This window comes from Variovorax sp. 10L421 (assembly GCF_056395365.1).
The window spans coordinates 55272-110332 of record NZ_JBFTJJ010000007.1 but is presented as its reverse complement, the minus strand read 5'-3'; the positions used below and the strand labels follow the sequence as shown (position 1 = coordinate 110332).

59 protein-coding genes (2 of these 59 cut by a window edge) are annotated in these 55061 nt (G+C 67.0%); 24 read left to right on the top strand and 35 right to left on the bottom strand.

The window, feature by feature from the left end:
- Positions 1–1011, bottom strand: partial view of an iron-sulfur cluster carrier protein ApbC gene (gene apbC / locus AC1DFC_RS12385; protein WP_413335498.1) — the 5' portion only. The gene continues 81 nt to the left of window position 1, outside the view; the window shows 1011 of its 1092 coding nt (coding positions 1–1011); it begins with the start codon at positions 1009–1011; its stop codon lies beyond the left edge, outside the window.
- 181 nt (positions 1012–1192) lie between these two features.
- Here apbC and AC1DFC_RS12380 point away from each other — a divergent pair, with 181 nt between their 5' ends.
- A complete protein-coding gene (locus AC1DFC_RS12380; protein WP_042674176.1) occupies positions 1193–2398 on the top strand; it encodes a patatin-like phospholipase family protein in 1206 nt (401 codons plus the stop codon).
- A 31-nt stretch (positions 2399–2429) separates the two neighbouring features.
- On the opposite strand, the gene AC1DFC_RS12375 is transcribed toward AC1DFC_RS12380, so the two are convergent.
- From AC1DFC_RS12375 to AC1DFC_RS12360, 4 genes are all read right to left on the bottom strand, one after another.
- Positions 2430–3110, bottom strand: a complete 681-nt coding sequence (locus AC1DFC_RS12375) for a YceH family protein (RefSeq protein WP_413315369.1) — start codon at positions 3108–3110, stop codon at positions 2430–2432.
- Positions 3111–3158: 48 nt separating this feature from the next.
- Positions 3159–3857, bottom strand: coding sequence for a phosphodiester glycosidase family protein (locus tag AC1DFC_RS12370; RefSeq protein ID WP_413335497.1), 699 nt, complete (start codon positions 3855–3857; stop codon positions 3159–3161).
- 28 nt (positions 3858–3885) lie between these two features.
- Complete coding sequence (locus tag AC1DFC_RS12365; RefSeq protein WP_007837620.1) at positions 3886–4917, bottom strand: isocitrate/isopropylmalate dehydrogenase family protein; 1032 nt, start codon at positions 4915–4917, stop codon at positions 3886–3888.
- A gap of 114 nt (positions 4918–5031) precedes the next feature.
- Complete coding sequence (locus tag AC1DFC_RS12360) at positions 5032–5547, bottom strand: DUF4180 domain-containing protein (RefSeq protein WP_007837619.1); 516 nt, start codon at positions 5545–5547, stop codon at positions 5032–5034.
- 69 nt (positions 5548–5616) lie between these two features.
- Between AC1DFC_RS12360 and metG the strand changes: the two genes are divergently transcribed.
- Both metG and AC1DFC_RS12350 read left to right on the top strand, forming a co-directional pair.
- Positions 5617–7707, top strand: a complete 2091-nt coding sequence (metG, locus tag AC1DFC_RS12355) for a methionine--tRNA ligase (protein ID WP_478179317.1) — start codon at positions 5617–5619, stop codon at positions 7705–7707.
- A gap of 17 nt (positions 7708–7724) precedes the next feature.
- Complete coding sequence (locus AC1DFC_RS12350; RefSeq protein WP_007837614.1) at positions 7725–7931, top strand: hypothetical protein; 207 nt, start codon at positions 7725–7727, stop codon at positions 7929–7931.
- 15 nt (positions 7932–7946) lie between these two features.
- On the opposite strand, the gene AC1DFC_RS12345 is transcribed toward AC1DFC_RS12350, so the two are convergent.
- Complete coding sequence (locus AC1DFC_RS12345; RefSeq protein ID WP_478179316.1) at positions 7947–9665, bottom strand: enoyl-CoA hydratase-related protein; 1719 nt, start codon at positions 9663–9665, stop codon at positions 7947–7949.
- A 122-nt stretch (positions 9666–9787) separates the two neighbouring features.
- Here AC1DFC_RS12345 and AC1DFC_RS12340 point away from each other — a divergent pair, with 122 nt between their 5' ends.
- Positions 9788–11467: a SulP family inorganic anion transporter gene (locus tag AC1DFC_RS12340; protein WP_413315375.1), complete on the top strand. Its 1680-nt coding sequence runs from the start codon at positions 9788–9790 to the stop codon at positions 11465–11467.
- A 3-nt stretch (positions 11468–11470) separates the two neighbouring features.
- On the opposite strand, the gene AC1DFC_RS12335 is transcribed toward AC1DFC_RS12340, so the two are convergent.
- Positions 11471–11944 carry a hypothetical protein gene (locus AC1DFC_RS12335; protein ID WP_007837599.1) on the bottom strand — a complete coding sequence of 158 codons (474 nt, stop codon included), beginning with the start codon at positions 11942–11944 and terminating at the stop codon, positions 11471–11473.
- 69 nt (positions 11945–12013) lie between these two features.
- Here AC1DFC_RS12335 and AC1DFC_RS12330 point away from each other — a divergent pair, with 69 nt between their 5' ends.
- From AC1DFC_RS12330 to AC1DFC_RS12300, 7 genes are all read left to right on the top strand, one after another.
- Positions 12014–12220 carry a DUF3460 family protein gene (locus AC1DFC_RS12330; protein WP_007837597.1) on the top strand — a complete coding sequence of 69 codons (207 nt, stop codon included), beginning with the start codon at positions 12014–12016 and terminating at the stop codon, positions 12218–12220.
- 76 nt (positions 12221–12296) lie between these two features.
- Positions 12297–13133, top strand: coding sequence for a segregation and condensation protein A (locus AC1DFC_RS12325; protein WP_007837595.1), 837 nt, complete (start codon positions 12297–12299; stop codon positions 13131–13133).
- Positions 13134–13174: 41 nt separating this feature from the next.
- Positions 13175–14746, top strand: a complete 1572-nt coding sequence (nadB, locus tag AC1DFC_RS12320; RefSeq protein ID WP_478179354.1) for an L-aspartate oxidase — start codon at positions 13175–13177, stop codon at positions 14744–14746.
- Positions 14747–14819: 73 nt separating this feature from the next.
- Positions 14820–15716: a 3-methyl-2-oxobutanoate hydroxymethyltransferase gene (gene panB, locus AC1DFC_RS12315; protein WP_007837592.1), complete on the top strand. Its 897-nt coding sequence runs from the start codon at positions 14820–14822 to the stop codon at positions 15714–15716.
- Positions 15717–15725: 9 nt separating this feature from the next.
- Positions 15726–16568 (top strand): pantoate--beta-alanine ligase, encoded by an 843-nt coding sequence (panC, locus tag AC1DFC_RS12310; RefSeq protein ID WP_007837590.1) that lies wholly within the window; start codon positions 15726–15728, stop codon positions 16566–16568.
- Positions 16565–17203, top strand: a complete 639-nt coding sequence (gene queE / locus AC1DFC_RS12305; protein WP_478179315.1) for a 7-carboxy-7-deazaguanine synthase — start codon at positions 16565–16567, stop codon at positions 17201–17203. The genes panC and queE overlap by 4 nt, the downstream gene beginning before the upstream one ends.
- A gap of 44 nt (positions 17204–17247) precedes the next feature.
- Positions 17248–17610, top strand: coding sequence for a 6-carboxytetrahydropterin synthase (locus tag AC1DFC_RS12300; protein WP_007837587.1), 363 nt, complete (start codon positions 17248–17250; stop codon positions 17608–17610).
- 115 nt (positions 17611–17725) lie between these two features.
- Here AC1DFC_RS12300 and nadA read toward each other — a convergent pair whose 3' ends face one another.
- The 6 genes from nadA to AC1DFC_RS12270 form a co-directional block, all read right to left on the bottom strand.
- Positions 17726–18841 (bottom strand): quinolinate synthase NadA, encoded by a 1116-nt coding sequence (gene nadA / locus AC1DFC_RS12295; RefSeq protein WP_478179314.1) that lies wholly within the window; start codon positions 18839–18841, stop codon positions 17726–17728.
- A 7-nt stretch (positions 18842–18848) separates the two neighbouring features.
- Positions 18849–19727, bottom strand: coding sequence for a carboxylating nicotinate-nucleotide diphosphorylase (gene nadC, locus AC1DFC_RS12290; RefSeq protein ID WP_478179313.1), 879 nt, complete (start codon positions 19725–19727; stop codon positions 18849–18851).
- 25 nt (positions 19728–19752) lie between these two features.
- A complete protein-coding gene (locus AC1DFC_RS12285; RefSeq protein WP_007837582.1) occupies positions 19753–20793 on the bottom strand; it encodes an NAD(P)H-dependent glycerol-3-phosphate dehydrogenase in 1041 nt (346 codons plus the stop codon).
- A gap of 25 nt (positions 20794–20818) precedes the next feature.
- Complete coding sequence (gene secB, locus AC1DFC_RS12280) at positions 20819–21283, bottom strand: protein-export chaperone SecB (protein ID WP_007837580.1); 465 nt, start codon at positions 21281–21283, stop codon at positions 20819–20821.
- A gap of 205 nt (positions 21284–21488) precedes the next feature.
- Entirely contained in the window at positions 21489–21749 is a 261-nt protein-coding gene (grxC, locus tag AC1DFC_RS12275) for a glutaredoxin 3 (RefSeq protein ID WP_007837180.1), read from the bottom strand.
- 20 nt (positions 21750–21769) lie between these two features.
- Positions 21770–22186 carry a rhodanese-like domain-containing protein gene (locus tag AC1DFC_RS12270; RefSeq protein ID WP_007837177.1) on the bottom strand — a complete coding sequence of 139 codons (417 nt, stop codon included), beginning with the start codon at positions 22184–22186 and terminating at the stop codon, positions 21770–21772.
- Between the two features lie 72 nt (positions 22187–22258).
- Between AC1DFC_RS12270 and gpmA the strand changes: the two genes are divergently transcribed.
- The 3 genes from gpmA to AC1DFC_RS12255 all read left to right on the top strand — a co-directional run bounded on the left by gpmA (position 22259) and on the right by AC1DFC_RS12255 (position 25337).
- Positions 22259–23002 (top strand): 2,3-diphosphoglycerate-dependent phosphoglycerate mutase, encoded by a 744-nt coding sequence (gpmA, locus tag AC1DFC_RS12265; protein ID WP_007837175.1) that lies wholly within the window; start codon positions 22259–22261, stop codon positions 23000–23002.
- Positions 23003–23105: 103 nt separating this feature from the next.
- Positions 23106–24548 carry a S41 family peptidase gene (locus AC1DFC_RS12260; protein WP_042674053.1) on the top strand — a complete coding sequence of 481 codons (1443 nt, stop codon included), beginning with the start codon at positions 23106–23108 and terminating at the stop codon, positions 24546–24548.
- A 12-nt stretch (positions 24549–24560) separates the two neighbouring features.
- Positions 24561–25337: a HesA/MoeB/ThiF family protein gene (locus AC1DFC_RS12255; protein WP_478179312.1), complete on the top strand. Its 777-nt coding sequence runs from the start codon at positions 24561–24563 to the stop codon at positions 25335–25337.
- Here the strand turns inward: AC1DFC_RS12255 and AC1DFC_RS12250 are convergent.
- Positions 25334–27343, bottom strand: a complete 2010-nt coding sequence (locus AC1DFC_RS12250; protein ID WP_478179311.1) for an AsmA family protein — start codon at positions 27341–27343, stop codon at positions 25334–25336. The genes AC1DFC_RS12255 and AC1DFC_RS12250 overlap by 4 nt on opposite strands.
- Before the next feature lie 209 nt (positions 27344–27552).
- On the opposite strand from AC1DFC_RS12250, the gene AC1DFC_RS12245 reads away from it, so the two are divergent.
- Positions 27553–27993, top strand: coding sequence for a response regulator (locus AC1DFC_RS12245; RefSeq protein WP_478179310.1), 441 nt, complete (start codon positions 27553–27555; stop codon positions 27991–27993).
- Between the two features lie 45 nt (positions 27994–28038).
- Here AC1DFC_RS12245 and AC1DFC_RS12240 read toward each other — a convergent pair whose 3' ends face one another.
- Complete coding sequence (locus AC1DFC_RS12240) at positions 28039–28671, bottom strand: response regulator (RefSeq protein WP_007837167.1); 633 nt, start codon at positions 28669–28671, stop codon at positions 28039–28041.
- A gap of 130 nt (positions 28672–28801) precedes the next feature.
- Between AC1DFC_RS12240 and AC1DFC_RS12235 the strand changes: the two genes are divergently transcribed.
- From AC1DFC_RS12235 to AC1DFC_RS12210, 6 genes are all read left to right on the top strand, one after another.
- A complete protein-coding gene (locus tag AC1DFC_RS12235; RefSeq protein WP_413334059.1) occupies positions 28802–30121 on the top strand; it encodes a CHASE3 domain-containing protein in 1320 nt (439 codons plus the stop codon).
- A gap of 197 nt (positions 30122–30318) precedes the next feature.
- A complete protein-coding gene (locus AC1DFC_RS12230; protein WP_007837165.1) occupies positions 30319–30483 on the top strand; it encodes a DUF1328 domain-containing protein in 165 nt (54 codons plus the stop codon).
- Positions 30484–30537: 54 nt separating this feature from the next.
- Positions 30538–30915 carry a hypothetical protein gene (locus tag AC1DFC_RS12225; protein ID WP_007837164.1) on the top strand — a complete coding sequence of 126 codons (378 nt, stop codon included), beginning with the start codon at positions 30538–30540 and terminating at the stop codon, positions 30913–30915.
- 36 nt (positions 30916–30951) lie between these two features.
- Entirely contained in the window at positions 30952–31335 is a 384-nt protein-coding gene (locus AC1DFC_RS12220) for a hypothetical protein (protein ID WP_478179309.1), read from the top strand.
- Positions 31322–31846 (top strand): hypothetical protein, encoded by a 525-nt coding sequence (locus tag AC1DFC_RS12215; RefSeq protein WP_478179308.1) that lies wholly within the window; start codon positions 31322–31324, stop codon positions 31844–31846. Before AC1DFC_RS12220 ends, AC1DFC_RS12215 begins: the two co-directional genes overlap by 14 nt.
- Positions 31843–32403, top strand: coding sequence for a ferritin-like domain-containing protein (locus AC1DFC_RS12210; RefSeq protein WP_007837161.1), 561 nt, complete (start codon positions 31843–31845; stop codon positions 32401–32403). The genes AC1DFC_RS12215 and AC1DFC_RS12210 overlap by 4 nt, the downstream gene beginning before the upstream one ends.
- A gap of 92 nt (positions 32404–32495) precedes the next feature.
- On the opposite strand, the gene AC1DFC_RS12205 is transcribed toward AC1DFC_RS12210, so the two are convergent.
- From AC1DFC_RS12205 to serA, 20 genes are all read right to left on the bottom strand, one after another.
- The gene (locus AC1DFC_RS12205; RefSeq protein WP_478179307.1) at positions 32496–33014 is read right to left on the bottom strand and encodes a BON domain-containing protein; all 519 of its coding nucleotides are present in this window, start codon (positions 33012–33014) and stop codon (positions 32496–32498) included.
- Between the two features lie 47 nt (positions 33015–33061).
- Positions 33062–33259 (bottom strand): CsbD family protein, encoded by a 198-nt coding sequence (locus tag AC1DFC_RS12200; protein WP_007837149.1) that lies wholly within the window; start codon positions 33257–33259, stop codon positions 33062–33064.
- Positions 33260–33384: 125 nt separating this feature from the next.
- Entirely contained in the window at positions 33385–34209 is an 825-nt protein-coding gene (locus AC1DFC_RS12195) for a DUF429 domain-containing protein (protein WP_007837147.1), read from the bottom strand.
- A gap of 4 nt (positions 34210–34213) precedes the next feature.
- Positions 34214–35095: a DMT family transporter gene (locus AC1DFC_RS12190; protein ID WP_007837145.1), complete on the bottom strand. Its 882-nt coding sequence runs from the start codon at positions 35093–35095 to the stop codon at positions 34214–34216.
- Positions 35096–35131: 36 nt separating this feature from the next.
- Positions 35132–35554, bottom strand: a complete 423-nt coding sequence (locus tag AC1DFC_RS12185; protein ID WP_007837143.1) for a BLUF domain-containing protein — start codon at positions 35552–35554, stop codon at positions 35132–35134.
- Between the two features lie 3 nt (positions 35555–35557).
- Positions 35558–36289: a GTP cyclohydrolase I gene (gene folE / locus AC1DFC_RS12180; protein ID WP_007837141.1), complete on the bottom strand. Its 732-nt coding sequence runs from the start codon at positions 36287–36289 to the stop codon at positions 35558–35560.
- Between the two features lie 73 nt (positions 36290–36362).
- Positions 36363–37130 (bottom strand): endonuclease/exonuclease/phosphatase family protein, encoded by a 768-nt coding sequence (locus tag AC1DFC_RS12175; protein WP_007837139.1) that lies wholly within the window; start codon positions 37128–37130, stop codon positions 36363–36365.
- Positions 37127–37603, bottom strand: a complete 477-nt coding sequence (nudB, locus tag AC1DFC_RS12170) for a dihydroneopterin triphosphate diphosphatase (RefSeq protein ID WP_007837137.1) — start codon at positions 37601–37603, stop codon at positions 37127–37129. Before nudB ends, AC1DFC_RS12175 begins: the two co-directional genes overlap by 4 nt.
- Positions 37604–37610: 7 nt before the next feature.
- Positions 37611–39416: an aspartate--tRNA ligase gene (gene aspS, locus AC1DFC_RS12165; RefSeq protein ID WP_007837135.1), complete on the bottom strand. Its 1806-nt coding sequence runs from the start codon at positions 39414–39416 to the stop codon at positions 37611–37613.
- Positions 39417–39453: 37 nt separating this feature from the next.
- Positions 39454–40086, bottom strand: coding sequence for a DUF502 domain-containing protein (locus AC1DFC_RS12160; RefSeq protein WP_007837133.1), 633 nt, complete (start codon positions 40084–40086; stop codon positions 39454–39456).
- A gap of 17 nt (positions 40087–40103) precedes the next feature.
- Positions 40104–40439, bottom strand: a complete 336-nt coding sequence (locus AC1DFC_RS12155; RefSeq protein WP_007837132.1) for an FmdB family zinc ribbon protein — start codon at positions 40437–40439, stop codon at positions 40104–40106.
- Positions 40440–40509: 70 nt separating this feature from the next.
- The gene (locus AC1DFC_RS12150) at positions 40510–41958 is read right to left on the bottom strand and encodes a high affinity choline transporter 1 (RefSeq protein ID WP_413314794.1); all 1449 of its coding nucleotides are present in this window, start codon (positions 41956–41958) and stop codon (positions 40510–40512) included.
- 13 nt (positions 41959–41971) lie between these two features.
- Positions 41972–43537 carry a ubiquinone biosynthesis regulatory protein kinase UbiB gene (gene ubiB, locus AC1DFC_RS12145; protein WP_413314793.1) on the bottom strand — a complete coding sequence of 522 codons (1566 nt, stop codon included), beginning with the start codon at positions 43535–43537 and terminating at the stop codon, positions 41972–41974.
- On the bottom strand, positions 43534–44091 hold the full coding sequence (locus tag AC1DFC_RS12140; RefSeq protein WP_007837122.1) for a ubiquinone biosynthesis accessory factor UbiJ: 558 nt from the start codon (positions 44089–44091) through the stop codon (positions 43534–43536). The genes ubiB and AC1DFC_RS12140 overlap by 4 nt, the downstream gene beginning before the upstream one ends.
- Positions 44092–44253: 162 nt before the next feature.
- Positions 44254–45285: a Tim44 domain-containing protein gene (locus AC1DFC_RS12135; protein ID WP_007837121.1), complete on the bottom strand. Its 1032-nt coding sequence runs from the start codon at positions 45283–45285 to the stop codon at positions 44254–44256.
- 31 nt (positions 45286–45316) lie between these two features.
- Positions 45317–46048: a bifunctional demethylmenaquinone methyltransferase/2-methoxy-6-polyprenyl-1,4-benzoquinol methylase UbiE gene (gene ubiE, locus AC1DFC_RS12130; protein ID WP_007837120.1), complete on the bottom strand. Its 732-nt coding sequence runs from the start codon at positions 46046–46048 to the stop codon at positions 45317–45319.
- Between the two features lie 134 nt (positions 46049–46182).
- Positions 46183–46596, bottom strand: a complete 414-nt coding sequence (locus tag AC1DFC_RS12125) for a gamma-butyrobetaine hydroxylase family protein (protein ID WP_007837118.1) — start codon at positions 46594–46596, stop codon at positions 46183–46185.
- A complete protein-coding gene (locus AC1DFC_RS12120; protein WP_007837117.1) occupies positions 46596–47033 on the bottom strand; it encodes an HIT family protein in 438 nt (145 codons plus the stop codon). Before AC1DFC_RS12120 ends, AC1DFC_RS12125 begins: the two co-directional genes overlap by 1 nt.
- Complete coding sequence (locus tag AC1DFC_RS12115) at positions 47030–50908, bottom strand: DUF3683 domain-containing protein (protein WP_478179306.1); 3879 nt, start codon at positions 50906–50908, stop codon at positions 47030–47032. Before AC1DFC_RS12115 ends, AC1DFC_RS12120 begins: the two co-directional genes overlap by 4 nt.
- 270 nt (positions 50909–51178) lie before the next feature.
- Positions 51179–52411, bottom strand: a complete 1233-nt coding sequence (gene serA, locus AC1DFC_RS12110; protein ID WP_056593990.1) for a phosphoglycerate dehydrogenase — start codon at positions 52409–52411, stop codon at positions 51179–51181.
- A gap of 228 nt (positions 52412–52639) precedes the next feature.
- Here serA and ugpB point away from each other — a divergent pair, with 228 nt between their 5' ends.
- From ugpB to ugpE, 3 genes are all read left to right on the top strand, one after another.
- Complete coding sequence (gene ugpB, locus AC1DFC_RS12105; protein ID WP_007837114.1) at positions 52640–53953, top strand: sn-glycerol-3-phosphate ABC transporter substrate-binding protein UgpB; 1314 nt, start codon at positions 52640–52642, stop codon at positions 53951–53953.
- Between the two features lie 101 nt (positions 53954–54054).
- Positions 54055–54936, top strand: a complete 882-nt coding sequence (gene ugpA / locus AC1DFC_RS12100) for a sn-glycerol-3-phosphate ABC transporter permease UgpA (RefSeq protein ID WP_007837109.1) — start codon at positions 54055–54057, stop codon at positions 54934–54936.
- 1 nt (position 54937) lies between these two features.
- Positions 54938–55061 carry the 5' end (the start) of a sn-glycerol-3-phosphate ABC transporter permease UgpE gene (ugpE, locus tag AC1DFC_RS12095; RefSeq protein WP_007837107.1) on the top strand. 728 nt of this gene lie beyond the right edge of the window, so only the first 124 of its 852 coding nucleotides appear in the window; its start codon is at positions 54938–54940; its stop codon lies off the right edge, out of view.

Genomic DNA, 55061 nt, shown 5'->3' with positions numbered 1-55061 from the left:
GCGTGCAACGGCCTTGTAGATGCCGGCCACGTCGCCGTCCGGATCGGACACCACGGTGGGCGCGCCGCTGTCGGCCTGCAGGCGGATCTTGATGTCCAGCGGCAATGCACCCAGGTATTCCATCTGGTACTCGGCCGCCATCTTCCTGCCGCCATCCGCGCCGAAGATGTGCTCCGCATGGCCGCAGTTCGAGCAGATGTGCACCGCCATGTTCTCGACGATGCCGAGGATCGGCACGCCGACCTTCTCGAACATCTTGATGCCCTTCTTCGCATCGAGCAGCGCGATGTCCTGCGGCGTGGTGACGATCACCGCGCCCGTCATCGGCACGCGCTGGCTGAGCGTGAGCTGGATGTCGCCGGTGCCCGGGGGCATGTCGACGATGAGGTAGTCGAGGTCTTTCCAGTTGGTCTGGCGCAGCAGCTGCTCCAGCGCCTGCGTGGCCATGGGGCCGCGCCAGACCATGGCCTGGTCGGGGTCGACCAGGAAGCCGATGGACATCACCTGCACGCCGTGGCGCTCCATGGGCTCCATGGTCTTGCCGTCGGCGCTTTCGGGGCGGCCCTCGATGCCCATCATCATGGGCTGGCTCGGGCCGTAGATGTCGGCGTCGAGCAGGCCGACCGTGGCGCCCTCGGACGCCAGCGCCAGCGCCAGGTTGGCCGCCGTGGTGCTTTTGCCCACGCCACCCTTGCCCGAGGCCACCGCGACGATGTTCTTGACGTTGGGCATCAGCTGCACGCCGCGCTGCACCGCATGGCTGATGACCTTGGTGACGACGTTGACCGACACGTTCTCCACGCCCGGTACCGTCTTGGCGGCCGCCACCAGCGCCTTTCGGATGGCCGCGTGCTGGCTCTTCGCCGGATAACCGAGTTCGAGGTCGAACGAGACGTCGCCCTCCGCTATCTGCAGGTTCTTGAGCGACCGGCTCGCCACGAATTCCTTGCCGGTGTTAGGGTCCGCGACGGCCTTGAGCGCGTCCATGAGCCCTTCTGGGGTGAGTGCCATTGATCAAACTCCTGAATGGCCGGTAGTCTAGTGGCTCGCCCCCAGGCTTCGCGCACTTCGTGTCGCTTCTCCCGCCCCCTACCGGGGGCAACACCAGCGGCCCGGCAAAGCCGGTTCCGCGGTGTTCCGCAAGAAAACGGGGAATCCAGGTCTGCTTTCAATGGCTCATGGCAACGACAAAATGACAGAGACCAGTCCCGCCACCGGCCTCCTGCTCACCGGGGGCGGCGCCCGGGCCGCCTACCAGGTCGGCGTGCTCGAAGCCATTGCCGACATCCGCCGCGCGGCCGGACCGGCGGCCACCGGCACCGGCAATCCCTTCGACGTCATCACCGGCACCTCCGCCGGCGCCATCAACGCGGCCGCGCTGGCCTGCGGCGCCGACGACTTCGACCAGGTGGTGGCGAACATCGCCGAGGTCTGGAGCCGGTTCCGCGCCGAACAGGTGTACCGCGCCGATTCGCTCTCGGTGATCGGCAGCGGCACGCGCTGGCGCATGCTGCTCGGGTTCGGGCGCTTCGCGGCCAACTGGATGCGCATCAAGCCGAAGTCGCTGCTCGACAACGCACCGCTTGCCGAGCTTCTGCAGCGCATGGTGCCGCTCGAGCGGCTGCCGCAGCTCATGAAGGACGGCCACCTGCAGGCGCTGGCCGTGACCGCGTCGAGCTACAGCTCGGGCGAGCACGTCACCTTCTTCGAGGCTGCCGTGCCGATGGAGCCGTGGGTGCGGTCGCAGCGCCTGTCGGTACGCGACCGCATCACGCATGCGCACCTGCTGGCTTCGTCGGCCATTCCCTTCGTGTTTCCGGCCACGGCCCTGCCGATGCAAGGCCACATCGAATACTTCGGCGACGGTTCGATGCGCCAGTCGGCGCCCATCGCGGCAGCGATCCACCTCGGCGCGCAGCGCATCGTGGTGATCGGCGCGGGCCGCATGCACGAGCCGCGCGACACCACGGCGCCCAACACCCACAGCGGCTATCCGACGATGGCGCAGATCGCGGGCCATGCGCTGTCGAGCATCTTTCTCGATGCGCTGGCAGTCGACATCGAGCGGCTGCGCCGCATCAACCACACGCTGGGGCTGGTTCCCGAAGAGGCGCGCGCGGCGAGCACGCTGCGCCCGCTCGACCTGCTGGTGATCTCGCCGTCGGAACGGCTCGACGTGATCGCGGCACGCCATGTCGATGCCCTGCCGGGCGCGGTGCGGCACCTGCTGGGCGGCTCGAAGGTGGCGGCCGACGTGAAGGGCGGCGCTCTGGCGAGCTACCTGCTGTTCGACTCGGCGTACACGCGCGACTTGATGGCGCTCGGACGCGCAGATGCGATGCGGCAGCGCGACGAAGTGCTCCGGTTCTTCGGGTGGGAGACGCTCGCCGCGACGTGAGCCCCGCTTCCCGGCCGTCGGGCGGGCGCGCTCAGCCCCCTTCGGAAATGCCCAGTTCGGAACACACCCGCCCCAGCAGCGCCCTCAGCGATGCCACTTCGGCTTCGAGCCGCGCCACATTGGCCTTCAGCGCCGCGACCTCGCCGAGCGACACATCGTGACCGGCGTGCGATGCCTCGGACGCCGGCCCCGCCACCTCTTCCGCCGGCGCACCGCTCAGCAGATGCGCCCAGCGGCTTTCTCGCGCGCCGGGCAGGCGTGCCAGCTTCACCACCAGCGCACCGGCCGGACGCTCCGCCAGTTCGTCGAGGAAGCCTTCGACCGACGAGATGTCGGCGAAGTTGTGCATGCGGTCGCAGGCGATGCGCAGTTCGCCCGCCGTCTGCGGCCCGCGCAGCATCAGCACGGTGAGCAGGATGACCGACTGCGACGGAATGCGCAGCACGCGGTCGACGTTGTGCTCGTAGCGGAAGGCACGCCCGCCGCTGGTTTCGGCGACGAGGCTGTAGCCCTTCAGGCTGTCGATGGCGGCCTGCACCTGCGACTCGGTGAGTTCGAGCACCGGGTTGCGGCTGGTCTTCTGGTTGCAGCCCGACACCAGCGAATTGAGCGTAAGCGGGTAGCTGTCGGGCACGGTGCGCTGCTTTTCGGCGAGCACGCCGAGCACGCGGGTTTCGAGGAGGGACAGGACGGGCAGCGATGGGGTGGACATGGCTCGGGCAAGGATCGATGGTGAAAACGCGAAGGGCGGCAACCGCACTCAAGGCGACGCTATGCCGAGCATAGGCCCCAGCTCCCGCACGAAGTCGCTCCGGTGCAGCGCAGCCGAATGCAGGGCCGAGACCGTGCCGTCGAGGTACAGCGCATCGCGGCAGTGGAGCACGTCGCGAAAGTACAGCGCGAACTCGTGGAAATTCACCGGCTTTTCGCTGATGACGAAGATGGCCGTGTGGCCGATCACGCCGACGCCGTTGCGGATCTTGCGCGAATCGGAATGGGGAATGAAGGCGGGATGCACGACCCCATGGCGCAGCAGCAGCGGACCCGACTGCGTCGCGAGGTGCACGCCCTTGGCCAGCGCCGGATATTCCGACGACTCGACCACCCGCGGCCCCGCGTCCGAGACGAGGAACACACCGTTGGGCTTGAGGAAGAAGTTGCCCACGCCATCCGCCAGGTTGAGCGGCGCTTCTTCGCGGCCGTCACGTACAAGCAGGCCGACCGGGGAAAAGTCCTCGTGGTACATGCCGGCGTTCACCGCGAAGTCCAGTTGCCGGTGGCGCTCCTTCAGCCAGGCATCGAGCCGGTCGAAGCGCTTGAACGGCACGCCTGCGTCGTCGCGCAGGAACAGCTCGAGCCGCTCGATGCGCAGGTCGACCTTCACCACGGTGAAGCGCGGGTCGGCCGCCGCGAGGCCTGCGAACAGCAGGGCCGCCAGGAGCAGCAGAAGCTTTCTCATGCAGCCCTGCGAGCCCTGCCTGCGCCGCTCAACCGCCGTTGATGCGGCTGACCAGCGCCTTGGTGAACGCCGCCGTGCCCGCCGTACCGCCCAGGTCGCCCGTGCGCACCTTGTCGATGTTCAGCGTCTCGTCGATGGCCTTGCGCAGGCGCGTGGCCAGCTCGGGCAGCTTCACGTGGTCGAGCATCAGCGCGGCGGCCAGCAGCAGCGCGGTCGGGTTGGCGATGCCCTTGCCGGCGATGTCGGGCGCGGAGCCGTGCACCGCCTCGAAGATCGCGGCGTCGGTGCCGATGTTGGCGCCGGGCGCCATGCCCAGGCCGCCGACCAGGCCCGCCACGAGGTCGGACAGGATGTCGCCGAACAGGTTGGTGGTGACCAGCATGTCGAACTGCCAGGGGTTGAGCACCAGCTTCATCGCGCAGGCGTCGATGATGACCGTGTCGAGCTCGAACCTGCCCTTGTATTTCTTCTCGTAGAGGTCGAGGCCGGTCTCCAGGAAGATGCCGGTAAGCGCCTTCATGATGTTGGCCTTGTGCACGATCGTGACCTTCTTGCGGCCCGTTGCCACGGCGGTGTCGAAGGCGTACTCCAGCAGGCGGCGGCTGCCCTGGCGAGTGTTGATGCCGGTGGCCATGGCCACGGCATGCGGGTCGCCGTCGATGGGCACGTAGTGCTCGTGGCCGATGTAGAGGCCTTCGAGGTTCTCGCGCACAACCACCAGGTCGATCTTGTCGAAGCGGCCGCCGGGAATGATGGTGCGCGCCGGGCGCAGGTTGGCATACAGCTGGAACTCTTCGCGCAGCCGCACGTTCGACGAGCGGTAGCCGCCGCCCGACGGCGTCTCCAGCGGGCCCTTCAGGGCGAGGCGGGTGCGGCGGATGCTGTCGAGCGTGGCTTGCGGCAGCGGATCGCCCGAGGCCTTGACGCCGCCCAGGCCGGCGATCTGGGTGTCCCAGGCGAAGGGGGCCTTCAGCGCGTCGAGCGCGGCCAACGTGGCGTCGACAATTTCGGGGCCGATGCCATCACCGGGGATGAGGGTTGCGGGAATGGGAGTGGTCATGGAAAGCGCCCTTGTGAGGTCAGGTGAGTGAGGAGTCGCGGCCAGTGCGGCGCGAAGGCGGAAGAATAACGCCGGCCCATTGCGCCGGCGAGGCGCCAGAATCGGCCGAAAGGGTCATTCGCGGGCCAGCCACGCAAGCGCCTCGTCACGCGAGGTGAAGAACCGGCAGAAGTGCCCGCGCCGGGCTTCCCGCAGGTATTCCTCGAAGCGTGCGCCGTGATCGGCGAGCGGCGACATCACCACCGCGGTTCGCAGCCGGTAGGTCTGCAGCTTCTGGAGGAACTCGCCCGCGAAACGCGTCCGAAGCTCGAAGAATGGGGGCGGGAGCACGCCCGCATCGAGCAGCAGGCGGTCGGTGTCGTGCGACATGCAGGCGCCGACCAGGTCCGTGGCCTCGCCAACGTTCTGCAGCGGCGACGTCCATTCGAGGACGACGAAGGGACCGATCTGGTGGCGGATGGCATTCAAGGGCATCGGGGATCTCAGGGGTTTCAGTGGCTTGGGGGCCATGGGGTGGACGGCCGGATTCTCGCGGGCGCCCAGTTCCTGATCGATTTCCCTGGCGTCGCGGTGGTTGCAGGCGAATGGGGCGATGCTGCCACCAAACACCCGGCCGGACGCGGGGCGCACGCGGCCACCTAAAATGCCCGGTTCCCCGTCCGCCTCACCTCCGAGTCACTCCCGAAAGCGCCCTCCCCGATGTCCGCCCCGCGCAAGCTCTTCGTCACCACCGCCCTGCCGTATGCCAACGGCAAGTTCCACATCGGCCACATGATGGAATACATCCAGGCCGACATCTGGGTGCGGAACCAGCGAATGAATGGCGCCGAGGTCAACTTCGTCTGTGCCGACGACGCCCACGGCGCGGCCATCACCATCGCGGCCGACAAGGCCGGCGTGACGCCGCAGGCCTTCGTGGCCGAGATCGCCGCGGGCCGCAAGCCCTACCTCGACGGCTACTACATCTCGTTCGACAACTGGCACTCGACCGACGCGCCCGAGAACCACCAGCTCGCGCAGGACATCTACCGCGACCTGCGCGCCAACGGCCTCATCGAGACCAAGAGCGTGGAGCAGTTCTACGACCCCGAAAAGGGCATGTTCCTGGCCGACCGCTTCATCAAGGGCGAGTGCCCCAACTGCCATTCGAAGGACCAGTACGGCGACAACTGCGAGGTGTGCGGCGCCGTGTACGCGCCCACCGAGCTGATCAATCCCTACTCGGCGCTGTCGGGTGCCAAGCCCGAGCTGCGCAGCTCGGACCACTTCTTCTTCAAGCTGTCGGACCCGCGCTGCGAGGCCTACCTGAAGGAATGGACTGCCGCTGCCGGCCACGTTCAGAGCGAGGTGCAGAACAAGATCCGCGAGTGGCTCTACAAGGACGACGAAGGCAAGGGCGGCCTCGGCGACTGGGACATCAGCCGCGACGCGCCCTACTTCGGCATCGAAATCCCCGATGCGCCGGGCAAGTACTTCTACGTATGGTTGGACGCGCCCGTGGGCTACCTGGCGTCGCTGAAGAACCTGCTCGACAAGCGCTGCATCGAGCTCGGCGGCGACGGCATCTCGTACACCGAGTACATGGCCGACCCCGACCTGGAGCAGGTGCACTTCATCGGCAAGGACATCATTACCTTCCACACGCTGTTCTGGCCCGCGATGCTGCACTTCAGCGGCCGCAAGGCGCCCGATGCCGTGTACGTGCACGGCCACCTGACGGTGAGCGGCGAGAAGATGAGCAAGAGCCGCGGCACGGGCATCGACCCGCTGAAGTACCTGTCGATCGGGCTCGACCCCGAATGGCTGCGCTACTACATCGCGGCCAAGCTCAACGGCCGCAACGAGGACATCGACTTCAACCCCGAGGATTTCGTCGCGCGCGTCAACAGCGACCTCGTGGGCAAGTACATCAACATCGCGAGCCGCGCGGCCGGCTTCATCGGCAAGCGCTTCGGCGGCCAGCTGGGCGAGGTGTCGGCCGACGGCGACGCGCTGCTGTTCGCGCTGCGCGATGCGGCGCCGCAGCTGCATTCGCTGTACGACGGCCGCGACTACGCCCGCGCGCTGCGCGAGGTGATGGCGCTGGCCGACAAGGTGAACGAGTACGTCGACCAGAACAAGCCCTGGGAGCTGGCCAAGAAGGAAGGCGCCGAGGCACGGTTGCACGACGTGTGCACGGTCTGCATCGAAGCCTTCCGCCTGCTCACGCTGTACCTGAAGCCGGTGCTGCCGGCGCTGGCCGTGAACGTCGAAGCCTTCCTGAAGATCTCGCCGCTGGCCTGGGCGGATGCCGCGCAGTCGCTGGCGGCGGGCCACGCCATCGGCGAGTACAAGCACCTGATGCAGCGTGCCGACGCCAAGGTGGTCGACAAGCTGTTCGACGCGCCCGAATCCGCACCGGCCGCTGCCTCCTCGGAAGGCGCACTGCCGGGCGGTGAAGCCATCGCACCCACCATCACCATCGACGACTTCGCCAAGATCGACCTGCGCATCGCGAAGATCGTCGCCTGCGAGAAGGTCGAGGGCTCGACCAAGCTGCTGCGCCTGACGCTCGACGCGGGCGAGGGAAAGACGCGCAACGTGTTCAGCGGCATTGCTTCCGCCTATCAGCCCGAGCAGCTCGTGGGCAAGCTCACCGTGCTGGTCGCCAACCTGGCACCGCGCAAGATGAAGTTCGGCATCAGCGAAGGCATGGTGCTGGCCGCCAGCCACGGCGACGAGAAGGCCCATCCGGGCATCCACGTGCTGGAACCGTGGCCGGGCGCAACGCCGGGCATGCGGGTTCGCTGATCGCAAGGGACATCGCCATGGCCACGCTGCTGCATCGCGCCCTTCTGCTGCTCTCGCTTTCCGCCCTGTTGAGCGGCTGCGCCGTGGTGTCGGTGGCGAGCACCGCGGTGAGCGTGGGCGCCGGCGCGGTGGGCCTCGCCGCCGACGCGGCCATCGGCACCGCGCGCATCACCGGCAAGGCCGTGGGCGCGGCGGCCGATGCGGTGATTCCCGACAGCGAGTAGGCAGCGGCAACTCAGTCAGTCCGCCAGGCCCAGCCGGGCCAGGTGGGGCGGCGTGCGCGGCGCCTTTTCCTTGCGCACGAAGGCTGACCTCAGCCCCGCATGCGGCTCGCGGGCATCGAAGAAATTGCGGCGCATGTGCGTCAGCTCTTCGTCGCGGTACTTCTGCAGCGGCTTCACCGACTCGTCCTGCGCGCGAACCGCCTTCTTCTGCGCGATGCGCTCGGCCAGAACCGGCGAGGCGGCCAGCTGCGCCGCCATGCGGACCACCTCGTCGCCCAGCTCCTCCGGCGCGGCCTGCAGCACGCGCTGCGCCATGCCGAGCTCGACCGCGCGCTTCGCGCTCACCGGCAGCGCCGACTGCGTGAGCCGCTGCGCCTCGCTCTCGCCCACGCGGCGCGGCAGGATGTAGGTCCAGTATTCGGAGCCATGGAGGCCCATCAGCTTGTAGTGCGGGTTGAGCACGGCGCCATCGCGGCACCATACCTCGTCGGCCGCCAGCGCGAGCATCACGCCGCCGGCCGCCGCATTGCCGCCGAGCGCGGACACGGTGAGCCTGTCGGTGGTGGTCAGCACCGCTTCGACCAAATCGTTCATCGCGTGGATGTTGGCCCACGACTCTTCGGCAGGATCGTCGGCCGCCTCGATCACGTTGAGATGGATGCCGTTGGAGAAGAAGTCGCGCAGCCCGCCCAGCACCAGCACCGAGGTCGGCCGGGTCTGCGCGAAGCGGTAGGCCTCCAACAGCCGCCGGCAATGCACGGTGCTCATCGCGCCACCGGCAAACGAGAAATTCAGCATACCGACCGTACCGTGCTCGCTGTAGCGGATTTCGGACCAGGTGCGGCGCGCGGCCGGCAGCTGCAGCTGCAGCGGCGCCGGCACCTCGGGCACTTCCGCAGGCAGCAGGTCTCCGAGCGCCTGCACGGCCGGCAGCTTGAAGCTGGGCAACCGCGAGCCGGGCTCGCGCCAGGGCCGCAGTTGCGCGATCCACACGGCGCCGTCGACGGTGGCGCGGCAGATGGCCCCGGCGCGGGTGGCGATCAGCTCGCCGGGCCTGCCGCGCAGCTCGCCCTCGGGATGGCCGCCGTGCAGATACCACTGCACGCCCAGCAGTTCGTCGAGCACGCCGGGCTGCGAATCGGCCGCGCGCAGCTGGCGCAGCACCACTTCGGTCGGATCGGCCGCCCAGTCGATGCGGCGCTGCGCCTGCTTCATGAAGGGCCGCCAACCGGCGGACAGGGCGGCGGCCTTCTGCTTCCGGGGCTTGTACTTGCCGGAGGCAAAGCGCTCCACCGCGAGCAACACCGCGTCGAGCGCGGCATCGGCGACCTCGCCACGGTAGAAGTCGCTCTTGCCGGCCAGCGGCGGCACCTTCAGCGGCGACCAGGCCCAGACATCGCCCGCGTCCATCTCGGCCACGGCTTCGAGCACGGTGACACCCCAGCTTTGCGCGCCGTCCTGCAGCGTCCAGTCGAGCGACGAGGGGCCCCGGTCGCCCGGCGGCCCGGGATGCACGATCAGGCAGGTGTGGCCGGTCCAGACATCCTCGGGGATCGCGGTGGTCAGCATCGGCGCCACGATGAGCTGCGGCGAATGATCCCGCACGGCTTCGCGCAAGGCATCGTCATTGCCGAGGGCCAGCGCCACTCCCACGGTATGGCCACGATCCTGGAGTTCGGCAAGAACCCGTTGCGTCAGGCTGTTGAACGCGCTTGCGACAAGCAGGATGTGCATCGAGGGCCTCGGTAATGTCGGCGACGAAATGTCAATGAATGTCAAAAATGTATCTGCATCTTTCTCATTGGATAAGTTGATCGAAAGTTCGCATGGGGACAGCAGTCCACAATGGGCATCCCATGCAATCCCCGCTGAACCTCACCCGTTTCCGCCCCCGCCTGATGGACTCGCTCGCGGGGTACAACCGCGAGCGCTTCTTCAAGGACCTGGGCGCGGGCGCCACGGTCGGCATCGTGGCGCTGCCGCTGGCCATGGCCTTCGCCATCGCCTCGGGGCTGAAGCCCGAAGCCGGCATCTGGACGGCGATCATCGCGGGCTTCCTGATCTCGCTGCTGGGCGGCTCGGCGGTGCAGATCGGCGGGCCGGCGGGGGCGTTCATCGTGATCGTCTACGGCATCGTCGAGCGCTACGGCGTGGCGAACCTGCTGATCTCGACCGCCTGCGCAGGCGTGCTGTTGTTCATGGCGGGGCTGTTCGGGCTCGGGCGGCTGGTGCGCTTCGTGCCGCTGTCGATCGTGGTGGGCTTCACCAACGGCATCGCGGTGCTGATCCTGCTGTCGCAGCTGAAGGACCTGCTCGGGCTGACAGTGGCGAAGATGCCGGCCGACGTGTTCTCCCAGCTGCACGCGATGGCGCTGCAGATCGGCACCTTCAATCCCTATGCCTTCGCGCTCGGCATCGCCTGCGTGGCCGGGCTGGCGCTGTGGCCGCTGCTGCTGAGCGGCGACTCGAAGGTGGGCACCGCGGTACTGCGCGTCGCGGGCCGGGTGGCGCGCACGCGCGCCGTGCAGGTGGGTGCACGCATGCCAGGGCCCATCGTGGCGCTGGTCACGCTGACGCTGGTGTCATGGGGCTTCGCGCTGCCGGTGGAAACCATCGGCACGCGCTTCGGCGGGATTCCCGAAGGCGTGCCGGGCTTCGCATTGCCCGACTTCTCGTGGGAAACGGTGAAGCAGCTCGTCACGCCTACGCTCACCATCGCGCTGCTCGGCGCCATCGAGTCGCTGCTGTGCGCACGCGTGTCGGACCAGCTCAGCGGCCAGCCGCGCCACGACCCCAACCAGGAGCTGATGGCGCAGGGCATCGCGAACGTCGTCACGCCCTTCTTCGGCGGCATGCCGGCCACCGGCACCATCGCGCGCACCGTGACGAACATCCGCTCGGGCGGCACCTCGCCGATCGCGGGCATCGTGCATGCGATCACGCTGCTCGTCGTGGTGCTGCTGGCCGCGCCGCTGGCGCGCCACGTGCCGCTCGCGGTGCTGGCAGGCATCCTGGTGTTCGTGGGACTGAACATGGGCGAATGGCGTGAGTTCACGCCCACCCAGCTGCGGCATTTCAGCCGGCACTACCGGCTGCTGATGCTCGGCACCTTCTTCCTCACCGTGGTGTTCGACCTGACGGTGGCGGTGCAGGCAGGCATCGTGCTGGCCTGCGCGCTCTTCATCCGGCGCATGAGCGGGCTGTTCGGCGTCGAGCTGGTGACGCTGCAGCCGCCGGTGATCACCTACCGCCTCTACGGCGCGATGTTCTTCGGTGCAGCCGCGAAGCTCGACGAGGCGGTGAACGCCGCCGAGCGCGCGCCGCGTGGCATGACGCTGGTGCTGGACGCCACGCACCTGATCTACATCGATGCCACGGGCGTCGATGCGCTGCGGCAGCTGCACCGTGCGGTGCTGGCGCGCGACGGACAGTTGCGCATCGAGTCGCTGCAGCCGCAGCCGCTCGAGGTGCTGGAGCGCTCGGGTTTCGCCGAGGAACTGACGACCAGCCGGCCCGGCGCGGGCCACGGCGCCTGAACGCTATGGCGCCTCGGTGCCGCGGTCGGGCGAGGAGCCGCTGCGCACCACGCGCTGGTCGTCGTTCAGCGTGGCAGTGAAGACCATGGCCGAGTTCGGCGGCTGCACCCAGCGCCATTCCCATTCGGTCTCGCGCTTGAGCGCATAGGGCGTGACCTTGGCGGGCTTGCCGAGCAGCTTGCGCAGGTCTTCCATCATCATCCCGGGCTGCACCTTGGCGAAGTTCTGTGGCGTGAGCACCTGGCGCAGCGCGCTCATCTTGCCGTCGGCGCCGATGGTGATCATGTAGTTCTTCTGGCCCTGCGGCTGGCGGTTGTACTCGAGGACGCGGCCGTTCGGCGCGTCCCAGATGTTCTCGGGCTCGCCGAACCGGGCCCGCACGTCGGCCTCGGTGGAGACGCCCTCTTCGAGCTCGCTGATGCTCTTCGGGTCGCATGCCGCGAGCCCGATGACCGCCGCCAGAAACCCTGTTGCCATGCCGATCCGCCACCCTTGCCGTTGCTTCATGCCGTCCCCGGTAAAATTCGCGCCATAAAGGTCCAGTCTATGTCCATCTTCCGCCGCCCCCACTACACCTCCGAGATCACGAACTTCATCGAGGAGATGAAGGAAAAGAAGCCGACGCTGGAGGCCGAACAGCGCGCCGGCCGCGCCCTTCTCTGGGACAAGCACCTCGACCGCGGCCTGCTCGAGGAGTACAGCGAAGCCCGCGTGCCGATGCAGCCCTACGTCTACCAGACGCAATCCAAGTAATCTTCTTGATGCCGAATTGGCAGCAAATGCCCGTCCGCATTGCGTCGGTCGCTATTAAAACAATAGTGACCAGCCGATGAGCGAAGACGAGGACAACGGCACGCTGGTGGTCGCCATGCCCGACGTGGTCGACCAGGTCGCGCTCGCGAGGCTCTATGGCGAGCCGCTGTTCGCGATGCCGAAGGACCTGTACATCCCGCCCGAGGCGTTGCAGGTGTTCCTGGAGGCCTTCGAAGGCCCGCTGGACTTGCTGCTCTACCTGATCCGCAAGCAGAACTTCAACATCCTCGACATCCCGATGGCGGGGCTCACGCGCCAGTACCTGAGCTACGTCGACGAGATCCGCCAGACGAACCTCGAACTCGCGGCCGAGTATCTGCTGATGGCCGCGATGCTGATCGAGATCAAGTCGCGCATGCTGCTGCCGCCCAAGAAGGTGGCCGACGGCGAGGAGGCCGAAGACCCGCGCGCCGAACTCGTGCGCCGCCTGCTCGAGTACGAACAGACCAAGCTGCAGGCCGCCGCCATCAGCGCCATGCCGACCTACGGCCGCGACTTCTGGAAGGCACAGGTCTACATCGAACAATCGCTGAAGCCGCGCTTCCCCGACGTGGACGTGGTCGAGCTGCGCGACGCCTGGGCCGACATCATGAAGCGCGCCAAGCTCGTGCAGCACCACAAGATCTCGCGCGAGGAGCTCAACGTGCGCGAGCACATGAGCATCGTGCTGCGCCACCTGCAGGGGCAGCGCTTCGTGGAGTTCGAGAAGCTGTTCGACGTGTCGCGCGGCACGCCGGTGCTGATCGTCACCTTCATCGCGATGCTCGAGCTCGCGAAGGAGACGCTGATCGACATCACGCAGGCGGAAGCCTTCGCCCCCATCTACGTCAGATTGGCCTATTCGCCAGCCTGACCCAACCGGTCCCTATACCAGTGACCCCAGTGACTTCCGCCGTGCGCGATTTCGACGTCCTCATCGTCGGCAGCGGCCTCGCCGGCCTCTCGGCCGCGCTGCACCTGGCCCCCACGCATCGCGTGGCCGTGCTGACCAAGCGCGCGCTGAACGACGGCTCCAGCGCCTGGGCGCAGGGCGGCATCGCGGCCGTGCTGGCGGCCGGCGACAGCTTCGACGCGCACATCGAAGACACGCTGGTGGCCGGCGCCGGCCTGTGCGATCCCGGGGCCACGCGCTTCGTGGTCGAGCATGCGCCCGAGGCCATCGGCTGGCTGCGCGAACTCGGCGTGCCGTTCTCGGAAGAAGGCGGCGACCTGCACCTGACGCGCGAAGGCGGCCACAGCCAGCGCCGCATCGTGCACGTGACCGACGCCACCGGCGCGGCCGTGCAGCAGGTGCTGATCGAGCGCGTGCGCCGTACGCCCAACATCACGCTGTTCGAGCACCACACGCTGGTCGACCTCGTCACCGGCACCAAGCTCGGCCTGGACGATCCGTCGTGCCAGGGGCTGTACGCGCTGGACGACGAAACCGACGAGGTGCTGGCCTTCCGCGCGCCGCACACCATCCTGGCCACGGGCGGCGCGGGCAAGGTGTACCTGTACACCACCAACCCCGACACCGCCACCGGCGACGGCATTGCCGCCGCGTGGCGCGCGGGCTGCCGGGTGTCGAACATGGAGTTCATCCAGTTCCACCCGACCTGCCTGTACCACCCGCACGCCAAGTCCTTCCTGATAAGCGAGGCGGTGCGCGGCGAAGGCGGGCTGCTCAAGCTGCCCGATGGCACGCGCTTCATGCCGAAGCACAATGAGCGCGCCGAACTCGCGCCGCGCGACGTGGTGGCCCGCGCCATCGACTTCGAGATGAAGAAGCACGGCCTGGACTGCGTTTACCTCGACATCTCGCACCAGCCAGCCGCCTTCCTCAAGGAACACTTCCCCAACATCCTGGCGCGCTGCCTGGAGCTGGGCATCGACATCACGCGCGAGCCCATCCCCGTGGTGCCGGCTGCGCACTACACCTGCGGCGGCGTGCTCAGCGACCTGAGCGGGCGCACCGACATCCCGGGTCTCTACGCCATCGGCGAGACCGCCTGCACCGGCCTGCACGGCGCCAACCGCCTCGCGAGCAACTCGCTGGTCGAGTGCATGGTGTTCGCGCGCGCGGCGGCCGGCGCCATTGCCGCGGCTCCGGCGCGCGAACGAGCCGAGCTGCCCGCCTGGGACGAGAGCCGCGTCACCGATGCCGACGAAGCCGTGGTCATCTCGCACAACTGGGACGAGCTGCGCCGCTTCATGTGGGACTACGTCGGCATCGTGCGCACCAACAAACGCCTGGAGCGCGCGAGCCACCGCATCGCGCTGCTGCAGGCCGAGATCCGGGAGTTCTACGCGAACTTCCACGTCACGCGCGACCTGCTCGAACTGCGCAACCTGGTGCAGGTGGCCGAGCTGATCGTGTGCTCCGCGCAGGCCCGCCACGAGAGCCGGGGCCTGCATTTCAGCCGCGACTATCCTTCGCTCGCCGAGCCCACCGCGCCCACGGTGCTGGTGCCGCCGGCCGACTGACCGACCCACCGCTTCGTTGTCTTCTTCACTCAAGGATGCCCGGCCACCGACGCCCGCAGGGAGAAACCCAACCATGTCGAACACCACCCCCCCCGCACCCGAGACACCACCGTCCTCGCCCTACGGCACGCTGCCACCAGCCTCCCCGCTCGCCTCGCGCAAGCCCGTGAGCCTGCCGCGCCTGGCCGACATGCATGCGCGCGGCGAGAAGATCGCGATGCTCACTGCCTATGACGCCACCTTCGCAGCGATGGCCGATGCAGCGGGCATCGACTGCCTGCTGGTCGGCGATTCGCTCGGCATGGTCTGCCAGGGCCTGAGCAGCACCGTGGGCGTGAGCCTGGACACCATGCGCTATCACACCGACAGCGTCTCGCGCGGCCTGCGCCGCGTGCAGGGCACGGCCTGGCTGATCGCCGACCTGCCCTTCGGCAGCTACCAGGAGTCGCGCGAACAGGCGCTGCGCAGCGCCACGGTGCTGATGCAGGCCGGCGCGCACATGGTCAAGCTGGAAGGCGGCGGCTGGACGACCGAGACTGTGCGCTTCCTGGTCGAGCGCGGCATCCCGGTGTGCGCGCACCTCGGCCTGACGCCGCAGACGGTGCATGCGCTGGGTGGCTACCGCGTGCAGGGCAAGGGCGACGCCGCCGGCGCGCTGCTGAAGCAGCAGGCCCATGCGCTGCAGGACGCGGGCGCCGCGATGCTGGTGCTGGAGATGGTGCCGGCCGCGCTGGCCGCCGAACTCACGGCCGGGCTGCAGCACTGCGCCACCATCGGCATCGGCGCCGGCAAGGCCACCGCCGGCCAGGTGCTGGTGTTGCACGACATGCTGGGCATCAACCTCGGCAAGATGCCGAAGTTCGTGCGCAACTTCATGGCCGATGCGCCGGGCGTGCTGCCCGCGCTCAAGGCCTATGTGCAGGCCGTCAAGGACGGCAGCTTCCCCGACGACCGACTCCACGCCTGGTAAGGAACCATCATGTACATCGCACACACCATCGCCGAACTGCGCGACCACCTCGCCGCCTTCAAGCGCCCCGCCTTCGTCCCCACCATGGGCAACCTGCACGACGGCCACCTGGCCCTGGTGAAGCAGGCGAAACCGCTGGGCGACGTGACGGTAGCGAGCATCTTCGTGAACCGCCTGCAGTTCCTGCCGCACGAAGACTTCGACACCTACCCGCGCACCTGGGACAGCGACTGCGAGAAGCTGCGCGCCGCCGGCTGCGACGTGCTGTTCGCGCCCGACGAAAAGGCGCTCTACCCCGAACCACAGACCTGCAAGGTGCACCCCGACCCCGCCCTGGCCGACATCCTCGAAGGGCACTTTCGCCCCGGCTTCTTCATCGGCGTGTGCACGGTGGTGATGAAGCTCTTTCAGTGCGTGCAGCCGCGCGTGGCGGTGTTCGGCAAGAAGGACTACCAGCAGCTGATGATGATCCGCCACATGGTGCGGCAGTTCGCGCTGCCCATCGAGATCGTGGGCGGCGAGACCTTCCGCGCAGATGACGGGCTCGCACTGTCGTCGCGCAACGGCTACCTGAGCATGGACGAGCGCGCGGAAGCGGTTCAGCTGTCGAAGGCGCTGAAGGCCATGGCCGAGGCGGTGCGATCAGGCGAACGCGACCTTGCCGCGATCGAAGCGCGGGCCATGCAAACGCTCACGCAGCGCGGCTGGCAGCCGGACTACCTGGTGCTGCGGCGCCGCGCCGACCTGCAGGCACCTGCCGTCGGCGAACCGCTCGTGGCGCTGGCCGCCGCGCGCCTGGGCACCACGCGGCTGATCGACAACCTGGAGATCGAAGCTCCCTCCGCCTTATGACTTACAGCGTCAAGGAAATCTTCTACACCCTGCAGGGCGAAGGCGGCCAGGCCGGCATGCCGGCCGTGTTCTGCCGCTTTGCGGGCTGCAATCTCTGGACCGGCCGCGAGGAAGATCGAGCCTCGGCCATCTGCAGTTTCTGCGACACCGACTTCGTGGGCACCGACGGCACGCTGGGCGGCAAGTTCAAGAATGCCGGGCAGCTCGCCGACACCATCGCCGCGCAATGGCCGGCAAACGACGCCGAGCATCGCCTCGTGGTGCTGACCGGCGGCGAGCCGCTGCTGCAGGTCGATACGGCGCTGGTCGACGCGCTGCACGCGCGGCGCTTCCGCATCGCAGTCGAGAGCAACGGCACGGTCGAGGCGCCCGAGGGCATCGACTGGCTGTGCATCAGCCCCAAGGCCGGCGCGCCGTGGGTGCAGCAGCGCGGCCAGGAGCTGAAGCTGGTATGGCCGCAGACCGACTTCGACCTAGACACGATGGCGCGCACGGGCGAGTTCACGCACCGTTTCCTGCAGCCGATGGACGGGCCCGACCGGATCGCGAACACCGAGCTTTGCATTGCCGAATGCATGAAGCAGCCCGTGTGGCGGCTCAGCGTTCAGACGCACAAGATCACTGGCATCCGCTGAGACTGCGGCACTTTTTCCCTTTCAGAGTTTCTTTTTTCTTGACGATGCGCTTCACCATCAGCCAACGCTTTTTCTTCGACGCCGCCCACACGCTGAAGCGCGAGATCGAAATCGAAGGCAGCCGCCGTATCCACGGCCACACGTACCACGCGGAGGTCTGGCTCGCGGGCGAACGCGATCCGGTGACGGGGATGGTGATCGACCTGGGGTTGCTGCGCCGGCGGCTGGAAGAGGTGCGCGAGCTGCTGGACCATCACCTGCTGGACGACGTGCCGGGGCTGCATCCGCCGACGCTGGAGAACCTGTGCGTGTTCATCGCGGATGCGCTGCCGGACTTGCGGCCATCGCTGGCCCGCGTGCGTGTGTGGCGTGAGGCGCTGGGCGACAGCTGCACGGTGGACTTCTAGGTTTTTCTCCCTCCCCCGCTGGGGGAGGGCGGGGGTGGGGGCAAGCGGCATACCCAGGAAGCGCTCTGCTGCCCCCATCCCACCTTCCCCCAGAGGGGGAAGGAGCAAGACGGGATCAGGCAGCGCCGATGCCGGCAACCAAGCTGCCCGGCGCCTGCCCGTTCTTCAGCCCGGCCGTAAACGCCAGCATGCGGTCGATCGGCACACGCGCCCGCAGCCCCAGTGCCGGATCGACGTGGATCTCGCCCGCACCCGTCTCCAGCGCATTCGCCAGCTCCACCAACCCATTCATCGCCATCCACGGGCAATGCGCGCAACTCTTGCAGGTGCCGCCGTTGCCGGCGGTTGGCGCCTCGATGAAGGTCTTGCCGGGGTTCAGCGTGCGCAGTTTGTGCAGCATGCCGGTGTCCGTGGCGACGATGAATTCGCTGGCGTCCATGCGCTGCGCGGCATTCAGGATGGCCGAGGTGGAACCCACCGCATCCGCCAGCGCGATCACGTCCGACGGCGATTCCGGGTGCACCAGCACCTTCGCCTTCGGGTGCTCCTTCATGAGCAGTTCGAGCTCCAGCGCCTTGAATTCGTCATGCACGATGCAGGCGCCGTTCCAGCTGACCATGTCCGCACCGGTCTGGCGCTGGATGTAGTCGCCCAGGTGGCGGTCGGGGCCCCAGAGGATCTTCTGGCCCGCCGCGCGCAGGGCACCCACCACGTCGAGCGCGCAGCTCGACGTGACGAGCCAGTCGGCGCGCGCCTTCACGGCGGCGCTGGTGTTGGCGTAGACGACCACGGTGCGGTCGGGGTGCTGGTCGCAGAAGGCACTGAATTCGTCGACCGGGCAGCCCAGGTCGAGCGAGCAGTTCGCGTCGAGGTCGGGCATCAGCACGCGCTTTTCGGGCGACAGGATCTTCGAGGTCTCGCCCATGAAGCGCACGCCCGACACCACCAGCGTCTGCGCGGCATGGTCGCGGCCGAAGCGCGCCATCTCGAGCGAATCGCTCACGATGCCGCCGGTTTCCTCGGCCAGGTCCTGCAGGTCGGGGTGCACATAGAAGTGCGACACCATCACGGCATTGCGCTCACGCAGCAGGCGGCGGATGCGCTCCTTCAGCGCGGTGCGTTCATCGGGCGAAGGCTCGGGGGGCACGCGGGCCCAGGCGTGGCGCGTGTCGCAGGCTGAACCTTTCAGCGCGGGCTGTTCGTAGTCGATGTCGATGACCGGAGACGACATGGGCGGATCAGCCTTCCTGGAAACGCATCGAATAGTCGATGGCTTTGACATCCTTGGTCAACGCGCCCACCGAGATCCGGTCGACACCGGTTTCGGCCAGGACGCGCAGGCCGTCCAGCGTGACGCCGCCGGATATTTCCAGCACGGCCTTGCGGCTTTCGCCGGCTTCGTCATTGATGCGCACGGCCTCGCGCAGCGTGGGCAAATCCATGTTGTCGAGCAGCACCATGCGCGCGCCGGCGTCCAGCGCCTCGCGCAGCTGGGCCAGCGTTTCGACCTCGACTTCGACGAAGGCGGCCCGCGCAGCCACCGGCGCCACGGCGCGCAGGGCGGCCGCGACGCCGCCGGCCGCGGCGATGTGGTTTTCCTTGATGAGCACCGCGTCGTACAGGCCAATGCGGTGATTCAGGCCACCACCGGTGCGAACAGCGTATTTCTGAGCGAGGCGCAGGCCCGGAATCGTCTTGCGGGTGTCGACGATGCGGGCACGCGTGCCTCGCACGGCGTCGGCATACAGGGCGGTCTTGGTGGCGACCGCGCTCAGCAATTGCAGGAAGTTGAGCGCGGTGCGCTCGGCCGTCAGCAGTGCACGGGCAGCGCCTTCGATCTCGAGCACGGTCTGGTCGGCCGCGCAACGCTCGCCTTCAGCGCAGAGCCAGTGGATGCGCACACCGGGGTCGAGCTGCCGCAGCGTGGCCTCGACCCAGGGCGCGCCGCACACGACGGCGGATTCGCGTGCCAGCACGCAAGCGCGGGCGGTGCGGACGGGATCGACCAGCGACGCGGTGAGGTCGCCGTCGGCAACGTCTTCCTGCAATGCGCGGGTGGCATCGGTCAGGGCCAGCGCGGCCACGGCCGGCGCTGAAAAATCGAAGCGAAGGCTCATGGCTCTTTGTCTCTGCGTTTTTTCTTCAGGAGGATTGACGAGGGGAAGCCGCAGCGCCCGGCTGGACCGATTCCGGCACCGGGTCGCGGCCCGTCAGGGCGGCCACGGCGTCCTGCGGGCTCACTCGGCCGTCGAGCAGGGCGACCACGCCCTCGGCGATCGGCATCTCGACACCAAGGCCGCGCGCGCGCTGCACCACGGTGCGGGCGCAATACACGCCTTCGGCGACGTGGCCGAGCGAATCGACGGCCTGCGCCAGCGTTCGGCCCTGGGCCAGCAGCAGGCCGACCTTGCGGTTGCGCGACAGGTCGCCGGTGGAGGTCAGCACGAGGTCTCCCAGGCCCGAAAGGCCCATGAAAGTCTCGGCGCGGGCGCCCAGCGCGAGGCCGAAGCGGGTCATTTCGGCGAGGCCGCGGGTGATGAGTGCCGCCCGGGCGTTGAGCCCCAGCGCAAGGCCGTCGCACAGCCCGGTGGCGATGGCCAGCACGTTCTTGACCGCGCCGCCCACTTCCACGCCCACGATGTCTTCGTTGGCGTACACGCGCAGCGCGGGTCCGTGGAAGGCATCGACCAGCGTGTCGCGAACCGCGGCATGCGGGCTGGCGGCCACCAGCGCGGTCGGCCGCCCTTCGGCGACCTCCTGCGCAAAGCTGGGGCCGCTGAGCACGCCCGCTCTCAAATCAGGAGCAACCTGCGCCCATATTTCGTGGGCCAGCAGGCCAAAGGATTCGGGAGAACTGTCGAGTGCGGGCTCGACGCCCTTGCACAGCCACGCCACCGCCGCGGTGGTGCCGCGCAGTGCGACGAGCTGCTCGCGCAGGGCGGCCATGGGCGTGGCCACGATGACGAGGTCGGCGCCGGCCTGCGCCTGGGCGATGTCGCCGGCGCGCACGGCGAGCGAGGCCGGCAAAGCCAGCCCGGGCAGGTAACGGGTGTTTTCGCGCGCGGCCGACATGGCGTCGGCCTGAGCGGCATCGCGCGCCCAGAGCGTGACCTCGTGGCGAGCCGCCGCGTTGACGGCGACTGCCGTGCCCCAGGCACCGGCGCCATGAACGCAGATCTTCATCGGCGTTGGCGGCGTCTGTGCCGGTTTACTGCGCGAGGGTCGGCGCGGCTTGGCCGGCGGCCTGCGCCTGCTGCTGTTCGTACATCGCCTGGAAGTTGATCTCGGCGAGATGCACTGGCGGGAAGCCGCCGCGCTGGATCACGTCGGCGACGTTGCCGCGCAGGTACGGGTAGACGATCTGCGGGCATGCGATGCCCAGAATCGCGCCCATCTGGTCTTCCGGCAGGTTGCGGATCTCGAAGATGCCGGCCTGCTTGGCCTCGACCAGGAACACGGTCTTGTCGCCGATCTTGGTCTGCACGGTGGCCGAAACGGTGATCTCGAAGATGCCGTCGGTCACCGGCTGGGCGTCCACGCCGAGCTGGATATCGACCGTGGGCTGTTCCTGTTCCAGCAGGATCGCGGGCGAATTGGGTTGCTCAAGCGACAGGTCCTTGAGGTAGACGCGCTGGATCTGGAACACGGGATCTTGGGCTTGCTGGTCGGCCATGGCTGAACTTTCGAGGATCAAAACAATGCCCGCCGGGGAAAGGTTCCCGCAGCGGGCTGCAGATGAATGGACTCAAGATTATCGCCCCACGACGAGGCTCATCCGTGAAACACCGCGGAACCGGCTTTGCCGGGCCGCTGGTGTTGCCCCCGGTAGGGGGTTGGAGAAGCGACACGAAGTGCGCGAAGCCTGGGGGAGAGCCTATTTACGCACCCTGCAGCAGGGGCACGAGGCCGCCGCGGCCGTCGAGAGCCATCAGGTCGTCGCAGCCGCCCACGTGCGTCTCGCCGATGAAGATCTGCGGCACCGTGCGGCGCTGGGTGATCTCCATCATGGTGTTGCGGGCCTGCGGGTCGGTGTCGATGCGGATCTCCTCGATCTGCTCGACCCCCTTGGACTTCAGGATCTGCTTCGCACGAATGCAGTAAGGGCAGACGGCGGTGGTGTACATCTTGACGGCTTGCATGCTCTCTACCTTGGGAAGACTCAGGCTTTTTCAACCGGCAGGTTAGCGTCTTTCCAGGCTTTGAGTCCGCCGGCCACGGCTTGGGCCTGCTCGTAGCCCAGCTTCCTGGCCATGGCCACGGCACGCTGGGCGCGGGTGCCGGTGGCGCATACCAGCAGCAGCGGCACGGTCTTGTTCTTGACCGCGCCCGTCAGCTTTTCCTCGAGCTGGTTCAGGGGCACGTTCTTGGCGCCGATCATGTGGCCGGTGGCGAATTCTTCCGGCTCGCGCACGTCGACCAGCACCGCGCGCTCGCGGTTGATGAGCTGCACGGCGCCCTGGGCCGTGAGCGTTCCGCCGCCCGCACCCCGTACCAGCGGCCAGGCCAGCATGGCGCCGGAGCTGAGCGCGATCAGGATCAGCATCCAGTTCGCGGTGACGAATTCGATCAATTTCACGGGGGTTCCTTGAATGGCAAACCGGGGATTTTAGAATGCGAGGTTTCGCAAGCGCAGCCAAAGGCCTCCCACATGCACAAACTGGTATTGATCCGTCACGGCGAATCGACCTGGAATCTCGAAAACCGCTTCACCGGATGGACCGACGTCGACCTCACGGAAACCGGCGTCGAGCAGGCCAAGCAGGCCGGCCGGCTGCTCAAGGCAGAAGGTTACGACTTCGACGTCGCCTACACCAGCGTCCTGAAGCGCGCCACCCGCACCCTGTGGCACACGCTCGACGAGCTCGACCGCACATGGCTGCCGGTGGTCCATTCCTGGCGCCTGAACGAGCGCCACTATGGCGGCCTGCAGGGCCTGAACAAGGCCGAAACCGCCAAGAAGTACGGCGACGAGCAGGTGCTGGTCTGGCGCCGCAGCTACAACACCCCGCCCCCGCCGCTGGAAGCCGACGACCCGCGCAGCGAGCGCAGCGACGTGCGCTATGCCAAGCTGTCGCCCGAGCAGATCCCGCTGACCGAGTGCCTGAAGGACACGGTGGCGCGCGTGCTGCCGTTCTGGAACGAATCGATGGCGCCAGCCATCCGCACGGGGCGCCGCCTGGTCGTCGCGGCCCACGGCAACTCGATCCGGGCGCTGGTGAAATACCTCGACGGCATCTCCGACGACGCCATCGTCGGCCTGAACATCCCGAACGGCATCCCGCTGGTCTACGAGCTCGACGACGACCTCAAGCCCATGCGCCACTACTACCTGGGCGATGCCGCGGCCGCCGAAAAGGCCGCCGCCGCGGTGGCCTCGCAAGGTAAAGGCTGAAGAAACCCTTTTCTGCCGGGCCCTACGTGGAACCCCGGCAGGCAATTTGCTTCCAAGCTGTGTATATTGGTTTGACAGCCGCCGACAAGGACAACCACTCATGATGGGCCAGAAACTGAAGATCACCGGCTGGGTCGCCGCCGGCGCCGTTGCCGGCGTCCTGACCACCGTCTCGTTGCAGACCGTCGCACGCGGATCGCTTGCGCCGCTACCGCTCGAGGAATTGCAGCAGCTCGCTGCCGTCTTCGGCATGGTCAAGAGCGACTACGTCGAGCCGGTCGACGAGAAAAAGCTCATCTCCGACGCCATTTCGGGCATGGTCGCGGGCCTCGACCCGCATTCCCAGTACTTCGACAAGAAGTCCTTCAAGGAATTCCGCGAGGGCACCACCGGCCGCTTCGTCGGCGTGGGCATCGAGATTTCGCAGGAAGACGGCCTGATCAAGGTCGTCTCGCCCATCGAAGGCTCCCCGGCCTTCCGCGCCGGACTGAAGCCCAACGACCTGATCACCAAGATCGACGACACCGCCGTGCGCGGCCTGTCGCTGAACGAGGCGGTCAAGCGCATGCGCGGCGAAGCCAACACCAAGGTGCTGCTGACCATCTTCCGCAAGGACGAGAGCCGCACCTTCCCGGTCACGATCACGCGCGAGGAAATCCGCACGCAATCGGTCCGCGGCAAGATCATGGAGCCCGGCTACGGCTGGATCCGCCTGTCGCAGTTCCAGGAACGCACCGTCGACGACTTCGTGAAGAAGATCGACGAGATGTACAAGGAAGATCCGAACCTCAAGGGCCTGGTGCTCGACCTGCGCAACGACCCGGGCGGCTTGCTCGACGCGGCGGTGGCGGTGTCGTCGGCCTTCCTGCCCGAGAACGTCACGGTGGTCACCACCGACGGCCAGCTGGCCGAAAGCAAGTCCGTCTACAAGGCTGCGCCGGAGTTCTACCAGCGCCGCTCCGGAAGCGACCCGCTGCGCAGCCTGCCGGCCGCGCTGAAGAACGTGCCGCTGGTGGTACTGGTGAACGAAGGCTCGGCCTCGGCCAGCGAAATCGTGGCCGGCGCGCTGCAGGACCATAAGCGCGCAACCGTCATGGGCAGCCAGACCTTCGGAAAGGGCTCGGTTCAGACGGTGCGCCCGCTCGGCCCCGATACCGGCCTGAAGATCACCACGGCGCGCTACTACACGCCCAGCGGCACCTCGATCCAGGCCAAGGGCATCGTGCCCAACGTGCTGATCGACGAAAGCGCCGAAGGCAGCCCGTTTGCCGCCCTGCGCATGCGCGAAGCCGACCTCGAGAAGCACCTGGCCAGCGGCCAGGGCCCCGAAGTCAAGGACCCGGAACGCGAAAAGGCCCGCGACGAAGCCCGCAAGCGCCTCGAGGAAGAAGCCAAGAAGCCGCCGCAGGACCGCAAGGTGCCCGAATTCGGCACCGACAAGGACTTCCCGCTGGTGCAGGCGCTCAACCGCCTGAAGGGCCAGCCGGTGCTCGTGAGCAAGACACAGGTCATCATCGACAACAAAGAAGAAAAGAAAGAAAACTGAGCCGGGCGGCGCATGGAAGATAGCGATCTGCTGCGCTACTCGCGCCACATCCTTCTGGAGGAGTTCGGCATCGACGGGCAAACGCGCGTCAGTGCCGGGCGAGTTCTTGTCATAGGTGCCGGCGGGCTGGGCTCGCCGGTTGCCCTGTACCTTGCGGCAGCAGGCGTCGGCCACATCGCGCTGGTCGACGACGACGAAGTCGATCTCACCAATCTCCAGCGCCAGATTGCCCACACCCACGCGCGGGTGGGCCTCGCCAAGGTCGAATCGGCCGCGCGGGCCATGCGCGACATCAACCCCGACATCGCCATCGAAACCCACGCCCTGCGCGCCGACGAGGCGCTGCTGTCGCGCCTGGTGGCCGAGGCTGACGTGGTCGTGGACTGCTGCGACAACTTTGCCACGCGGCATGCCGTCAACCGCGCCTGCGTGGCCCATGGCAGGCCGCTGGTGGCCGGTGCGGCGATCCGCTTCGACGGGCAGTTGAGCGTCTACGACACCCGTGACGCCGCCTCGCCCTGCTACGCCTGCCTGTTCCCGCCCGATGCGGCCTTCGAGGAAACGCGCTGCGCCGTCCTGGGTGTGTTCGGTCCCGTGGTTGGGACCATCGGCACGCTGCAGGCCAGCGAAGCGCTAAAGCTGCTGGCCGGCATCGGGCCGTCGCTGGCGGGCAGGCTGCTGATGTTCGACGGACGCAGCACATCTTTCGACACGCTGCGCGTGGCGCGCGACCCGCACTGCAGCGTCTGCGCGCAGCGCCCCGCCCTGCCCGTCCACGGCGTCGTTTAAGGCTGCTTTGCGCCCTTCGCGCGGGCTGCCCCCTTGGCGGGCGCCCCAGCCGCGGGGGTGTTTGCCTGAGCCAGCACACTCTTGCAATCGGAATCCGCACCCGGCCCGGTTTCGACGGTCGCGGCCAGTGCCAGCAGCGGATTGACGGCGCCCAGCGCCAGTGCGGCCAGGCCGCGTCCCGCCAGCGGCCCCGCCTGCAGGCCGCCCTTCGGCGCTCCAAAGGTGCCATTCAATACCAGCGGCGTGCGGATCGACAGGATGTTCTTGCTCTTGGGCTCCGGGTGGATCACGAAGTCGAGCCCCTCGGTTGCCAGGTTGGCCTGGCCGGTGGCGATGAACACGGCGTTGGTCGTGTCCACCATCATCGTGCGCCCCGTCATCAGCCCCTTGTTTACGTCGAAGGCCAACGCCGCGCAGCGCAGCTCGACGTTGCGGTCGCCGCGCAGCACGAACTTGATGATGTCGCCGCCCACCAGCGTCGCGAACACCGGCAGCAGGTTGCCGAACTGGCCACGCCCCGACATGACCGCCACGTCGCCCGACACGCCCCCGAGCCAGTTGGCCACGGTAGTGCCGGAGCCCGACAGGTTGATGCGCCCGTCCAGCCGCCCCACACTGTTGCCCGTCGTTTCGAGCTTGGGAAAGAGGCGGGCCAGCTGCATCGCCCGTACGTCGAGCGAGGCGCGGATATCCGCCGGGTTCTTCGAGGCATCGATGCGGATTGCGCCGGCGAACCTGCCGCCAGCCATGCCGAGGTCGAGCGGATCTAGCGTGAGCACGCCGTTGGCCAGCTTGACCTGAACGCTGCCGCGCTCGAGTGGAATGTCGCGCACGTTGCGGATGCGGTCGGCCGTGTACTTCACGTCGGCGTTCATTGCGCGCACGCGCTCGAAGTCAAGCGGGGTCGCGGGGAGCACCTTGCCGCCCGGGCGCCTGACCTGCGTGATGGTCGGGGGCGGGGCTACGCCTTCTACGGCGTTGGCAGTGCGTGCCGTGGGCTGCAGGCCGATCAACGGGCCGAGGTCGTCCATGTCCATCACGCGCGAACGCAGGTCGCCCGCCAGGTACGGCAACTGGCCGGCCTGGTCGAAGCGCATGTCGCCGGCGATGTCGGACAGTCCCAGCCTGCCGTTGAGGCCGGTGGCCTGCCACAGCTTGCCGCGCTTGCCCAGCTTGCCGCTCAGGACATAGGGCGAAGTCTGTGGCAGCGCGATGCCGAGCAGCGGGTATAGCGCGCCCAGCGTCTGGCCCTTGATCTCGAATTTGGCATCGATGCCGTCGAGCCCCGACAGCTCGGCCACGGTGCCGGCGGCCTTCAGCTGGGTCTGGCCGGCAGCCGCATTGATTTCCATCGGGAACGGCGGCGCACCCGCGGCATTGATCTGCAGCACGTTGCCGGTGCGGCCACTGGCGGTCAGCGGTTGGCCCTTGTAGCGGCCCTTGATGCGGTAGTTGAGCGGCATTTCGCCGCGGCTGCTGTCGTAGCTCAGGTCGGCGCGCAGGTCGACGCCGAGGTGCTTGGCAAGGAAGCCGACCACGCCGGTATCGACCTGGATGAGGCCGATGTCGGGCACCGTGCCGGCATCGGAGGTGTCCTTGCCGAGCGCCCAGGTTCGGCGCCCGTCGGCCTCCATCTGCAACCCGAGCGTCGGCGAGAAAAGCAACAACCGGGGAATGACGACCTTGCTCGTGATCAGCGGCCAGACGCGGATGTCGAACTCGGCGCGGTCCGCCTTGACCAAGTACGGGTCGCGCGCCCAAGAGGGATTGGCAAACTCGATGCCGTCCAGCTTGACCGTTGCCTGCCCCCAGCCAAGGCCCACGTCGAGCCGCCGCGTGATCTCGAACTTGCGCCCCGTTTGCTCGCTGACATAGCGGTTGACCGGTCCGCGCAGCGTGTCCCAGGGGAAGAAGGCGAGCACGATGACCAGCGCCGCGAACAGCAGCACGACGAATGCGAGCAGCTTCTGCCAGAGGGGCCGGTTGCGAAGGATCATCGTTGCCATGGGTCATTGTCACTCCGGGCATTGCGTCGTCCGGGTCGGCGGCGGGCCGCAAAAACCGTGAGGCGCCGCCTACGAAGGTGCGTTGCAGACTGGGCCGGGTATACGCGTCGGAACCCGCCTACAACAGCCGCACGTTGAAGCTTGCATGATGGGGTGACAGAAGCGTCTCACACTCGATATGCAGGCGGTCATGGAGCTAGGCGCCGCGAATGCGCCTGCCAACCTCAGAGGAAGCGCGGTTCGGCATGGATTCCAGATTGCAGACCTACGTCGTCGAAGACAACCTCACGATCCGTGAAAACCTCATTGGTACGCTGGAAGAACTGACCTGCGCCACGGTGGTTGGCTTTGCCGAAACCGAGAGCGGCGCGCGCGCGTGGCTGCTCGGCCACAATGGCGAGTGGGACCTCGTCATCGTCGATCTCTTTCTCAAGCAAGGCAGCGGCCTGGGGGTGCTCCAGGCCTGCCAGTCGCGCAAGCCCGTGCAGAAGGTGGTGGTTCTCAGCAACTATGCGACGCCCGACATCAGGCGGCGTTGCGCCGAGTTCGGGGTCGATGCGGTGTTCGACAAGTCGAACGAAATCGACGCGCTGGTCGACTTCTGCATCGGGCAGGCCAAGGCGCTGCATTCCTCGTCCGGAACAGGTTGAAGAAGGAGCCGCTGCATGGGGCCCCTTCCCGCTCGCAGGCCGATCTCAATCGATCAGCTTGTTCTTCAGTGCGTAGTACGTGAGGTCGCTGTTGGAGGAGAGGTTCATCTTCTCCATCAGGCGCGTGCGGTAGGTGCTCACGGTCTTCACCGACAGCGACAGCGTCTTGGCGATATCGCCTGCGGTCTCGCCCTTGGCGAGCTTCAGGAACACCTGGAACTCGCGCTCCGAGAGCTGCTCGTGCGGCGCGGCGTCGTCCTTGCGGTCGAGCTGGCGGGCCAGCAGTTCGGCCACGGCGGGCGTGATGTAGCGCCGGCCCAGCGAAATGGTGCGGATGGCGTTGACGATCTCGATGGGATCGCATTCCTTGTTCAGGTAACCGCTCGCGCCCTGCCGGATCAGGTTCATCGCGTAGTGCTCTTCAGGATAGCCGCTGAGGATCAGGATGCCCACGTCCGGCGCCTTGGCGCGGATCATGGCGAGCGCGTCGATGCCGCTTTGGCCCGGCATCGAAAGGTCCATGACCAGCACGTCGAGTTCCGTGGTGCGCACCAGTTCGATGGCCTCGCGCCCGCTTGCTGCCTCACCCGCCACACGCAGGTCCACGTGCTCGGAGAAGAACTGCCGGAGGCCCGATCGCACGATGGCGTGGTCGTCCACAATTCCGATTTTGATCATCTGTTACTTTCGTCGTTGTGTTGCGGGCATGCGGGTCGCAACATACCGGTCCCTGATTGTTATCAATTATTCACGAACTTGCGCGTCAAGCGACCTTGAAAGTTTCATGCACTGGTTAGCCCCTCCACGAATGGCCGTGAGCCTGCTGCTCGCGGCGCTGGCTGCACTGGCCCTCGTCGGCATCAACGAGGCCGGCTACCGGCAGTCGAGCCGCGCCCTGGCCGACATCGACGAGGCGCAGCAGGTGCGCGGCACGCTCAACCAGATCCTGCAGAACATGCTGGATGCCGAAACCGGCCAGCGAGGGTACCTGCTGACCGGCGAGGCGAGCTACCGAAAGCCCTACGACGACGCGGTCAAGCAGGTCGACGGCCATCTCGCCACGCTGCGCCGGCTGTACGCCGCCAGGCCGGCCGAACTCACCCAGCTGGCCGAACTGTCGAAGCACGTGCTGCGCAAGGTGGCCGAGATGGACATGAGCGTGCGGCTGCGCCAGGACGGCAAGGACGACGCCTGGAAATTCGTCATCACGACCGATGTCGGCCGCGAGGAGATGGAGGCCATCCGCACGACAGCGAGCGAACTGGTGAAGACCAGCAACAACACCCTGCAGCGAAGCCAGCAGCAGGTGCTGCGCTCGCTGCAGCTGGCGCGCATCGGCACCGCCATCGTGGCGCTGGCGGCGCTGATCGCCTTTTTCCTGTACCTGCGCCAGACGCATGCGCTGCGCTCCATCGGCGAGCGCCAGCAGGAGGCCCTGCAGCGCGAGCGCAATGCGCTGGAGGACGAAGTGCTCGAACGCACTGCCTCGCTGGCCGAACTGGCAACCCATCTGCAGGATGTGCGCGAAACCGAGCGCGGCTACCTCGCGCGCGAGCTGCACGACGAACTGGGCTCGCTGCTCACCGCCGCCAAGCTGGACGTGGCGCGGCTGAAGTCGCGGCTGACGGACGCACCCGACGCCACCCAGCGGCTGCAGCATCTGACCGAGCTGCTCAACAGCGGCATCGCGCTCAAGCGCCGCATCATCGAAGACCTGCGGCCGTCGTCGCTCTCAAACCTGGGGCTGGTCGCATCGCTGGAGATCCTGGGGCGCGAGTTCGGGGAGCGCTCGGGCCTGCAGATCGAGATGGCGCTGGAGCCGGTGACCATGGATGAATCGCGCCAGCTCACCATCTACCGCATGGTGCAGGAGAGCCTCACCAACATCGGCAAGTACGCCGAGGCCAGCGAAGCCACCATCGTGCTGAAGAACTATGAAAACCACGTGATCGTGGAAGTGGCGGACAACGGCAAGGGCTTCGACACGCAGCGCATGCGGCCATCGACGCACGGCCTCGCGGGCATGCGGCATCGGGTGGAGGCGGCGCGCGGCAAGCTCACGGTGTCGTCGACGCCGGGCAGGGGCACGCGCCTGAGCGCCATGCTGCCCATCGTCAAACCCGTTTGAGACGCCGGACAGCGGTACTCCTTCACACATCGGCGCAGGGCGACTCGGCCATCTCCTACGCACCCCGCCCCCGGCCGCTGACAGGTCTGCGGCAGTGCCCCACTTAAGGTTGCACCTGCGCCATCCGGTACTTCCTCTGCGGGAGTCCGGCATGCGCCGCTTACAACACAACGAGGGCAGCCTCGAAGGAGTTCCGCATGTTGCATTACGCCGTGGTGTTTCTGGTCATCGCGTTGATCGCGGCCCTGTTCGGGTTCGGTGGCATCGCCGCCAGCGCGGTCGGCATTGCCAAGATCCTTTTCGTGATCTTCGCGATCCTCGCGATTGCGAGCTTCCTTGCCGGCTTGCTACGACGCAAGTAGCGTCGTTACGATCAACAGGCTTGCGCATCTCATTTTTCCGGAAAGGACTTTCACATGAACACGACGACCAAGACTCCCTCGCAACTCGCCGACGACGCCCGCCAGACCGCGCGCGAAGCGGTCGAAACGACCCGCGCCTATGCACAGAACGCGGTGAATGCGGCGGGCGAAAAGGTCCGCGACCTGCAACGCGATGCCGAACCCGCCGTCGAGCAGTTGGCTGCCCGCGTGCAGCAGGCCGTTCAGCGCGGGCTGGACGCCGCGTCCACCACCAGCGCACGTGCGCAGCGCCGACTCGAACAGGCTGCCGACGTCACGGGCCGCTACATCTCCGACCAGCCGGTGCGCTCGGTGCTTCTGGCCGCGGCCGCCGGCGCTGCCATCACGGCGCTCATCGTGCTGGCCAGCCGCCGCAGCCGGGACGACTACTGATCCGCCGACCTTTTTCGCTCCACCCATCCCGGCACCATGCTTCATCCGATTTTCTCCACGGTGCTCGGGCATCCGGAACTGGTCGCTGAACACCTTGCCAACTACGCCGCCCTCGTGCGCCAGGAATCAGCGCAGGCGGGACGCGGGCTCGTCGCCCGCATCGTCGCAGGCGTGCTGGCTGCGGCCTGCGCCGCACTGGTCCTTGGACTGACGGGGGTCGCAGTGCTGCTGGGCGTGATGCACGGCAGCTTTCACTGGGTGCTCGTGGCCGTGCCGGGCGTGGCGCTGGTGATAGCGGCCATCTGTACGTGGTACGCGACGAAGTCCGTTCCGAGCTACGGTTTCGACGATCTGCGCTCGCAGCTGGGCGCCGACCTGCAGGCCTTGCGCGACGCCGGAGCCGCCCATGAACAGCGATGAACGCTCCTCCCTCACCCCGCAGCAGCGCCTGGCCCTCTCGCGCCGCGCGCTGGTGCGGCAGCTGAACGGCGATGCGGACGCCGCGAACGACGACGCACAACCCCGGGCGGAACGCGACCGCGAGCTCGAGGACGAACTGGAATACGCGTTCGACGACCCATCGGCCGCCGCGCCGCGCCGCAACCGGCACCTGCAAAACCCGCGGCGGGGACGAAACAACGTATGGCTCTCGATGGGCCGCGGCGTGGTGGAACGCTGGTGGCGCCGGCATCCGGCACACGCGATCGGCCAACTGGCCCGCCCGCTGCTCGAGCACTATGCGCGCAAGGAGCCGGCCAAGCTGATGGCCGCGGCCGCGGCCACAGGCGCGGTGCTGGTACTCGTGAGGCCGTGGCGCCTGCTGTCGGCCACGGCCGTGCTTGCGGCGGTACTGAAGACATCCGACGTGGCCGACCTCGTCAACACCTTGATGCGCAAGACCACAAGCCTCCCACGAAAGGACTCTCCATGAAAGTCGATGTTTCCTCATCCTCCAAGGCGGCTCAGCACAAGCACCTGGTGCTGGACCAGGGCGGCCTGGACGCCGCGCGCAACAGCCTCGACGAAGGCGCCGTCACGCCCAGCTATGGCCCCTGGCGCGACGACGTCGTCAAGCTCCTGAACGACGCACTCGCCACCGAACTGGTCTGCGTGCTGCGCTACAAACGCCATTACTTCACCGCCAACGGCGTGGACTCGCCCGCCATTGCCGACGAGTTCCTCGTGCATGCCAACGCCGAGTCGGCACACGCCGACCGCATCGCCGAGCGCATCGTGCAGTTGGGCGGCGAGCCCGACTTCGCACCCAGCCACCTGCTGGACCGTAGCCATGCGGCCTACGACGAGTCGACCGACCTGCAATCGATGGTGCGCGCCAACCTCGTCGCCGAACGCATCGCGGTGGAGGCGTATCGCCAGATGATCACCCTGATCGGCGACAAGGACCCGACCACGCGCCGCATGCTCGAGGACATCCTCTCGGAGGAAGAAGAGCATGCCGACGAACTGAAGGACTGGCTCGGCCATTGACCATCGAGCCGAGGGCCCGGAGGGCTCTCGCCAAAGAAAAAGCCCGGCAGAGACCGGGCTTCTTCATTCTTGCGCCTGGCGCAGGGTGGCGATCAGCCCTTCACTTCGAGCTGGTTGTTCACCGATGTCACGCCCTGCACGCCCTTGGCGATCTCCTCGGCGCGCGCCTTGGCGGCGGCGGTGGGCGCGGGTCCCTTCAGGCTCACGGCGCCGCCCTTCGTGTCGACGTCGATCTTGATCGCGCTGAGGTCCGGGTCCTTGGCGAGGCCTGCGGATACGGAGGCCGTGATGGCGGCATCGTCCATCGTCGCGCTCATCGCGGCGCCGGCGTCCTTGGCAGCTTCCTTGGCACGGGCCATGCCTTCCTTCACCTCGGCCGTGGTGCTGGACGACTCGACCTTGGCCTTGGCATCCCTGACGGCCTCGCCGGTCTTGGCCGCCGCGGTATCGGCCGCCTTCTCGGTCTTGGCTACTGCACTGTCGAGCTTCTCGCCCGCCGTGCGGTTGTCGGACTTGTCGCAGCCGGCCAGCGTCAGCGCAACGCCGGCCACGAGCGCGGCGAGCCACGCGCGCGAATGCGGCATGGTGATGGGGGTAATGTGTTCGTTCATATGGAAATCCTCCTGTCCGTCGCTCGATCGCGCACGGGAAATGGGCGTCACAGCTTGTTGGCGCCCGACTTGATAGCGTCCTTGGCCCGCTCCTTGACGTCGCCGTAGGTCTTCTGAACCTTGCCGGCGGCCTGTTCGGCAATGCCCTTGCCTTCGAGCTTTTCGCTGCCGACGGCCTTGCCGGCCACTTCCTTCAGCTTGCCCTTGGCTTCTTCCATGCGGCCTGCCAATTGGTCCTTGTTCATGTCGTTGTCCTTCCTGATCGGGTGATGAAATGCGCGGTCCGCAACGGCCCGCCGATTTCAATCTAGGCTTTCGCCGACGGCCGCGAACGCCGACGGAAGCCCGAAGCGGTGTAGGACAACGAGGCTCAGGCGGTGACGATCCATCCTTCAAGCGGATCGAAATTTCGCGGCAGGCCATGGCCGGGCCCGGGGCTTTGCGCGCGCTGCAGGGCCCAGGCCGCCTGCACGAGGCACAGCACCGCGTCGATGTCGTCGCCGCGGGCATCGGCCAGCAGTTCGGCGCGCTGCGGCGCGGTGACGCCAAGCCGCAGGCCAAGGCGCGTGGTGCCCGCTTCGAGCGCGACGAGCAGGTCGGTGCGTGCGGCGAGCCGTTCGGGCGTCTGCTTCGGCAGCTCGTCGCTCTTGTAGCTGCGGCGCCCGATCAACTCCCGCGCCAGCAGGCCGGGATAGGCCTCCAGCGCAATGCGGTCCGCGCCAGGGCCGGCGTGCAGGCCGGGAATGCGTGCACCGGCGGCCAGCAGGCGCGGGACACCTGCGTGGAGCATGTAGGCCACCGGCGGATTGACCCACTTCATCGACGGGCTGGAACCTGCGGGCCCATCGGTCGCACGGTGCGCGAACTTGCCGCCGAGGGGTCGCGCCGCACAGAATGCGGCGAAGGTCTCGCGGATTTCGGCGCGGCTCAGGCTGGCGTAATGGGCCATCAACGGCGCCCATTGCACCGGCCATCCCAGATGCTCTACGAGTTCGCGCGGCAGGCTGAATGGAAAATCGAAACCGCCGGTCCAGGCGGGCGTGGCGCACAGCCATTCGCCCCATGCTTCGAGCGTCGAGAAGCGCTGCAGGCCGGTCAGCACGACGCGATTGCCATCGGCGAGTTCACCGGCAGCCACCACGATCGGCTTGCGTGCCGTCGGCGCGCTGGAAAAATCGCAGCCGAACAGCACCATGGCCTCAGCCCATCGCGAGCGCGACGACGCCGGCGGCGATGAACAGCGCGCCCAGCAGCCGCAAGAGCCGGTCGCCTTCGCGCAGCAGGTGGCCGCCGACCAGCGCGGCGAACAGCATCGACACCTCGCGCGCCGGCGCGACGTGCGAGATCGGCGCCTGCTGCACCGCGTACAGCACCAGCACATAAGACACGGGGCTGATTGCCGCCACCAGCAGCGCGTACTTCCATTGCGCGCGCCACATGCGCGCTGTGGTCGCGCGGTCCTGCAGTGCGGCGGGCAGCAGCAGCACGAGCCGCACGAAGTTGCTCATGTAGTCGAGCAGGATCGGCGACATCGCCAGGAACTTGACCGCATAGCTGTCGGCCACCGTGTAGGCCGCGATGAAGGCGCCGGTCAGCACGCCGTAGCGGATGCCTTTGTGCACACGCTCGCGCTGCGCCGGGTCATGCTTGCCGTGCCACAGGCGCGGGCCACCCGCCACGAGGAACACGCCCAGCGCCACGCCGAAGATGCCGGCCACGCCGACAAGGCTGATCGTCTCGCCGAGGAACAGGATCGCGACCAGCGACGACAGCAGCGGGCCCGAACCGCGCGCCAGCGGATAGACCACCGTAAGGTCGGACTTGCGGTAGCCCCGCAGCAGGATCACATAGTAGAAGACGTGCAGCACGCCGCTCAACGCGACGAAGCCCCATTCGCGCAAGCCCCAGGCCGGCACCACGCGCCAGCCGAGCACGATGCCCACCGGCGCCCACACGACGGCCATGAATACGCCGCTCTGGAAGGCGAAGCGCGCATCGCCGTTCGCCTTCTTGGCGGCGATGTTCCAGCTGGCATGAATGACCCCGGCGAGCAGGATCAGGGCGAATGCGGAGAGCGGCACCTCGATCTATGCGAGGCAGAGCGCGGGGGCCACGTTCTAGTGTCGGCCGACGATGGCCGCGGTGGCCATCAGTTCCTCGAGCAGCGCCAGCGAAACCTTGCCCGAGACCGCATACGGGTTGAGCTCGGGTTTCTCGGAATACTTCAGCAGCGTCGAGGCATTGAGCTTCGACAGGTTGACCTGCCCCATCGTCCAGCCGCCGAAGCGGCGTTCGGAAATCTCCTCGTAGTGCAGCAGCACCACGTCCTTGTGGCGCCCGTCCCGCTGGATGTGGCCGTACAGCTCGCTGATGGCCATGCGGCCACCTTCGATGGCCTGCAGGAAGGTGCCCGCGCCATAGCAGAGGATGCCGGTGATGCCGCAGGTCGTGTTGTGCGAGCGCGATTGCGCAAGGATCGCCTCGATGGCCTCGGGGCTGGTGTCGACGGCGCGGCTGGCGTAGAGAAGTCGGACCAGCATGGCTCAGCCCTTTCGGGGAAGGAGGGAAAGGAATTCGCGGCGCAGGCTCGGATCTTTCAGGAACACGCCGCGCATCACGGAGTTGATCATCTTGCTGTCCATTTCCTTCACGCCGCGCCAGGCCATGCAGAAATGCTCGGCCTCCATGACGAGGGCAAGGCCGTCGGGCTGCGTCTTTTCCTGGATCAGGTCGGCCAGCTGCACCACGGCTTCTTCCTGGATCTGCGGACGGCCCATGACCCACTCGGCCAGGCGCGCGTACTTCGACAGGCCGATCACGTTGGTGTGCTCGTTGGGCATCACGCCGATCCACAGCTTGCCGATGATCGGGCAGAAGTGGTGCGAGCAGGCGCTGCGCACGGTGATCGGGCCGACGATCATCAGCTCGTTCAGGTGCTCGGCGTTGGGAAACTCGGTGAGCGAGGGCGGCGCCACGTAGCGGCCCTTGAACACCTCATTGAGGTACATCTTGGCGACGCGGCGCGCGGTGTTGTCGGTGTTGTGGTCGTTCTCGACGTCGATGACCAGGCTTTCGAGCACGCCCTTCATCTTGACCTCGACCTCGTCGAGCAAGGTCTCCAGCTCGCCGGGCTCGATGAACTCGGCGATGTTGTCGTTGGCGTTGAAGCGCTTGCGCGCTGCGGTGATGCGCTCGCGGATCTTCACGGAGACGGGCGTGCCCTCGTCATCGTCGTTTCGATCGGGGCGCGGGTCGACGTCGGTTTTCCTCAGCATGGCGGGGATCGTACCAGTGAATGGCTCCAGAGATTCGGGCCCACAACGCCCGTCCCTTCTTGGAGCAATGCTATCAATTGAGGAGCGTGAAATCAGCCACCAGCGGCAGGTGGTCGGACATGCGTGCCCAGATCGGCCCGCGCGGCACCGTGCAGGCCTGCGGCTCCAGCCTGCGCCCGTAGACGAAGTCGAGTTGCGCCACCGGCAGGCGCGAGGGGTAAGTGAGCGTGCGCGCACCACGCAGGTCGCTGGTGTCGCGCAGTCCCATGGCGTTCATGGCGTAGCGCATGCGGGCACCCCAATCGTTGAAGTCTCCCGCGACCACCACGGCCTCGTCGGGCGGCACTTCGCGGTCGATGAACTCGCGCAGGCGTGCGACCTGCCGCACCCGGCTGCCCCTGATGAGCCCCAGGTGCACCACGATGGCGTGCACCCTGCGGCCCTCGACGTCGATCACCACGTGCAGCAGCCCGCGTTGCTCGAATCGGTGGTCGGAGATGTCCTGGTGGCTGGTGCGCAGCACCGGCCAGCGCGTGAGCAGCGCATTGCCGTGCTCGCCGTGGCGCGTAACGGCATTGGTCTCATAGACCGCGGTGTAGCCCTCGGGCGCGAGGAAGTCGGCCTGCGGCAGTTCGGGCCAGTGCGCGAAGCGTGTGGCGGCCTGCCGATTCATCTTGCGCACCTCCTGCAGGCAGACGATGTCGGCGTCGAGCTGCTCGATCGCGTGGCCCAGGTTGTGGATCTCGAGCCGCCGCGCGGGCCCGATGCCCTGCACACCCTTGTGGATGTTGTAGGTCGCGACCCGGAGGTTCTGCGCTGCTGTTGCTGCCGGCTGGTTCATCGCGCAAATTCTGGCAGCAACAGGATGGCTTCGGCGTTCGACGGGGAAAAGCACGCGTCCGCCGCTTCGCGGTACGGCAGCCACTTCCAGCCGGTGTGTTCGCGCGGATCGAGCGTGGGCGTCAGGCGATCGGGTACGCAGAGGCCGAACAGGTGCTCGGTGTTGTGCGTTACGCCGGGCGCGTAGCGGGCGCGCCACCGTGGATAAATTTCGTAGACATTGCGCAGCTGCCAGTCGGCCAGCTGCGGGGCGAGCGCGGTGCCCTCGCCGCATGAGATGCCGGTTTCCTCGGCCACCTCTCGCGCCGCGGTGAGTGCGAGCGGCTCGTCGATCGCATCCTTGCTGCCGGTGACCGACTGCCAGAAATCGGTCTCGGCATCCGCACGCCGGATCAGCAGCACATCGAGCGCCGGCGTGTGGATCACGACCAGCACCGACTCCGGGATCTTCCAGGGCCGGGGGCTGGTCGTCATGGCCGTGTCAGGCTGCCTGGGGCGTGTTGCGCAGCTTGATGTGCAGCTCGCGCAACTGCTTCTCATCGACCGGGCTCGGCGCCTGCGTCAGCAGGTCTTGCGCGCGCTGGGTCTTGGGGAAGGCGATCACGTCGCGGATCGACTCGGCGCCGGTCATGAGCATGACCAGGCGGTCCAGGCCGATGGCGATGCCACCGTGCGGCGGCGCGCCATACTGCAGCGCGTCGAGCAGGAAGCCGAACTTGAGCTGCGCGTCCTCGGCGCTGATCTTCAACGCGCGGAACACCTTGCTCTGCACTTCCTCGCGATGGATACGCACCGAGCCACCGCCCATCTCGATGCCGTTGAGCACCATGTCGTAGGCCTTGGCGATGCACTTCTCGGGTGCGGTGTCCATGAGGTCTTCATGGCCGTCCTTCGGCGCGGTGAACGGATGGTGCACGGCGCTCCAGCGCTGGCCTTCCTCGTCGAACTCGAACATCGGGAAGTCGACCACCCACAGCGGCGCCCAGCGGTCGTCGAACAGGCCCGCCTTCTTGCCGAAGGCGCTGTGGCCGATCTTCACGCGCAGCGCGCCGATGGCGTCGTTGACGACCTTTTCCTTGTCGGCACCGAAGAACAGGATGTCGCCGTTGCGCGCGCCCGTGCGGGCGATGATCTCGGCCAGCGAACTGTCGTCGAGGTTCTTCACGATCGGGCTCTGCAGGCCTTCGCGGCCAGCAGCCGCGTCGTTGACCTTGATGTAGGCCAGGCCCTTGGCACCGTAGATCTTGACGAACTCCTGGTACGCATCGATTTCCCCGCGCGACAGGCCGCCTTCGGCACCGCCGCCAGGCACGCGCAGCGCGACCACGCGGCCGCCCTTCATGGTGGCGGCATTCGAGAACACCTTGAATTCCACGCGCTTCATCAGTTCGGTGAGCTCGGTGAACTCGAGCTTCACGCGCAGGTCGGGCTTGTCCGAACCGTACTTGAACATCGCGTCGCCGTACGTCATGGTCGGGAATACCGGCAGGTCGATGCCCGCGGCATTGCGGAACACGTTGCGGATCATGCCTTCGAACATCTCGCGGATTTCTTCTTCGGCGAGGAATGAGGTCTCGATGTCGATCTGCGTGAATTCGGGCTGGCGGTCGGCGCGCAGGTCTTCGTCGCGGAAGCACTTCACGATCTGGTAGTAGCGGTCATAGCCGGCCACCATCAAGAGCTGCTTGAACAGCTGGGGCGACTGCGGCAACGCGAAGAAGCTGCCGTCGTGCACGCGGCTGGGCACGAGGTAGTCGCGCGCGCCTTCGGGCGTGGACTTGCCGAGCATCGGCGTCTCGATGTCGATGAAGCCGTTGGCATCGAGGAACTTGCGCGTTTCCATCGTCACCTTGTAGCGCAGCATCATGTTGCGCTGCATGGCCGGACGGCGCAGGTCGAGCACGCGGTGCGTGAGGCGGGTGGTTTCCGACAGGTTGTCGTCGTCCAGCAGGAAGGGGGGCGTGACCGAGGGGTTCAGCACCTTGAGCTCATGGCACAGCACTTCGATCTTGCCGCTCTTGAGCTGGTCGTTGGTCGTGCCTTCGGGGCGTGCGCGCACGAGGCCTGTGATCTGCACGCAGAACTCGTTGCGCAGGTTCTCGGCGACGGCGAAGGTCGAGGCGCGGTCGGGGTCGCACACCACCTGCACATAGCCTTCGCGGTCGCGCACGTCGATGAAGATCACGCCGCCGTGGTCGCGGCGGCGGTTGACCCAGCCGCACAGGGTGACGGTCTGGCCCAGCAGGGCTTCGGTCACGAGACCGCAATAGTGAGTACGCATGGCCATAGGAATCCATTCCGGCGCCTTGTGGGCGCGTTCGTTTTTATGAGTTGGAAGACTTCACCGCCACCGTGGCGGGGCCGCCTGGAACGACCACCCCCATCGAGACGATGTACTTGAGCGCTTCGTCCACGCTCATCTTCAGTTCGATGCAGTCGCTGCGCTTGAGCATCACGAAGTAGCCGCCCGTCGGGTTGGGCGTGGTCGGCACGTAGACGCTGAGGAATTCCCCCTCGCCAAGGTGCTCGGCGACTTCGTTGCCGGGCGCGCCGGTCACGAAGGCGATGGTCCACACGCCCTCGCGCGGCCACTGCACCAGCACCGCCGTGCGGAAGGCATTGCCATTCTCGGAGAACAGCGTATCCGACACCTGCTTGACGCTGGAGTAGATCGAGCGCACCACCGGAATGCGGCGCACCACGGCGTCGCCCCACCCGAGCAGGCGCTTGCCGACGAAGTTGCTGGCCGTGGCGCCCACCACCAGCAGGATGGCCAGCGTGAGCAGCACGCCCAGGCCCCGCACCTTGTGGTCGCTGAGCCAGGTCTGCCACTGCGCGGGCAGCAGCCACAGCGTCTGGTCGAGCGTGCCGATGATCCAGTTCAGCACGCCGAGCGTGATGACCAGCGGCACGATGACCAGCAGGCCGGACAGCAACCATTTGCGCAGGGCGAGCATGGCGGTCGGGATCGAGATCAGTCGCCGCTGGCCGCGGCCGGCGCGGGGGCCGGTGCGGCGGGCGCCGGAGCGGGGCTCGGCGCGGCGACGGTTGTGGAAGAGGAAGACTCGGCGGACTTGCCGCCGTCGCTGGACGCGGGCGCCGTGGACGGTTCGGACTTCTTGCCGCCGCCCTCACGGAAATCGGTCACGTACCAGCCCGAGCCCTTGAGCTGGAAGCCGGCGGCCGTGACCTGTTTTTCGAACGCACTCGCGCCGCACGCCGGACACACCGTGAGGGGCGCGTCGGACATCTTCTGCAAAGCGTCTTTGGCAAAGCCGCAGGCACTGCACTTGTAGGCGTAGATGGGCATGGGAAATGAGGTCAAAAAAGCGGCGCAGCTGCCGCTCGCAAAGCCCTCGATTATAGGGCTGCCCCCTGCTTCAGGCCGGTTCCGTCGTCAAAGGCCGGTGCGGCGTGTGAGTGTTCGCCAACCATTGCGGCAGCAGCGATCCGGCCACCATGCCCGCGAACGAGCACAGCACGCCTGCCAGCTGGGCCGGAAACGCACTGCCCCAGGGCATCCACAGGAACAGCAGCCATATGCCGATGCCCAGGACGATCGAGGCGATGGCGCCCTGGGTGGTGGCGCGGCGCCAGTACAGGCCGCACACCAGTGGCACGAAGGCGCCGACCAGCGGCACCTGGTAGGCGCCCGACACCAGTTCGTAGATTGGCGTGCCCTGCATGCGGATGGCGTAGGCAAGCACCGCGGCGCTGAACAGCAGGACCGTGATGCGCATCGTCATGAGGTTCTGGCGGTCGGTGCCGGCGGGGCGGAACTGGCGCCAGATGTTCTCGGTGAAGGTGACGCTGGGCGCCAGCAGCGTGGCCGAGGCGGTCGACTTGATGGCCGACAGCAGCGCACCGAAGAACAGCACCTGCATCACGAACGGCATCTTCTGCAGCACCAACGTGGGCAGCACCTTCTGCGGATCTTCCTTCAGCAGGGTGGCGGTCTGCTCCGGCATGATCAGCAGCGCGCTGGCCACCAGGAACATCGGCACGAAGGCGAACAGGATGTACGCCAGGCCGCCGATCACCGGCCCGCGCTGCGCCGCCTTGGCACTGTTGGCGGACATCACGCGCTGGAAAACGTCCTGCTGCGGGATGGAGCCCAGCATCATGGTGATGGCGGCCGCGAGGAAGAAGACCATGTCGTGCCAGTTGGGTTCGGGCCAGAACTTGAAGAGGTCCTTGCTGACCGCGAAGGCCACCACCTTGTCGGCGCCGCCGGCCATGTTGCCCGCGAACATCGCGATCACGGCAAGGCCGGCCACCAGGATGATCATCTGGATGAAGTCGGTGACGGCCACCGACCACATGCCGCCGAACAGCGTGTACGCCAGGATCGAGACCACGCCGATCACCATGCCCACGGGAATGCTGATGACGCCGCCCGACAGCAGGTTGAACACCAGCCCCAGCGCCGTGACCTGCGCCGACACCCAGCCCAGGTAGCTCAGCATGATGATGAGCGAGCAGGCCACCTCGACGCCGCGGCCGTAGCGCTCGCGGTAGTAGTCGCTGATGGTCAACAGCGTCATGCGGTAGAGCTTGCCCGCGAAGAACAGGCCCACCAGGATCAGGCAGGTGCCCGCGCCGAACGGGTCCTCGATCACGCCGTTGAGCCCGCCCTCGATGAACTTGGCCGGAATGCCGAGCACCGTTTCGGAGCCGAACCAGGTCGCGAAGGTGGTCGTGACGATCATGTAGAGCGGCAGGTGCCGCCCGGCGATGGCGAAGTCAGTGGTGTTCTTCACCCGCTTGGCGGCATAAAGACCGATCGCGATGGTGACCAGCAGATAGACGATGACCAGCGTCAGCAACACGGCAGAAACTCCTCTAGAACAGACGCACGCGCACCAGCAATTGCATGGCGAGCAACCCCAATACAAAACCTATGCCACCGTAGACGATCGTCTGCAGCAAACGGTTGGTGCGTTTCTGCTCGGCCAGCAGTTCGAGCAGCTCGCGGCGGTTGTCGACCGGCCGATTTTCGAGGAAATCGTGCAGCAGGCGCGGCAATTGGGGCAGCAGCTTGGCGTACCGCGGCGCCTCGGCCTTGAGCTGCTGGAACAGCTTTTTGGGGCCGATCTGGTCGACCATCCATTTCTCGAGAAAGGGCTTGGCCGTGGCCCAGAGGTCGAGCTCGGGATCGATGTTGCGGCCCAGGCCCTCGATGTTGAGCAGCGTCTTCTGCAGCAGCACCAGCTGCGGCTGGATCTCGACGTGGAAGCGGCGCGAGGTCTGGAACAGGCGCATCAGCACCATGCCCAGCGAGATTTCCTTCAGCGGCCGGTCGAAGTACGGCTCGCAGACGGTGCGGATCGCCGCCTCCAGCTCGTCGATGCGGGTGCCCACCGGCACCCAGCCGCTCTCGAGGTGCAGCTCGGCCACGCGCTTGTAGTCGCGCCGGAAGAAGGCCACGAAGTTCTGCGCCAGGTATTCCTTGTCCGACTCGGTCAGCGTGCCGATGATCCCGAAGTCCAGCGAGATGTAGCGCCCGAAGGTCTCGGGCGCCAGGCTCACCTGGATGTTGCCGGGATGCATGTCGGCATGGAAGAAGCCGTCGCGGAACACCTGCGTGAAGAAGATGGTGACGCCGTCGCGCGCCAGCTTGGGAATGTCGACGCCGGCCGCGCGCAGGCGGTCCATCTGCGCAATGGGCACGCCCTTCATGCGCTCCATCACGATGACTTCCGGATGGCAGAAGTCCCAGAACATCTCGGGGATCAGCACCAGGTCGAGTTCGGCCATGTTGCGGCGCAGCTGGGCGGCGTTGGCCGCCTCGCGCACCAGGTCGAGCTCGTCGTGCAGGTACTTGTCGAACTCGCCGACCACCTCGCGCGGCTTCAGGCGCTTGCCGTCGGCCGAGAGGTTCTCGATCCAGCCGGCCATCATGGCCATCAGCGCCAGGTCTTTCTCGATCACGCCGCGCATATTGGGACGCAGCACCTTCACCGCCACTTCACGCAACTCGCCCTGGTTGGTGCGGATGGTCGCGAAGTGCACCTGCGCGATCGACGCGCTGGCGATGGGCGTTTCATCGAACTGCACGAACACGTCGCCCACCGGCCGGCGGAACGCGCGCTCGATGGTGGCGATGGCCACCGCCGACGGGAACGGCGGCACGCGGTCCTGCAGGAAGGCCAGTTCGTCGGCGATGTCGGGCGGCAGCAGGTCGCGCCGGGTCGACAGCACCTGGCCGAACTTCACGAAGATGGGGCCGAGCCGCTCGAGCGCCTCGCGCAGGCGCTGGCCGCGCGGCGCGTCGAGGTTGCGCCCGAACGAGACGACGCGCGCCACCACGCGCAGCCAGGGCTTCTGGAAGCTCGTGAGCACGAGCTCGTCGAGGCCGTAGCGCAGTGCGACCCAGACGATGAACAGGCCGCGGTAGAAGCGCCTCATTCGGCCGCGCTCGCCGAGCCGCCAGCCTTGGCCGAGCGATCGCCGACGAACTGGCGCAGCGCGCCCACGACGCGCCGCACGCCGTTGCCGAGCGTGTGAGCGGGCACGTCGCCGATCAGGCGGGCCAGGTCGTCCTCGACGTCCCAGCGCACGTGATCGACCAGCCAGTTGACCTCGGCCGCCAGCTGCACGTCGCCGATGATCTGCACGGCCGGCTTGTCGCCCCGCAGCGTGGCGCGGGCGATGTCGAAGGGGGATTCGTCGATGACGGTGAGCGTCAGTTCAGGCACCGAGCCCTCAGGTGCCAGGTCGAGCAGGCCGGCCGGCGTGGCCACCAGTTCCATCGTCACGAAGCGCCACTGGAAACGCACCACCCGCCCCTGCTGGCGCAGCAGCCGCTGCTGGGCCTCGGGCTCCTGCTGCAGCACGTGGTTCAGGAACAGGACCGCGCGATGCTGGATCTCGTGGACCGCCCAGTCCGGGGGCTGCAGACGCTCGCCGATGCGATTGAAAAGGTCGCCGAGAAAAGAAAATGGGGACGATGGTGTGGCCATGTCCCCATTATCCCGTCACTGTAGCGCCCCGCGACCCATGGACCACATGCCCTTTTCCAGAAACACCGCGGAACCGGCTTTGCCGGGCTGCTGGTGTTGCCCCCGGCAGGGGGCAGGAGAAGCGACACGAAGTGCGCGAAGCCTTGGGGGGCGAGCCTTTATTTACTGCAGTGCCTGCACCCCAGCCACGAGCCAGCCGCTGTTGCCGCTGGTCGGCTTCGTCATGTTCCACACTTCGCGGAACGGACCCGGGCCGGCCGAGGCGTCTTCGCGGATCATGCCGGAGAACTCCACGCTGGCCATGTAGGCGTCGGGCAGTTCCTCGATGCCGAGCAGCTTGGCGTCGAGCATCACGACTTCGGTCTTGTTCGAGGCGCCGCCCGTGTGGCTGGCGCGGTCGGCCAGCTGGGTACGGATCTCGTCGACCATGCCGTCGGTCATCATCGAACGCAGCATCGAGACGTCGGCGCGGTCCCAGGCATCCTGCAGTGTCACGAAGTTGCGCTTCGCGGCGCCGAGGAAGCCGTCGACGTCGAAGCCCGCGGGGATGCCCCAGGACTGCGAACCGCCGAGCGCCGAGCCGATCATGCTGCCACCGGCCGCGGCACCCGCTGCCGAGAGGCTGCTGCCGTGCGGCGCGTCGTTCGACGGGGTGGCGTCGAAGGCGGCGGCATTGCGCTCCCATGGACGTGCCGATGCGTCGTTGCCCACGTTGGCCGGGCTGTATTGCGCCGGCGCGCTGGCATTGCTCGGGCTGGCGCCCGCACCCTGGAAGGCGAAGCCGCCCTGGCCGTTGCCGGCAGGCTGCGAGCGCGACTTGATCATGCGCCACACCACCACCGCGGCAAGCACGAGCAGGCCGATCAGCAGGATGTTGCCGAAGCCGGCGCCGAGGCCGAGCGAATGCGCGAGCCATGCGAGGCCCAGGCCGGCGGCCAGGCCGCCGAGCATGGCGCCCCACGGACGCTTCGGCGCGGCCGCCGCGGGTGCGGGCGTTGCGGGCTTCGCCGCCGCCGCATTGGTCGCGTTCTGCTGCGTGGGTGCGCCCGGCGCTGCGGGAGGCGTGGCCTGGCGCTGCGTCACGTTGGACGACTGGCGTCCGAACGACTTGCCGCCGCCCATGCGCGCAGCCTCGGCCTGGACACTGACCAGCACCAATGCAGCTGCCAAAAACAAAGAACCCAAACTCTTCATGTCGTCTCCTCTGAGCGAAAGATTCGCGTCATCAACACTTGATTCCAACATGGAGGGCGGCGATTCCCCCAGTCATGTTGTGATAGTCCACATGTCCGAAACCGCCCTCTTTCATGAGGGTCTTGAGCTCCTCTTGCGAGGGATGCATCCGGATCGATTCGGCGAGGTAGCGATAGCTCGCGTCGTCGCCGGCCACCAGCTTGCCCAGGCGTGGCAGCACGTTGAAGGAGTACCAGTCGTAGGCCTTGGCGAGCGGCTTCGCGACCTTCGAGAACTCGAGCACGAGCAGCTTGCCGCGAGGCTTGAGCACGCGGTTCATTTCCTTGAGCGCGATGTCCTTGTGCGTCATGTTGCGCAGGCCGAAGGCCACCGTCACCACGTCGAAGTGGTCGTCGGGAAAGGGCAGCTTCTCGGCGTCGCAGACCATGGTGGGCAGCGACACGCCGGCGTCGAGCAGACGGTCGCGGCCGGTGCGCAGCATGGCTTCGTTGATGTCGGTGTGGACCACCTGGCCGGTGGCGCCGACCTTCTTCGCGAAGGCGAGCGCGAGGTCGCCGGTGCCGCCCGCGATGTCGAGCACGCGCGAGCCCTCGCCCACGTTCGCGACCATCACGGTGTATGCCTTCCAGGCGCGGTGCAGGCCGGCCGACATCAGGTCGTTCATGACGTCGTAGCGCGAGGCGACCGAATCGAAGACGCCGCGCACGCGGCGTGCCTTCTCGCTTTCGTCGACCGTTTCGAAGCCGAAGTGTGTGGTACTCATGCAACCGATGTTAGGCCGGAAGCCCTCACATCGAGCCGACGACCCCGCGCGTACGGCGGACATTTGTTGCTTTTTCCGCCCGTCCTTCCTGGACGCAGGGCTATCTTTTCGAGAGCACCGCGCAGATTCGCGGCTCAGTGGCTGCCGCAGGCGTGGCCGCCCTTGTCGAGCATCGGCGTGTCGCGCTCGACGCCCGCTTCGGCCAGCCGGCGCTCGTAGGCAGCCCACAACTCGGCCTGCTTCGCGCCCAGTTCGTAGAGCAGGTCCCACGAGTAGATGCCGGTGCTGTGGCCGTCGCTGAAGGTCGGCTGCACGGCGTAGTTGCCGACCGCTTGGAGGTCGACGAGTTCGACGTCGCGCTTGCCCGTCTGCAGGATTTCCTGGCCCGGGCCGTGGCCCTGCACTTCGGCCGACGGCGAGTAGATGCGCATCAGCTCGAAGGGAATGCGGAAGGTCGTGCCATCCGAGAAGCCCACTTCGAGCACGCGCGACTGGCCATGCACGGTGATCGACTGCGGCGTCGGTGCGCCCTGTTTCAAGCCTGCCATCAGAAGCTCCTTGTACCCAGGCGTTCGATCATCGCAGCCTCGACGGCCGGCAGGCGCGCGGCGACATGCGCCTCGTGCGCGGTATTCCGTGCGCGCTGCACGGGTGCCCATACCGAGCCCGGGAAATGGCTGTCGTCGGCGAAACGCGCAATCACGTGCCAATGCAGGTGCGGCACCATGTTGCCGAGCGCGGCGATGTTCACCTTGGCGGGATGCAGGTGCTCGCGCAGGCACTGCTCCACCGCCACCACCGCGTCCATGCACAGCGCGCGGCCGGCGGCGTCGAGATCCGAGAACTCCGGCGCATGCGCGCGCCAGATCACGCGATAGAAGGCCGGGAAACCTGCCTCTTCCGCGTGGACGACGCGCAGCTTCGCACCCTCGAACACGACGCGTCCGCCAGGGCCTTCGCAGAGCGGGCAGCCTTGCGCCGTCATACCAGCACCCGCTCGATCCCGCCCTGGTTGGCCGCGGCCACGTATTCGGGCATCCAGTCCTTGCCGAGGAGCTTGTTGGCCATCTCGACCACGATGTAGTCGGCCTCGAGCAGTCCGTTGTTCAGGTCGTTGCCGTAGCGCGAGAGGCCTTGCAGGCAGCTCGGGCAGCTGGTGAGGATCTTCACGTTGTCCTTCGCGCCGACCTTGCCGCTGTCGCGCAGCGCGGCCTCGCCCTTTTTCAGCTCTTCTTCCTTGCGGAAGCGGATCTGCGTCGAGATGTCGGGCCGCGACACGCCCAGCGTGCCCGACTCGCCGCAGCAGCGGTCGTTCTTGAGCACGTTGTCGCCGACCAGCGCCTTCACGGTCTTCATCGGGTCCTGCTGCTTCATCGGCGAATGGCACGGGTCGTGATAAAGATAGCCGCCACCGCCGGCATCGGCCAGCGTGATGCCCTTCTCCAGCAGGTACTCGTGGATGTCGATGATGCGGCAGCCCGGGAAGATCTTGTCGAACTGGTAGCCCTGCAGCTGGTCGTAGCAGGTGCCGCAGCTCACCACCACCGTCTTGATGTCGAGGTAGTTGAGCGTGTTGGCCACGCGGTGGAAAAGCACGCGGTTGTCCGTGATCATCTTCTCCGCCTTGTCGTACTGGCCGCTGCCGCGCTGCGGATAGCCGCAGCACAGGTAGCCCGGCGGCAGCACCGTCTGCACGCCCGCGTGCCACAGCATCGCCTGCGTGGCAAGGCCGACCTGCGAGAACAGGCGCTCCGACCCACACCCCGGAAAGTAGAAAACCGCCTCGGTTTCCGACGTGGTCGCCTTCGGGTTGCGGATGATCGGCACGTAGTCCGCATCCTCGATGTCGAGCAGCGCGCGCGCCGTCTTCTTCGGCAGGTTGCCCGGCATCTTCTTGTTGATGAAGTGGATCACCTGCTCCTTGACCGGTGCCGGGCCGAGCGTGGCCGGCGGCGCCGAGGTCTGCTTCTTCGCGAGGCCGCGCAGCAGGTCGTTGGCCAGGCGCTGCGCCTTGAAGCCCACGCCCACCATGCCCGCGCGCACCGCCTTGATGGTCTGCGGATTGGTCGCGTTGAGGAAGAACATCGCGGCCGCGTTGCCTGGGCGGAAGCTCTTCTGCCCCATCTTGCGCAGCAGGTTGCGCATGTTCATCGACACGTCGCCGAAATCGATCTTCACCGGGCACGGCGTGAGGCACTTGTGGCACACGGTGCAGTGGTCGGCCACGTCCTCGAACTCCTCCCAGTGCTTGATGCTGATGCCGCGCCGGGTCTGCTCTTCGTAGAGGAAGGCCTCCACCAGCAGCGAGGTCGCGAGGATCTTGTTGCGCGGGCTGTAGAGCAGGTTGGCGCGCGGCACGTGCGTGGCGCACACCGGCTTGCACTTGCCGCAGCGCAGGCAGTCCTTCACGCTGTCGGCAATGGCGCCGATGTCGCTCTGCTGCATGATCAACGACTCGTGCCCCATGAGGCCGAAGCTCGGCGTGTAGGCGTTGGTCAGGTCGGCGTGCAGCGTCTGAGCCTGGCCTGCCGGCGCACGCAGCAGCTTGCCCTTGTTGAAGCGGCCTTCGGGGTCGACTTTGGCCTTGTATTCGGTGAACGGACGCAGCTCCTCGTCGCTCAGGAATTCGAGCTTGGTGATGCCGATGCCGTGCTCGCCCGAGATCACGCCGTCGAGGCTGCGTGCCAGAGCCATGATGCGCACCACCGCGGCATGCGCGGTCTGCAGCATGTCGTAGTTGTCGCTGTTGACGGGGATGTTGGTGTGCACGTTGCCGTCGCCCGCGTGCATGTGCAGCGCGACCCACACGCGGCCCTTGAGCACCTGCTTGTGGATGGCCGCGCATTCGGCAACGATGGGGGCGAACTCCACGCCGCTGAAGATTTCCTGCAGCGGCTGGCGCAGCTGGGTCTTCCAGCTGGCGCGCAGGGTGTGGTCCTGCAGCTGCGGGAACAGCGTGTCGACGTCGCGCAGCCATTCGGCCCAGAGCGCGCGCACGCCCTGCACCAGCGCGACGGCCTGCGCCACGCGGTCTTCGAGCAGCTCGGCCGCCGGGATTTCATGCGCGTCGTCGGTCTTGCCCAGCGGCAGGTTGCCGCGCAGCAGGAAGGCTTCGAGCGCGTCGGTGAGCGCGAGCTTGTTCTGCAGCGACAGCTCGATGTTGATGCGCTCGATGCCGTCGCTGTACTCGGCCATGCGCGGCAGCGGGATCACCACGTCCTCGTTGATTTTGAAGGCGTTGGTGTGCTTGCTGATGGCGGCCGTGCGCTTGCGGTCGAGCCAGAACTTCTTGCGCGCCTCGGGGCTGATGGCGACGAAGCCTTCGCCGCTGCGCGAGTTGGCGATGCGCACCACTTCCGAGGTGACGCGGGCCACGTCATCGGCGTCGTCGCCGGCGATGTCGCCGAACAGCACCATCTTCGGCAGGCCGCCGTGCTTCTTCGACTTGGTGGCGTAGCCCACGGCCTTCAGGTAGCGGTCGTCCAGGTGTTCGAGGCCGGCCAGCAGCACGCCCGAGCGCTTCTGCTCGGCGAACATGAAGTCCTTGATCTCGACGATGCTGGGCACGGCGTCCTTGGCATTGCCAAAGAACTCCAGGCACACGGTGCGCGTGTGCGCGGGCATCTTGTGCACCACCCAGCGGCAACTGGTGATGAGACCATCGCAGCCCTCCTTCTGGATGCCCGGCAGGCCCGAGAGGAACTTGTCGGTCACGTCCTTGCCGAGGCCTTCCTTGCGGAAGGTGCGGCCCGGAATGTCGAGGCGCTCGGTGCGCAGCTTCGTCTTGCCGTCGGCCGCGTAGTACTGCAGCTCGAACACGGCGCTCTCGGCGTCATGGATCTTGCCGAGGTTGTGGCCGATGCGAGTGACTTCGAGCCATTCGGCCTGCGGCGTCACCATGCGCCACGAGGCGAGGTTGTCGAGCGCGGTGCCCCAGAGAACGGCTTTTTTGCCGCCGGCGTTCATGGCAACGTTGCCACCGACGCACGAGGCCTCGGCCGAGGTCGGATCGACGGCGAACACGAAGCCCGCGCGCTCGGCCGCATCGGCCACCCGCTGGGTGACCACACCGGCTTCGGTCCAGATGGTGGGCACCTGGGCTTCGAGGCCGGGCAGCGAGACGTGTTCGACCTCGGTCATCGCCTCGAGTTTCTCGGTGTTGATGACCACGCTCTTCCATGTCAGCGGGATGGCGCCGCCGGTGTAGCCGGTGCCGCCTCCGCGCGGGATGATGGTCAGGCCCAGCTCGATGCAGCCCTTCACCAGCAGCGCCATCTCGGCCTCGGTGTCGGGGCACAGCACCACGAACGGGTACTCCACGCGCCAGTCGGTGGCGTCGGTCACGTGCGAGACGCGCGACAGGCCGTCGAACTTGATGTTGTCCTTGGCCGTGAGCCTGCGCAGCGCGCGCGTGGCCTTGCGGCGCAGGGCGGCGACCTCGCGGAACTTGGTGTCGAACGCGGCCACCGCCTCGCCCACGAGGCCGGTGAGTTCGCCCACGAGCTGGTCGCGCGGCAGGTCGCTGTCGGGGGTGCGGCGCTTCTGCACCTCGGCCAGGCGGTGCCGCAGGGCATCGACCAGCTGGCCGCGGCGGCGCGGGTTGTCGAGCAGGTCGTCGACGAGGTAAGGGTTGCGCTGGACGACCCAGATGTCGCCGAGCACTTCGTAGAGCATGCGCGCCGATCGGCCGGTGCGGCGCTCGGCGCGCAGGGTCTGGAGCAGTTCCCAGCCGCGCTCGCCCAGCAGGCGAATCACGATCTCTCGGTCGGAGAAGCTGGTGTAGTTGTACGGGATCTCGCGCAGTCGTACGGGCTCTGCGGCCTGTGACAACAGCGTATTCAACGCAGTCGGAGCATTCATCGGGTGGGGCCCTTGGCCAGGCGCTGCGCGCCCATGTAGCCGGGGGGATGATTTTAGGGCAGGGCTTGGGGTCTTGCCTTGGGGTCCTGGCGTTGTCCTTGTGCCAGGGGCGTCGCGCGGGCTGGGCCGTACCGCATACCGGACGCCTGTCGTGGCTTTGATGCCGCTGCCCTCACCCCAACCCTCCCCTGGAGGGAGAGGGAGCAAAACCGGGAGCGGGCTCCAAGGAAAGGGGCACAGCACCCAGCGCCGTACCCGGGGAAACCCAAATCAGAACAGCACGCGGCTGCGGATCGTCCCGCTCACCTTCGCCAGCTTCTCCAGCGCCAGGTCGGAAGAAGCCGCGTCGATGTCCATCACCACGTAGCCGATCTTCTCGTTCGTCTGCAGGAACTGCGAGGAGATGTTGATGTTGTTGTCCGAGAAGATCTTGTTGATCTCGGACAGCACGCCCGGCACGTTGCGGTGGACGTGCAGCAGGCGGTGCTTGCCCGGGTGCGCCGGCAGCGCCACCTCCGGAAAGTTGACCGAAGAAGTCGAGGTGCCGTTGTCGCTGTACTTGACCAGCTTCTCGGCCACTTCCAGCCCGATGTTGGCCTGGGCCTCCATCGTCGATCCGCCGATGTGCGGCGTCAGGATCACGTTGTCCAGGCCCCGCAGCGGCGACAGGAACTCGTCCTTGTTGGTGCGCGGCTCCACCGGAAACACGTCGATGGCGGCGCCCAGCAGTTTCTTGCTCTTCAGGGCCTCGGCCAGCGGCTCGATCTCGACCACCGTGCCGCGCGAGGCGTTCAGCAGGATGGCGCCCGGCTTCATCGCGGCGATCTCGGCCGCGCCGATCATCCACTGCGTGGCCTGGGTCTCGGGCACGTGCAGCGTCACGATGTCGCTCTGCGCCAGCAGCTGGTGCAGCTCGCGCACCTGGCGCGCATTGCCCAGCGGCAGCTTGGTGACCACGTCGAAGAAGGCCACATGCATGCCCAGCGCCTCGGCCAGCACCGACAGCTGCGCGCCGATCGAGCCGTAGCCCACGATGCCCAGCGTCTTGCCGCGGATCTCGAACGCGTTGTCGGCCGACTTGAGCCAGCCGCCGCGGTGCGCCACCGCGCTCTTTTCGGGCACTCCGCGCAGCAGCAGGATGGCTTCGGCCAGCACCAGCTCGGCCACCGAGCGGGTATTGGAGTAAGGGGCATTGAAAACGGCCACGCCGTGCTCGCGCGCCGCCTCGAGGTCGACCTGGTTGGTGCCGATGCAGAAGCACCCGGCGGCCACCAGCTTGTGGGCGGCTGCGAACACCTCGGCCGTCAGCTGGGTGCGCGAACGGATGCCCAGGAAGTGGACATCGGCGATCTTGGCCTTGAGTTCGGCGTCGGGCAGTGCGCCCGGCAGCGACTCGATGTTGGTGTAGCCGGCGGCGCGCAGCACCTCCACGGCCGAGGGGTGGATGCCTTCGAGCAAGAGGAACTTGATCCTGCTTTTGTCGAGGGAGGTTTTGCTGCTCATGGCGGTCTCGCGGAAGCCCCGGCCATGGCGACAAGCTAGGCCAGAAAAAGGGAGGGCGATGCTAGCATGGTGCAGCGCAGCATGCAGGGTTGTCGCCCGCGCCGGGCATGAGGCCAAAGGGGTTTCCCTGATTGGAAGAAAGCGGCGCTCCGTGCGCCAATGTGACGCGGCTGTGTCATGCACATGCCCTAGCATCCGCGCTTTCCATTTTCCCCTTCAGGAGTCTTCATGCGATTCAAGACGCTCGCGCTGGCATCGGCGTTGGCCGCCACCACGCTGTTCAACGTGGCGCAGGCCCAGACCGAGATCCAGTGGTGGCACTCGATGACCGCCGTCAACAACGAATGGGTCAACGACCTGGCCAAGCAGTTCAACGAGAGCCAGAAGGAATACAAGGTCGTGCCGACCTTCAAGGGCACGTACGACGAATCGATGACGGCGTCCATCGCGGCCTTCCGCGCCGGCAACGCACCGCACATCCTGCAGGTTTTCGAAGTGGGCACCGCCACCATGATGGCCAGCAAGGGCGCGATCGTGCCGGTCGGCCAGGTCATGAAGGACGCGGGCGAGAAGTTCGACCCGGCCGCCTACATCCCCGCCGTGGCCGGCTACTACACCGCCCCCAATGGCCAGATGCTGAGCTTCCCCTTCAACAGCTCGACCACCATCTTCTATTTCAACAAGGACGCCTTCAAGGCCGCCGGCCTGCCCACCGACAAGGCGCCGTCGACCTGGCCCGAAGTGGTCGCCGCCGCCGCCAAGCTCAAGGCCAGCGGCCACAAGTGCCCGTTCACCACGGCCTGGCAGAACTGGACGCAGGTCGAGAGCTTCTCGGCCTGGCACAACGTGGAGTTCGCGAGCAAGTCCAACGGCCTGCAGGGCCTGGACGCGCGCCTGAAGGTGAACTCGCCGCTGCACCAGCGCCACATCGAGAACCTGGCCAGCATGGCCAAGCAGGGCCTGTTCATCTACAAGGGCCGCGGCAACGTGCCTGAAGCCTCGTTCGTCTCGGGCGAGTGCGCCATGATCAACACGTCCTCGGGCTTCTATGGCAACGTGGCGAAGAACGCCAAGTTCGCCTACGGCCTGGCGCCCCTGCCCTACTACCCGGACGTGCCGGGCGCACCGCAGAACACCGTGATCGGCGGCGCCAGCCTGTGGGTCATGTCGGGCAAGAAACCGGCCGAGTACAAGGGCGTGGCCAAGTTCTTCAGCTTCATCTCGACGCCTGAAGTGCAGTCCGCCAGCCACAAGCGCACGGGCTACCTGCCCGTGACCATGGCCTCGTACAAGCTCACCGAGGACTCGGGCTTCTACAAGCAGAACCCCGGCACCGACGTGGCCGTGACACAGATGATCCGCAAGGTCACCGACAAGAGCCGCGGCATCCGCCTGGGCAACTACGTGCAGATCCGCGCCATCGAGGACGAAGAGCTCGAACAGGTCTGGAACGGCAAGAAAACCGCCAAGGAAGCCCTCGACGCCATCGTGACCCGCGGCAACGAGCAGCTGGAACGCTTCCAGAAGGCCAACAAGAGCTGACGATCGACAACCGGACCCCTCGCGTGTCCGGCTAACATCGCCCGCCCCCGTCCGCTCTTGCGCAAGAGCGGGCCGGGCGGGATTTTTTATGTAGAGGGTTCATGGAAAAACGCGTTTTCTTTCGCTCGGGCTGGTTGCCCTGGCTGCTGCTGGCACCGCAGATGGCGGTGATCCTCGTGTTTTTCTTCTGGCCGGCGGCACAAGCCATCCTGCAATCGATGCAGCAGCAGGACGCATTCGGCACATCCGTCGACTTCGTCGGGCTGCAGAACTTCAAGGACCTGTTCCACGACCCGGCCTATGGCGAGTCGTTCAAGACCACCGCCGTCTTCTCGGTGCTGGTGGCCACCATCGGCCTGAGCCTGTCGCTGACGCTGGCCGTCTTTGCCGATCGCATCGTGAGCGGGGGCATGTTCTACAAGACCATGCTGATCCTGCCCTACGCCGTGGCGCCCGCCGTGGCAGCCGTGCTCTGGGTCTTCATGTTCTCCCCTTCGCTGGGCGTGGTCGCCTATGCGCTCGGCAAGATCGGCATCGACTGGAACCACCTGCTCAATTCAAAGCACGCGATGACGCTGATCGTGATGGCCGCGGTGTGGAAGCAGATCTCGTACAACTTCCTGTTCTTCCTGGCTGGCCTGCAGTCCATTCCCAAGTCGCTGATCGAGGCGGCGGCCATCGACGGCGCGCGCCCATGGCGCCGCTTCTGGACGGTGCAGTTCCCGCTGCTGTCTCCCACCACCTTCTTCCTGCTGGTGATGAACGTGGTCTACGCGTTCTTCGACACCTTCGCCATCGTTCACGCGGCCACCGAAGGCGGTCCGGGCAAGGACACGGAAATCCTCGTCTACAAGGTCTATCACGACGGCTTCAAGGCGCTGGACCTGGGTGGCTCGGCCGCGCAGTCGGTCGTGCTGATGGTGATCGTGATCGCGCTCACCATCGTGCAATTCCGCTACGTCGAGAAAAAGGTGCAGTACTGACATGGTTGAAAGAAGAAGCACTCAGGGCGTCCTGGCCCACGTGGTGATGATCCTCGGCGTCCTGATCGTCGCCTTCCCCATCTACCTCGCCTTCGTGGCGTCCACCCACACCGCACAGGAAATCG

Bases quoted from the DNA above. Each gene is read 5' to 3' on its own strand.
- AC1DFC_RS12380 (WP_042674176.1), top strand. From the start codon at position 1,193: ATGACAGAGACCAGTCCCGCCACCGGCCTCCTGCTCACCGGGGGCGGC.
- AC1DFC_RS12375 (WP_413315369.1), bottom strand. From the start codon at position 3,110: ATGTCCACCCCATCGCTGCCCGTCCTGTCCCTCCTCGAAACCCGCGTG.
- AC1DFC_RS12370 (WP_413335497.1), bottom strand. From the start codon at position 3,857: ATGAGAAAGCTTCTGCTGCTCCTGGCGGCCCTGCTGTTCGCAGGCCTC.
- AC1DFC_RS12365 (WP_007837620.1), bottom strand. From the start codon at position 4,917: ATGACCACTCCCATTCCCGCAACCCTCATCCCCGGTGATGGCATCGGC.
- metG (WP_478179317.1), top strand. From the start codon at position 5,617: ATGTCCGCCCCGCGCAAGCTCTTCGTCACCACCGCCCTGCCGTATGCC.
- AC1DFC_RS12350 (WP_007837614.1), top strand. From the start codon at position 7,725: ATGGCCACGCTGCTGCATCGCGCCCTTCTGCTGCTCTCGCTTTCCGCC.
- AC1DFC_RS12345 (WP_478179316.1), bottom strand. From the start codon at position 9,665: ATGCACATCCTGCTTGTCGCAAGCGCGTTCAACAGCCTGACGCAACGG.
- AC1DFC_RS12340 (WP_413315375.1), top strand. From the start codon at position 9,788: ATGCAATCCCCGCTGAACCTCACCCGTTTCCGCCCCCGCCTGATGGAC.
- AC1DFC_RS12335 (WP_007837599.1), bottom strand. From the start codon at position 11,944: ATGGCAACAGGGTTTCTGGCGGCGGTCATCGGGCTCGCGGCATGCGAC.
- AC1DFC_RS12330 (WP_007837597.1), top strand. From the start codon at position 12,014: ATGTCCATCTTCCGCCGCCCCCACTACACCTCCGAGATCACGAACTTC.
- AC1DFC_RS12325 (WP_007837595.1), top strand. From the start codon at position 12,297: ATGAGCGAAGACGAGGACAACGGCACGCTGGTGGTCGCCATGCCCGAC.
- panB (WP_007837592.1), top strand. From the start codon at position 14,820: ATGTCGAACACCACCCCCCCCGCACCCGAGACACCACCGTCCTCGCCC.
- panC (WP_007837590.1), top strand. From the start codon at position 15,726: ATGTACATCGCACACACCATCGCCGAACTGCGCGACCACCTCGCCGCC.
- queE (WP_478179315.1), top strand. From the start codon at position 16,565: ATGACTTACAGCGTCAAGGAAATCTTCTACACCCTGCAGGGCGAAGGC.
- AC1DFC_RS12300 (WP_007837587.1), top strand. From the start codon at position 17,248: ATGCGCTTCACCATCAGCCAACGCTTTTTCTTCGACGCCGCCCACACG.
- nadA (WP_478179314.1), bottom strand. From the start codon at position 18,841: ATGTCGTCTCCGGTCATCGACATCGACTACGAACAGCCCGCGCTGAAA.
- nadC (WP_478179313.1), bottom strand. From the start codon at position 19,727: ATGAGCCTTCGCTTCGATTTTTCAGCGCCGGCCGTGGCCGCGCTGGCC.
- AC1DFC_RS12285 (WP_007837582.1), bottom strand. From the start codon at position 20,793: ATGAAGATCTGCGTTCATGGCGCCGGTGCCTGGGGCACGGCAGTCGCC.
- secB (WP_007837580.1), bottom strand. From the start codon at position 21,283: ATGGCCGACCAGCAAGCCCAAGATCCCGTGTTCCAGATCCAGCGCGTC.
- grxC (WP_007837180.1), bottom strand. From the start codon at position 21,749: ATGCAAGCCGTCAAGATGTACACCACCGCCGTCTGCCCTTACTGCATT.
- gpmA (WP_007837175.1), top strand. From the start codon at position 22,259: ATGCACAAACTGGTATTGATCCGTCACGGCGAATCGACCTGGAATCTC.
- AC1DFC_RS12260 (WP_042674053.1), top strand. From the start codon at position 23,106: ATGGGCCAGAAACTGAAGATCACCGGCTGGGTCGCCGCCGGCGCCGTT.
- AC1DFC_RS12255 (WP_478179312.1), top strand. From the start codon at position 24,561: ATGGAAGATAGCGATCTGCTGCGCTACTCGCGCCACATCCTTCTGGAG.
- AC1DFC_RS12250 (WP_478179311.1), bottom strand. From the start codon at position 27,343: ATGGCAACGATGATCCTTCGCAACCGGCCCCTCTGGCAGAAGCTGCTC.
- AC1DFC_RS12245 (WP_478179310.1), top strand. From the start codon at position 27,553: ATGCGCCTGCCAACCTCAGAGGAAGCGCGGTTCGGCATGGATTCCAGA.
- AC1DFC_RS12240 (WP_007837167.1), bottom strand. From the start codon at position 28,671: ATGATCAAAATCGGAATTGTGGACGACCACGCCATCGTGCGATCGGGC.
- AC1DFC_RS12235 (WP_413334059.1), top strand. From the start codon at position 28,802: ATGGCCGTGAGCCTGCTGCTCGCGGCGCTGGCTGCACTGGCCCTCGTC.
- AC1DFC_RS12230 (WP_007837165.1), top strand. From the start codon at position 30,319: ATGTTGCATTACGCCGTGGTGTTTCTGGTCATCGCGTTGATCGCGGCC.
- AC1DFC_RS12225 (WP_007837164.1), top strand. From the start codon at position 30,538: ATGAACACGACGACCAAGACTCCCTCGCAACTCGCCGACGACGCCCGC.
- AC1DFC_RS12220 (WP_478179309.1), top strand. From the start codon at position 30,952: ATGCTTCATCCGATTTTCTCCACGGTGCTCGGGCATCCGGAACTGGTC.
- AC1DFC_RS12215 (WP_478179308.1), top strand. From the start codon at position 31,322: ATGAACAGCGATGAACGCTCCTCCCTCACCCCGCAGCAGCGCCTGGCC.
- AC1DFC_RS12210 (WP_007837161.1), top strand. From the start codon at position 31,843: ATGAAAGTCGATGTTTCCTCATCCTCCAAGGCGGCTCAGCACAAGCAC.
- AC1DFC_RS12205 (WP_478179307.1), bottom strand. From the start codon at position 33,014: ATGAACGAACACATTACCCCCATCACCATGCCGCATTCGCGCGCGTGG.
- AC1DFC_RS12200 (WP_007837149.1), bottom strand. From the start codon at position 33,259: ATGAACAAGGACCAATTGGCAGGCCGCATGGAAGAAGCCAAGGGCAAG.
- AC1DFC_RS12195 (WP_007837147.1), bottom strand. From the start codon at position 34,209: ATGGTGCTGTTCGGCTGCGATTTTTCCAGCGCGCCGACGGCACGCAAG.
- AC1DFC_RS12185 (WP_007837143.1), bottom strand. From the start codon at position 35,554: ATGCTGGTCCGACTTCTCTACGCCAGCCGCGCCGTCGACACCAGCCCC.
- folE (WP_007837141.1), bottom strand. From the start codon at position 36,289: ATGCTGAGGAAAACCGACGTCGACCCGCGCCCCGATCGAAACGACGAT.
- AC1DFC_RS12175 (WP_007837139.1), bottom strand. From the start codon at position 37,130: ATGAACCAGCCGGCAGCAACAGCAGCGCAGAACCTCCGGGTCGCGACC.
- nudB (WP_007837137.1), bottom strand. From the start codon at position 37,603: ATGACGACCAGCCCCCGGCCCTGGAAGATCCCGGAGTCGGTGCTGGTC.
- aspS (WP_007837135.1), bottom strand. From the start codon at position 39,416: ATGGCCATGCGTACTCACTATTGCGGTCTCGTGACCGAAGCCCTGCTG.
- AC1DFC_RS12160 (WP_007837133.1), bottom strand. From the start codon at position 40,086: ATGCTCGCCCTGCGCAAATGGTTGCTGTCCGGCCTGCTGGTCATCGTG.
- AC1DFC_RS12155 (WP_007837132.1), bottom strand. From the start codon at position 40,439: ATGCCCATCTACGCCTACAAGTGCAGTGCCTGCGGCTTTGCCAAAGAC.
- ubiB (WP_413314793.1), bottom strand. From the start codon at position 43,537: ATGAGGCGCTTCTACCGCGGCCTGTTCATCGTCTGGGTCGCACTGCGC.
- AC1DFC_RS12140 (WP_007837122.1), bottom strand. From the start codon at position 44,091: ATGGCCACACCATCGTCCCCATTTTCTTTTCTCGGCGACCTTTTCAAT.
- AC1DFC_RS12135 (WP_007837121.1), bottom strand. From the start codon at position 45,285: ATGAAGAGTTTGGGTTCTTTGTTTTTGGCAGCTGCATTGGTGCTGGTC.
- ubiE (WP_007837120.1), bottom strand. From the start codon at position 46,048: ATGAGTACCACACACTTCGGCTTCGAAACGGTCGACGAAAGCGAGAAG.
- AC1DFC_RS12125 (WP_007837118.1), bottom strand. From the start codon at position 46,596: ATGGCAGGCTTGAAACAGGGCGCACCGACGCCGCAGTCGATCACCGTG.
- AC1DFC_RS12120 (WP_007837117.1), bottom strand. From the start codon at position 47,033: ATGACGGCGCAAGGCTGCCCGCTCTGCGAAGGCCCTGGCGGACGCGTC.
- AC1DFC_RS12115 (WP_478179306.1), bottom strand. From the start codon at position 50,908: ATGAATGCTCCGACTGCGTTGAATACGCTGTTGTCACAGGCCGCAGAG.
- serA (WP_056593990.1), bottom strand. From the start codon at position 52,411: ATGAGCAGCAAAACCTCCCTCGACAAAAGCAGGATCAAGTTCCTCTTG.
- ugpB (WP_007837114.1), top strand. From the start codon at position 52,640: ATGCGATTCAAGACGCTCGCGCTGGCATCGGCGTTGGCCGCCACCACG.
- ugpA (WP_007837109.1), top strand. From the start codon at position 54,055: ATGGAAAAACGCGTTTTCTTTCGCTCGGGCTGGTTGCCCTGGCTGCTG.